Below are 57279 nucleotides of genomic sequence, written 5' to 3'. Positions count from 1 at the left end.
GCTTGCCGATCGGCTGGCGGCCGCCCGCGCCGCGCGAGTGAGCGACCTGCTACGCCGGCATGGCGACCGGATCGAACTGGACGACCGGCGCGAACCGGCCCGGCGCGGCGTCATCCTGCTGACCGGCGCGGACGATGGTGCGCTCGCCGCCCTGCGCGCGGCAGGCTATAGCGTGGACAGTGAAACGGTCGAAGGCATAGATCTGCCCATCGCCCGCCTCACCCCGCCCAAGGACAAAAGCCTGCCCCGCGCCCTGCGCGATGTGCGCAAGCTCGCACCGCAAGCGCAGGCAAGCGCAGACAATCTCTATTTCCCCAGCGGCCCGGCGCTGGCGCTGACGAACGCCGCGCTTGCCGGCGGGGGCAAGATGGACGGGCGCGTCGCCGGCCTGATCGACGGCGGCGTGGGCCGCCACCCCTCGCTTGCATCCGCCATCGAACAGCGCGGCTTCGCACAGGGCGCCCCCCGCGCCAGCCCGCACGGCACCGCCGTCGCCTCGCTCATCAGCGGCGAAGGTGCTGTGCGCGGCGCAGCACCGGGCACCCCCTTACTGGTGGCCGATGTCTATGGCGACGATCCGGCCGGCGGCGGCGCCTTCGCCATCGTCCGCGCGCTAGGATGGATGGCGGCGCGCGGCGTGCGCGTGGTCACGGTCAGCCTGGTCGGGCCGGCCAATCCCCTGCTCGACGGCGCGATCCGGCTGGCGCGGGACAAGGGCGTGACGGTTGTCGCGGCGGTCGGCAATGATGGCCCGGCCGCGCCGCCCGCCTATCCCGCCTCCTACCCCGGCGTGATCGCCGTCACCGGCATAGACGGGCGCGGGCGGCCTTTGCCCGAAGCCGGGCGCGCGCTCCATGTCGATTTCGCCGCCCCCGGCGCGGACATGCAGGCGGCCGATATGCAGGGTGGCAAGGCAGCCGTTCGCGGCACCAGCTTCGCCGCGCCGCTGGTCGCCGGCCGGCTGCTGGCGCGCGGCACGCTGGCCGCCCTGCGCGCCGAAGCAGGCTCGGCTCGGAAGGGACAGGCGCCCGTCATCTGCGGCAATTGCAGAAATAACGACTGAATTTCCGTAGCTTGAAATTATTTCACAGGCATCGGGATTAAAGCGACAGTCCCTCCCGTTCTCCTTTCATCACGACGATATTGATGAAGGAGATATGAGATGAAAGCCAAGTATCTGATCGCCGCAGCCTGCCTCACCGTCCTGTCGGTGGCCCCTGCCTCGGCCCAGTTGCTGGGCGGCGGCGGTGGCGGCCTGGGCGGCTTGGGCGGCTCGCTCGGCGGCGCACTGGGCGGTGGCGGCAGCGGCGGCTTTGGCGGTTCGCTCGGCGGCACGCTGGGCGGCGCCGGCAGCCTCGATCGCAGCATCGACCTCGACAATGGCCGCGTGGGCGCCAGCGGATCGAGCCGCAGCCGCGCCGATGGCGCTGCCAGCGGTTCCGCCACCCGCAACGGCAAGAGCCGCAGCGCCAGCGCTTCGGGTTCGGCGGACGGTTCGGCCACCGGCAGCCTGGCGGTCGATACGCTCGGCACCAATGACGCCCGCAATGCGGTCGGTTCGGTCCGGGACCGCGCCACCGATACGGCCGGCACCGTCCGTGATCGTACCACTGAAACCGCCGGCGCCGCGCGCAACCGTGCCACTGAAACCGCTGGTGCCGCCCGTGATAGGGCGACCGGCACCCTCGCCAGCGCGCGCGACCGGGCCGGCACCACGGTCGGCAACGCCCGCGATCGCGCCTCCGCCGTGAAGGACCGCGCCGGTTCGGCCGCCGGCAATGCCGCAGGGCAAGCGACGGGCGCCGTCAACAACGCGGCCTCAATCGACGCCAGCGGCTCGCTGTCGGGTCAGGTCAGCGGCCAAGGCTCTTCGACCGGCGGCACCAGCAGCAACGATACCCCCGATCAGGCGGACTGATTGACCCCGCCGGGGCATGCGGCCAAGCGGGCCCGTTCCACACCGCTTGGCCAAAGCCCCTCCGCCTGACGAATGGGCCGGCAGCCTTTCAGGCCGCTGGCCCATTCCCCTTTTCAGCGCAGATCAGCGCATTTTGAAGTCAGCTGGCACAGCTGGCGGCTCGCAAAATGCGGAAAACAAAAACTGTTATAGCATGATCCGATTCAATTTAATCGGATCATGCTCTAACGAACGTTCAGGCCCAGTTCGCCCAGCAATTGCCCGGCCTGCTCGCGCGATATCGTCGCGCCCCGGAACAGGCCGGCATTGACCAGCCGCAACCCGCTGATGTCGGCCCCGCGCAGGTCCGCCCCGTCGAACCGGCATCCGTCCAGCGTCGCGTCGCGCAGACTGCATCCATCGAACAAGGTGCCGCGAAAATCGCATTTGGCCAGATCCGCCTGACTGAAATCCACCGCCGTCACCACCTGCTTGCGGAAGGAAAAGCCCGGCAGCCGCGCGTTGACCAGCAGCGTCTCCTTGAACTCCATGTCCAGCGCACTGGCATCGGTCAGGTCCGCGCCGGTCAGCTTGCACCGCTCGAACTTGGAACCGAACAGCTTGGCCCGCCGGAACGCGCCATTGTTGAAATCGCAGGCGGTCAATGCCGCCTCGCGCAGGTCCGCCCCGGCAAAGGTCGCAAACCCACCCCGGCAGGACATCCAGCGCGATCCGTCCAGCTTGGCCCCGGTCAGGTCGGTGCGGCGCAACTGGCACCGCTCGAACGTCCAGCGCGACAGGTCCAGCCCCGACAGGTCGGCCTCATCCAGGTCGCAATCGACCAGATGGTGGGGCAATCCCCCGACCAGCGGCGCGATATCGGCCCGGCCCAGCGTCTGTTCGCTTATGGTGCGATCGGCAAACAGGTCATCCATGCCCCCGCCATAACCGCAAGCCGGGACATGATCCAAGCCGAAACGGAAAAGGCCGGCGATCCTTTCGGACGCCGGCCTTTCCACCCCCCTGGGCAATGCGTGTCGGATCAGGCGACCTTGGCCTGCTCCTCCAGGATTTCGTCCGGATCGCGCAGCACATAGCCGCGGCCCCAGACCGTCTCGATATAATTGTCGCCGCTGCATGCCAGCGCCAGCTTCTTGCGCAGCTTGCAGATGAACACGTCGATGATCTTGAGTTCCGGCTCGTCCATCCCGCCATACAGGTGGTTCAGGAACATTTCCTTGGTCAGCGTCGTGCCCTTGCGGAGCGAAAGCAGCTCCAGCATCGCATATTCCTTGCCGGTCAGGTGGACGCGATTGCCGTCCACTTCCACCGTCTTGGCGTCTAGGTTGACCGACAGCTTGCCGGTGCGGATGACCGACTGGCTATGGCCCTTGGACCGGCGCACCACGGCGTGGATGCGGGCGATCAGCTCTTCGCGATGGAAGGGCTTGGTCACATAGTCGTCCGCGCCGAAGCCGAAGGACCGGACCTTGCTGTCCATTTCCGAAATGCCCGACAGGATCAGAACCGGCGTCTGCACCTTGGCAGCGCGCAGCTTCTTGAGCACGTCATAGCCGTGCATGTCCGGCAGGTTCAGGTCCAGGCAGATGATATCATAATCATACAGCTTGCCCAGATCGAGGCCTTCCTCACCCAGGTCAGTCGTGTAGACATTAAACCCCTCGGTCGTGAGCATCAGCTCGATCGCCTTGGCGGTGGTCGGTTCGTCCTCGATCAGCAGCACGCGCATGTGAAGCCCCTTTTGCACCTTCCGGTCAGTAGCAGTCCCGTTCACCCCACCAGAACGGCTTCTGCTCCAATTCATTAACCAAAAAACTTCTGAAGGACAAAGGTTAATTTTTCGCTAACCGGCAGGAATCCACGAGTCGCGCCAATTCGAATCTGTTTACAAAGGGTTGAGACCGTAACGGCCCGCCCGGAGTCAAGATGGATTCACCTGCGAAACGAGGCCTCTCGGCCCCATTCGCAGTCCCATCATGGCGCGAACATGCTGAAGGAAATCTTACTCCGGGCCTGATCCGGGTTAACAGCCGTGATGCTTGGTCAGGAAGTCCAGCAGCGCATCGACACGCGCCGGGCGCAGCCGCGACGGCGGCGTCACCAGGTGCAGGCCGAAGGGCGGCGGGCGCCAATCGGTGAGGATTTCCTCCACCTCGCCCTTCGCCAGCGCATCACCGATGATGAAGTCGGGCAGGCGCGCCACCCCCACCCCCATGCGCAGCGCGGGCAGCATCGCTTCCCCGCTGTTCACGGTAATGCGGCCGCGCACCTGCACCACCACATTCTGCTGCCCCGGACCGGCAAAGCGCCACACGTCCGGCGCTGTCGCGTTCGAATAGCAGAGGCAGTCGTGGCTCCCCAGGTCGGACGGATGCTGCGGCCGCCCGCGCTCGTCCAGATAGGCGGGCGAAGCGATGACGTGCATCGTCACATCCGCCAGCCGCCGCGCGCGCAGCGAACTGTCGGGCATGTCGGCGATGCGGATCGTCGCATCCAGCCCCATCTCCACAATATCGATCTTCGCGTCGGACAGATGCAGGTCGACATCGACCAGCGGATGTTCCTTGGTGAATTTCGCGATCAAAGGCGCGATTCGCAGCAGGCCGAACGTCATCGGCGCGCCCAGCCGCACCGTGCCGGACAGGTCCGCCGTTTCGTCGCGCGCCGCCTCTTCCGCCGCCTGCCCCTCGATCAGGATGCGCTGGGCATGATCGGCCAGCCGCTTGCCGCTCTCGGTCAGCGCCAGGCGACGGCTGGTGCGGTTGAACAGGCTGGTGTCCAGATGCTCCTCCAGCCGCGTCACCGCCTTGGACACGGTCGCCTTCGACACGCTCAGCGCCTTGGCCGCGTCGGTGAAGCTGCGATGTTCCACCACGGCGGCGAACATCGCCCAGGCCTCGAAGTCAGGTAGTCGCATCGGGAAACAATCCGTTTCAAAGCTGCCGGTTTAAGAAACGACCCTGATGGCTAGATTGGTGGAAAGCAAGCGGAAGCATCTGCCTCCGCAACGAAAGGTAACGCCACATGAGCATCACGACAGCGAGCCGCATCGAGCGCCGCCCGTTCGCGTCGCTTGGCCATGCCGACCATGGCTGGCTGAACGCGCGCCACCATTTTTCCTTCGCCGATTATCATGATGAGGACCGCGTCCACTGGGGCGCGATCCGGGTGTGGAATGACGATGAGATCGGCCCGCGTTCGGGCTTTCCGCCGCATCCGCATGCCGACATGGAAATCATCACCTATGTCCGCACCGGCGCCATCACGCACAACGACAGCCTGGGCAATCAGGGTCGTACGGCGGCCGGCGATGTTCAGGTGATGTCGGCCGGCACCGGCATTCGCCACGCCGAATATAATCTGGAGGATGAAACCACCACCCTCTTCCAGATCTGGGTCATTCCCCGCACACGCGGCGGTCAGCCCTGCTGGGGTGCCAAGCCTTTCCCGAAGGACGACCGTTCGGGCGCGCTTCGGGTTCTGGCCAGCGGCTATGACGAAGACCGCGAAGCGCTGCGCATCCGCGCCGACGCCCGCCTGCTGGGCGGCACGATAAAGGCGGGTGAGAGCGTGACCTACGCGACGGAGGAAGGCCGCCACCTCTATCTGGTCCCGGCAACGGGCCGCATCGAGATTGACGGTCAGCCCTTCGAGGCGCGCGACGGCGCGGCGATCATCAGCGGCGCGCCAATCACCATCACCGCTCAGGAGGATGCCGAAATCGTCCTGGTGGACAGCATCTAACACCCCTTTGGCCCGTCCATCCCCCTCCCCTCGGACGGGCCGGGCCGCTCGCGCAATACCCCTCCCTTGGCGCGGGCGGCCATCCCTTTCCCCACCCATCGAACAGGAGACGCATCATGGCTAAGGTTCTGGTTCTCTATTATTCTTCCTACGGGCATATCGAAACCATGGCGAAGGCCGTGGCCGAAGGCGCGGCCGCTGCCGGCGCGACCGTCGACATCAAGCGCGTACCCGAAACCGTGCCGCTGGAAATCGCGCAGGGCGCGCATTTCAAGCTGGATCAGGAAGCACCGATCGCCACCGTCGCGGAATTGGCGGATTATGACGCGATCATCGTGGGCACCGGCACCCGCTTTGGCCGCATGTCCAGCCAGTTGGCGGCCTTCCTCGACCAGGCCGGCGGCCTGTGGGCGCGCGGCGCGCTGAACGGCAAGGTCGGCGGCGCCTTCACCTCGACCGCGTCGCAGCATGGCGGCCAGGAAGTCACCCTCTTCTCGATCATCACCAACCTGCTGCATTTCGGCATGACCATCGTCGGCCTCGACTATGGCTTTGCGGGCCAGATGGGCGTGGACAAGGTACGCGGCGGATCGCCCTATGGCGCGACCACGCTGGCCGACGGCGACGGCAGCCGCCAGCCCAGCGAAGAGGAACTGGATGGCGCTCGCTATCAGGGCCGCCGCATCGCCGAAACCGCGATCAAGCTGCACGGCTGACGGGCACGCACGCCGTCTAAGGCGTGCGGCATGCAAATGGCCGTAAGGGGCTGGCGCATCGGGACTATGCGCCAGCCCCTTTTTGCATGTCTAATTCGCGCCTCTTTTTCTCCCCTCCCTGAAAGGGAGGGGTTGGGGGTGGGTTCCGCCGAGGCACTCGGCGGCCTTGTCCAAGATGGCGGTCAACACCCCTTCCAGATTGTCGAACACCTCATTGTTCCAGAATCGCAGAACCACCCACCCCGCTTCTTCAAGAAAAATGGACCGGCGGGCATCATAGGCCTGGTTATCGCCATGCTGAGAGCCATCAAATTCCAGCGCCAACTTCGCGGTTCGACAAGCCATGTCCAATATATAGGGGCCGACGACCAGTTGGCGGGTGAAGCGTGGCCGATACCGACGTAATTCTCGCCAAACGAGCCGCTCGACATCGGTCTGCCCGTTTCGCAGGGCACGGGCATTGGCCGTCATATGCTCGGGGATGCGACGCATGATCCTATGATAGCGATACGCGCTCCGCGCGCTACCCACCCCCAGCCCCTCCCTTTCAGGGAGGGGAGCCGCAGGGCTCTTTCACCACTCCAACAGCCTTCCAAAATAGGATTTCGCCTGATCTACTCCCCCGTTATGGATCAGGCCGCCCTCACCTCACACCCCCTGCCCACCCGCGCCGCCTGTGCGTCGCCCACCGGTCGCGGCCCGGTCGCCTTCATGGCCCGCAGGTGTCGCGCGTCTGTCGCTCCTGTGTCGCCCACTCGTCGCGCCCCTGTCGCGCCCCTGTCGCGCTGGGGGCGCTTCGCGAACGCCTCACGAGCGCTTGCCGCCCAAAAAACCCTGCAACGGTGTGAACTTCGCTCGTCGCGTCCCGAACCGCGTCACCGTCGGGCGAAAAAATCATGCCCCCATGTCACATCCGCCCGGCCCATCTCGTCATGCCAGCAGACCCCAAGCGAAAGGACTGCATCATGACCGACAAGATCAACCCCTATGCCGCCGCACCGCAGCTGATGAAAAGCTGGACGGCGCTCTCCGCCACCATCGGCGACAGCCTGGAATCCAGCCTGATCGAACTGGTGAAGATCCGCGCGTCGCAGATCAACGGCTGCGCCAATTGCATCAACATGCACACCTACGAAGCCCGCGCGAAGGGGGAGAGCGAACAGCGCATCTACCTCCTCTCCGCCTGGCGCGAAGCCCCCTGTTACACCGACCGCGAACGCGCCGCGCTGGCCTGGACCGAAGCGCTGACCACCCTGTCGGAGGGCCATACGCATGGCGCCGCGAAAGAAGCGCTCAACTGGGAATTTACCGAGGAGGAACAGGTCAATCTGACCCTGATGATCAACATCATCAACGGCTGGAACCGCATCGCGATCGGCTTCGACCTCTGGTATGATATGCCGATGAAGGCAGCCGCCTGATGGAACGGGGGACGCAGATGGACGCAGCCGCCAGTTTCGACCCGCTGCGTCCCCGCCTCATCCGCGTGGCCTATCGCATGCTGGGTTCCGTCGCCGATGCCGAGGATGTGGTGCAGGATGCCTTCCTCCGCTGGATGGGCACCGACCGCACCGACATTCGCGAGCCCGAGGCCTTTCTGCGCCGCACGGTGACGCGCCTCTGCCTCGATCAGCTGAAATCCGCGCGGGTGCGCCGCGAAACCTATGTAGGGCCTTGGCTGCCCGAGCCTCTGTTCGAGCAAGCGGACGAGGATGAAGAAGACGTCACCCTGCCGCTGATGCTGGCGCTGGAACGGCTATCCCCGCTGGAGCGGGCCGCCTTCCTGCTCCACGATGTCTTCGGCCTGGGGTTCGAGGAAGTCGCGGTCACGATCCAGCGCGATCCCGCCGCCTGCCGTCAACTGGCCGCCCGCGCCCGCACCCATGTGCGCGACGCTCGGCCGCGTTTCCAGGTCGAAAAGCAGCGCGGCATGGACATCGCCACCGCTTTCTTCGCCGCCTCGCGCAGCGGCGACATGACCGGCCTCGGCGCCTTGCTCGCCGCCGACGTCAGCCTGCACAGCGATGGCGGCGGCAAGCGTCCCGCGACCGTCCGCCCGGCACTGGGCTTTGGTCAGGTCATGCAACTGCATCGGGCGCTGGCGGTCAATTTCCGCAAACATGGATCGACGCTGCTGCGCACCTGCCTGATCAACGGCCTGCCCGGCTTCGTCACGCGCGAGGCGGATGGCGAGCTGCAGACCACTGCGCTCGATATCGCCGATGGCATGGTCCGCGCCATCTACATCATGCGCAACCCGGACAAGCTGCGGCATGTCCATTAAGGCTTAACGGGGCACGAACCTTCTTCGTTGAGGGCATGGAAGGCGCCAGCACGGATAAGAACGGCGGGGACGGGAGAAAATTTAATGATCGGCGCGATCGGTAACGGCCTCGGCAATGCCTGGGGACAGATAAAGAAGACGACGGAAACCACCGTGGGCGCCGTGGCGGCCACGACGCCCACGCAAAGCAGCACGACCACGCCGGCCCCCACCCCGACGCCCGGAGCGACGGAACCCGCACCCTCCACCACCAGCGCGGTCGTCATCACGGCACCGACGACGACGGAACCGCTGACCTACAGCGCACCCTCCACCGGCCCGCGACAGGTGACGGCCAGCACCGCGTCGCAAACCCCTGTCCGCGCGACGCTCGGCGATCGTCTTGCCGAAACAAATTATTATGCCTCCCCCCAGGCATCCGCCGTCGCCGATCCCATCGCCTCCGCCCAGCGGGAAAAGGATGGCGCGGCACTGACGCAGGCGCAGGTCATAGCGCAGGCCGCCTACAGCATCGTCGCCCGCGCCGGCGTGGACGATCGCATGTCGCTGATCCGGGACAGCTAAAGCAGGATACGGGTCGCGACGCGCGACCGGCGGATCAGGGCGTGGAGGCCGAAAGGCAGCGCCAGCGCCAGCGCGAGCAGCCAGGGCTTGGCCAGATAGGGCGATCCATAATGGATCAGCGCGACATGCAGGTACATGATCACCAGCGACGCCCGCCCCAGCGCCGCGACCGGTCCGGCAAAGGGCGCGATCCGGGCCGACAGGCGGAACAGCAGCAGGCATGTCGCCACCGCCGACCCGATCGACACCAATGGCCAGCCATAGTCCGCGACCTTCATGTTCAGCGTAGGCGCGATCCCCGCCAGCCCGACCAAGGCCAGCAGGGCGAGCGGCCCGATCAGGCCATTATGCCAGCGGACCCGCGGCCACACCGCACCCGCCCACAGAAGGACGAACGCCATCGGCACGCTCAGTAACCCCAGCGGCGACGCCTCCGTGAAGTGGCCCGCTGCATAGGCAAGGATGACGGTCGGCAGCAGGACGAACGCCCAGCGCCGGTCCAGCACATCGGGCCAGCGCAGCAGCACGGCGTTGAACAACAGGCGCGCGATCAGAAGGCAGGGGACGAACCAGAAAATGGTATAAGGCCCCCGCAGCCAGAAGCCGCCCAGCAGGATCGGCACCAGATCCTCGGGCCATTGATGAAAAATGGGCCGCCCGCCTTTCAGCGGCTCGACGATCTGGTCGACCAGGATCAACAGGGTCAGGAACGCGGCATAGGGCCGCATCTGCCCGAATATCTGCCGCCGGGTAAAGGAAATGATGGGATGAGGCCGGGACAACATGCCCGACAGCAGGAAGAAGAGCGGCATATGGAAACTATACATGGCGTCGCGCACGCCCCCGCGCGTCCACACATGGCCGATGACCACCGCAATGATGCCGATCCCGCGCGCCACATCGACCCAGTCGAGCCGAAATTGCGCCTTGCTTGCGTCATGCCCCCTGTTGTCCATCGTCCCCACCGCCTATAGGAAGCCGCGCGCGCGTCAATTGACCCACTCTTTTTTACTCCGATCGGATACCCCTCTTGTCCCTGTTTGACGACAAAGTCCTGTTCATTGATGGCGAGGCGCTGATCCTCGACAAGCCGGCCGGCCTGCCAGTCGATGCGCCGCGCGACGGATCGCTGGCGCTCGAAAATCACCTCGCTTCTTTGACCTTCGGCTTCCAGCGCTGGCCGCTGCCGGTCCACCGGCTGGACCGCGACACCAGCGGCTGCCTGCTGCTCGCCCGCAATCCCAAGGCGCACAAGCGCTTCGCCGCCGCGTTCGAGGCCGGCACGGTCGAGAAACGCTATGTCGCCGTGGTCGATGGCGTGCCTGCGGAAGACAGCGGCACGATCGAATTGGCGCTCAAGAAGATCAGCAGCGAATCGCAGGGCTGGCGCATGATCCCGGCCAAGGCTGGCAAGAACGCCATCACCCACTGGCGCAAGATCGCGGAAAAGGATGGCCGCGCGCTCATCGCCTTCACGCCGCAGACCGGCCGCACCCACCAGATCCGCGTCCACACCCTGCACGGCCTGGGCTTCGGCATCGTCGGCGACCCGGTCTACGGCAATGGAGAGGGCAAGATGCTGCTCCACAGCCGGTTCCTGAGCATCGCGCGCGGAGACAAGCCCGCTGCGGCCGCCACGGCGCCCCTGCCCGACACTTTTACAGCGGCCGGCTTCGGCCCGGATCTGCTGGACGATGCCGGGATTTGATATTCCCGATGACGCGCTGGAGGAGCGCTTCATCACCGGCGGCGGTCCGGGCGGGCAGAATGTCAACAAGGTGGCGACGACGGTCCAACTGCGCGTCGACCTGTTCAAACTGGGCCTGCCGCCCTACGCCTATCGCAAGCTCAAGGAACTGGCGGGGTCGCGGCTGACATCGGCGAACGAGATCGTCATCCAGGCCTCCCGCTTCCGCACGCAGGAAGCGAACCGGCAGGATGCGCGCGAACGACTGAGCGATATGATCGCCAAGGCCCACATCCGCGACGCCCGCCGCATCGCAACCAAGCCAGGCAAGGCCGCCAAGGCCCGCCGCGTCGATGAAAAAAAGGCACGCAGCTCGGTGAAGCAGGGGCGCGGCAGAGTGCAGATGGACTGACAGAGCATGCGCGGGTCATCCGCGCGGATTCAACCGCGGGACTGGCTCCGCCCTTTATTCCCACTTATATGGGCGCCATGTACGATTTTGCATCCACCGCCGCTGACAAGCCCACCCTTTATGCCGACCTGCTATCGGCTGCCGATGCGCTCACTGCGTCGGAGCCTGATCCGGTCGCCAACATGGCCAATATATCGGCGCTGCTCTGGCAGTTCCTCCCCGACCTCAACTGGGCCGGTTTCTACCGGATGGTGGAGGATGAGCTGGTTCTTGGCCCGTTTCAGGGCAAGCCGGCATGCATCCGCATTCCGGTCGGGCGCGGCGTATGCGGAACGGCAGCGGCGACGCGCGAAACCCAGTTGGTGGAGGATGTGCACGCCTTTCCAGGCCATATCGCCTGCGACGCTGCCAGCGCATCGGAAATCGTCGTGCCGGTGCTGCATGACGGCCGGCTGGTCGGCGTGATCGACCTCGACAGCCCCCGCGTGGCCCGGTTCGACTCGGACGACGCGCGCGGACTGGAGGCGCTTGCTGCATGCATTGCGGCACGGATCGGCTGATCCGTTAACTCTCTTTTCCCTCGCCGCCACCTCCCGCTTCCGCTTTCCGCCCCGTTTCGGGACAGGATTTCGGGGCGGGAATCATGGATAGCGGTGGATCAGCATGCTAAATGATGCGTTAGGATTTCGGCCTGCGCATCCGGTTCGCACGCCATGCACAAACAGGGAGTGTTAACCATGCGAACGCCAACTCTTTTCCTGCTGGGGGCTGGCGCTGCATTGGCCTGTGTCACGGCACCGGCCGTTGCCGCGAGCGGTGCGGGCGCTGCGCTGCCGGTGATGGGCAAGAGCTGGAACGGCCCGCGCCCCGGTGGTGTCGTACCTCGCCCCGGTACACATGCCCCCCGGCCTGGCGCCTGGAACGGTCAGTGGAACAATGGCGGGCATCGCTGGGGACCGCGCCAGAATGGCCGCTGGTATGCCGGCTGGCGCGCGCCGGGTGGCTGGAACGGCTATCAGCGCCCGGTCTATGGCTATGTCCTGCCGCGCTATTGGGTCAGCCCTAATTATTATATCGCCAATTACGGTGCTTACGGCCTGCCCGCGCCGACTAATGGCTATGGCTGGTCGCGCTATTATGACGATGCGGTCATGACCGATCGCTATGGCCGGGTCTATGATTCCCGCAGCGATGTGGACTGGGGCCGTTACGAGGGCGGCTATGGTCCCGATAGCGACGACGACTATTATGACGAGCCGCGCCGCGACAATGGCGTTGGTGGTGCTGCCATAGGCGCAGTAGTCGGCGGTGTCGCCGGCAACCGCATCGCCGGGCGCGGCAACCGCACGGCCGGCACGCTGATCGGCGCAGGCGTCGGCGCCGTCGCCGGCTTGGCGATCGACAAGGCCGAGGATGGCTCGCGTCGCAACGCCCCACCACCGCCGCGCCGCCCCGGTGCCGGCTATGATTATGGCTATGGTGCCGCCGACGATGGCGTGACCACATCCAATGAATATGAAGGCCGCTGGACCGGCACCTGGACCACCGATGACGGGCGGAAGGTGAGCGGCACTTATGACGGCCATTTCGAAGGCGATGTGCGCGGCGCCGGCGTCGACTATGACGCCCCGCCCTATGCCGGCGGCCCTCACTGGTCGGCCGGCAACGGTCCGGTGTCGGTCAGCCAAGGCGGCGGCTATATCGCCAACGGCTATTATTATCCCGCGCCGATCGTGACGACCGTGACGGTGCAACCCGCCGTCACGACCACGACGACCACCACCTATGTCACGGAAACGGTCCCCTATCGCAAAGCCGCGCGCCGTCGCGCGGTACGGAGCTGTCACTGCAAATAAGCATCGGGGCCGGGCCTTCCGGGGTCCGGCCCTATGGCTGCGAACGGGCCTTTGGCGGTAAAAAGGCGGTGACGGGCTGTGGCCGGCCAAGGTGAAATCCCTGTCCCACGATACAACCTTGGCGCAGCAGGAAATCGGCCTGCGCGGCCGTCTCCACGCCTTCGGCGACGACCTCCATGCCAAAACTGCCGCCCAGCTTGACGATCGCATCCACGATCGCCGCGTCACCGACATCCTGCTCGATATGACTGACGAAGCTGCGGTCGATCTTCAGCACATCGACAGGATATTGCTTCAAATGGGTCAGTGAAGCGAAGCCGGTGCCGAAATCGTCCAGCGCCACCCGCACACCGGCATCGGAAAAATGTTGCAGCGTATGGCCGACCTGATCGGCGCCGCGCCCCAGAAACACACTTTCCGTCACTTCGATCTCGAAATGCGTCGTGGGCACATTGGCGCGATCCAGCAGGCTCAGCACCCGGTCGGCGAAATCCCCGCTCGCAAAGTCCGCCGCCGCCGCATTGATCGCCACCCGCCCCGGATCGAAGCCCGATCGCAGCCAGCATTGCAGATCGACGAGCACCGCGTCCAGCATTTGCGCGGTCAATGCCGCCGATATCTCGGGATGGTCGAAGGCGGCGGCTATGGTGCCGGGCAGTTGCACCCCCATCCGGGGATGATGCCAGCGCAGCAGCGCCTCATAGCCCAACACATGCCCGCTGCGCATGTCGATGCGCGGTTGATAGAAAGGGGTGGCGAGCCGTTCGGCAACCACCTGCCGCGCCATGCGGATCATCGAACTGCGCTGCTGCGCCTGCGCGCGCAAGGTGGATTGAAACAAGGTCAACCGCCCGCGCCCAGCCCCTTTCGAGGCATAGAGCGCCAGATCGGCTGCCTTCAACAGATCCTCGGCCCGGTCGGCATGCACGCCGAACACCGCGCCACCGATGCTGACACCGCAATCGAGCGAACGCCCCTGATGGACATGCGGCGTCCGGACATTGTCGATCAGGGCCGCACTTAGCCGCTCCAGCGCCGCGCTGTCGGTCAGCGACGGCGCGGCTAGGCCAAATTCATCGCCACCTAGCCGCCCCAACACGGCATCCGCCGGCGCCACCGATGCCAAACGCTGCGCAAAGGCGCAGAGCAGCGCATCGCCTGCGTCATGCCCCATCGCATCATTGGTGCGCTTGAGATCGTCTATGTCGAGCAACAGCAGGCCGAACGTCCGCCCGTCTGCCTGGGCACGCGCCGCCATTTCCTCCAGCGCCGCCTGCCACAAGGTGCGGTTGGGCAGCCGCGTCATCGGATCATGCGTGGCGGCCCAGCGGATCCGCTCGTCCGCATCATGTTCTTCGGTGACGTCGCGGAAAGTGACGATGATGCGCAAGGGGCGACCGGCATCCGAACGCGTCATCCATCCGGTACTGCGAATCCAGCGCAAGGCGCCTGTATCGGCGCGATAGATGCGCAGGGTCGCCTCGAAATGCGGTGGCAACGTGCCGGCAGCGACCGCCTCCAGCATATATTTCAGTCGATCCCGGTCGCCCGGATGCACCAGCGACAGCGCCAGTTCGGTGGTTGCCACCTGATGTTCGTCCAGACCCAGCATCCGGCGAAATTCGTTGGACCAGGTGCGGCTGCCATTGACGCAATCGAAATCCCAGATGCCCAGCCGCGCCGACTGTACCGCCAGGCGGAAGCGTTCCTCGCTATCGGTCAATGCTGTCTGCGCCAGCCGTTCGGCATGGACATCCTCCAGCGTTCCGTACCAGCGCAGGATCGCGCCGGACGGATCACGCCGCGCCGATGCGCGCGCCCGCATCCAGCGATAGCTGCCGTCGCGCAAGCGAATGCGATAGTCGATATCGACCGGCGCGCCGCTGGACAGATGCCCGTTCCATATGGCGACCGTTCTTTGCAGGTCGTCGGGATGCAGGGCGCCCAGCCAGCCGGTGCCGAGCGCCTTGTCCGGTGCCATGCCGGTCAGGTCCAACCATCGCGGCCCCACCTCTTCGATGCTGCCGTTGCGATTGGCGGTCCAGGGCACTTGCGGGCTGAGGTCGACCGAGGATCGGTAATGTTCGCGGCTTTCGGCCAGCGCCGCCGCCAGGACGCGGGAATCGCGGTCGTGCCGCTCATGCACATCCTCGACCGTGCCATACCAGCGCGGCTGCCCTGCTCCTTCCATGCGGGCCATGCGGATCATGCACCATCGTTCCTGGCCGCCGGCGCAGCGCAGCGACAATGTCAGCGCCTGAGGCCTGTCGCTGGCACGGGCAGCCGACAGCAAACTCCGCCTGTCCCCGTCCGACAACAGGCCACGCCAGCCAAAGCCGATCGGGTCGGCCGCGAATCGGGGACGGAAGCGGCTGCTTTCCCGCTCGATCGCGATCAACCGGCCGCGATGATCCGCAACCCAGCGCAGCAGCGGGGGCGAAACCCGATCGAAAACCGGCGAAAATAAAAGGTCGTTGCGGTGCAGGAACAATTGTTGCGCGGCGAAATCGTCGCCCGGCGTCAACCGTAAATCGTGAAATCGCCGATCAGCAAAGCGGTCCATGAGCCGCTCCCGATCTGATGCCTCTCTCTGCGCGCATGAAGAGGGACTAGCAAAGAAAGTTAAACAAATTGACTAAAGGGCCAAAACAACATGACCAATATTAATCAATAACTTAGACCAAAGTATAATCGAAGCGATCTCTATTTCCGAAACATGCCGACCAGTTCGACCGGCAGCGGCGGTTCGTCGCGCGGCTGGACGCCACGAATGGCCTGCGCCTGCTCGTGCGGATCGAAACGCACCCAACCGCTGCGGCTGAGTTTTTCCAGCGGACGATAGCGGACCTTATATTGCATCCGCGGCGACCCATCGACCCAATAGCCAAGATAGACATAAGGCAATCCGGCAGCGGCGGCACGGGTGATATGATCCAGGATGATATAATTGCCCAGGCCCGGCCGATGCTCCAGCGTCGTGTCGAAGAAGCTGTAAATCATCGACAGACCGTCACCCTGCCGGTCGGTCAGGCAGGCGCCGATCAGCTTGCCGGGGCGACCATCGACGCCGGGTTCGCGATATTCAATGATATAGCTGTCGACCGGCGTCTGCTCGACCATGTCGGCAAAGTCCATCTCGTCCATCTCGGTCATGCCGCCACCGGGGTGACGATCGACCAGATAGCGCTGGAGCAATGCGAATTGCTCTTCGGTCGACCAGGGCTTGCACGCCGTGGCGATCAAATCGCTGTTGCGTCGGATCAGCTTGCGCTGAGTCGCATTGGGCTGAAACTCGCTGGCGACGACCCGCACCGACACGCAGGCGGAGCAGTCGGCGCAACTGGGGCGATAGGCGACATTCTGGCTGCGGCGAAAACCGATCCGCCCCAGCGCATCGTTGAGTTCAGCCGCATTGTCGCCGTTGAGTTCGGTAAACACCTTCCTCTCGCTCTTGCCCGGCAGATAGGGGCATGGGCTGGGATTGGTCACGAAGAAGCGGGGAAAACGGAATGCGGCTGTCACGCTCCAGGCTCCCATTCATGGTGACGGCGGGGTTTGCTCATGCTTCGGATATATGCCGTCACCACGCCCCTGTGAAAAGGGCGTTTACCACGAAAAAGCGGGAGCCATAGTCCCGCCCTTACGCAACCTCGATCGGCGCGACCTCATAGCCTGCTTCACCCAGCGCGGCGATCAGCCGTTGAAGGTGCGCCCGGTCCCGCGTTTCGCATTCGACGTCGAGGCTGAGGCCCTTGGCCGGCAGGTTGGTGAAGATACGCTGATGCGCCAGTTCCAGAATGTTGACCGCTTCCTGATCGAAGATACGAGCGACATGGAACAGCGCGCCGGGCCGATCCTGAAGGATGATCCGCAGACGCGCCAGACGGCCCGAGCGCGCCAGATCGCGCAGCAGCACATTGGCCAGCAACCGCGTGTCGATATTGCCGCCGGTCAGCACCAGCCCGACATTGCGACCGACAAACTGCTCACGATAGGTCAGCAAAGCCGCGAGTCCTGCGGCGCCTGCGCCTTCGACCACCGTCTTTTCGATCTGGAGCAGCAGGCTCACCGCCTCCTCCAGCCGCCGTTCGGTGACGAGCAGGATATCATCGGCCAGCCGCTCGACCACGCGGCGGGTGATTTCGCCGGGCTGCTTGACCGCGATACCTTCCGCCAGCGTATCGCCGTCGCAGGCCAGGTCCGCGCCCTTGATGAAATCATACATGGACGGATAGAGTTCGGCCTGCACGCCGACCAGCCGGATATCCGGCTTCATCGCGCGCGCCGCCGTCGCCATGCCCGAAAACAGGCCGCCGCCACCGATCGGGATGACCAGCGTGTCGATTTCCGGCGCGTCTTCCAGCATTTCCAGCGCAACGGTGCCCTGTCCGGCCATGATGTCCGGCTCATCGAAGGGATGGACGAAGGTCAGGCCCTGCTCGACCTCCAGCAGTCGGGCATGGGCATAGGCATCGTCGAATTTTTCGCCATGTTGCACCACGGTGGCGCCATGCCCTTGCGTCTGCGTGACCTTCACCGTGGGAGTGGTGGTGGGCATGACGATGGTGACGGGCACGCCCAGACGCTTGCCATGATAGGCCAGCCCCTGCGCATGATTGCCGGCGGACGCGCCGATCACGCCCTTGGCCTTTGCCGCGTCATCCAGTTGCAGCAGACGATTGAGTGCGCCGCGCTCCTTATAGGCGGCGGTGAACTGAAGATTTTCGAATTTCAGATAGACGTTGCAACCCAACATGTTGGAAAGCGTCTGACTAATCAGCGTCGGCGTCTTGACGAGCGCACCCGAAATACGGGTCCGCGCGGCAAGTATGTCATCGACGGTGATGGGCAGCGGCAGGGCGCTTTCGATCTTTGCGAGCGTAGTCATGGCCGCGCCCCTAAACGAAAATTGCGGGCGAAGAAACTGGCACTGTCGGAAAACTGGCCCTATGGCAGGCCCTGCGCACTAAATGTACGAGGCATATGGCTAATATCGCTTTTATCGGGCTGGGCGTCATGGGCGGCCCTATGGCAGGACATCTGGCCAAGGCGGGGCATAGCCTGACCGTCTATAATCGCTCCATCGGCAAGGCGAAGCTGTGGGCGGACGCCTATGGCGGCGCTGTAGCGATCACGCCGGCCAAGGCCGCCGAGGAAGCGGATATCGTCATCAGTTGCGTCGGCAATGACGATGACCTGTCGCAAATCACGCTGGGCCGCGAGGGCGCGTTTCGCACGATGCGCGAAGGCAGCCTGTTCATCGACCATACCACCGTGTCGGCCCGGATCGCGCGGCAATTGTTCGTCGAGGGCGAAAGTCGCGGCATCCATAGCGTCGACGCGCCGGTGTCGGGCGGTCAGGCGGGCGCCGAGAACGGCAAGCTGTCGATCATGTGCGGGGGCAGCGAACCGGCGGTCGCGGCCGCCAAGCTGGTAATGCAGGCCTATGCCGCGCGGATCGTGCATGTCGGCACGGCGGGCGCGGGCCAGACCACCAAGATGGTGAACCAGATTTGCATCGGCGGCGTGTTGCAGGGCCTGTCGGAAGCATTGCGTTTCGCGCAAGCGGCCGAACTGGATCTGGACAAGGTGTTCGAAGCGATTTCCGGCGGCGCGGCACAAAGCTGGCAGATGGAAAATCGCTGGAAGACGATGGCGCAGGATAGTTTCGATTTCGGCTTTGCGGTGGATTGGATGCGCAAGGATCTGGGCCTGGCGCTGGAAGAGGCACGCGCCAATGGCGCGACCCTGCCGGTGACGGCGCTGGTCGATCAATATTATGCCGATGTGCAGGCGCTGGGCGGCAATCGGCAGGATACCAGCGCGCTGGTACGACGGATCACCCGCGCATGAAGGCGGCATGGCTGGCGGCGATCGCCGCGATCACGCTTCCGTCCTCCGCCATGGCATTCGGCGTCATCGACAATGTGAACGGCATCGCGCTCGACGCCAATGGTAAGGTCGTGCGCTTCGTCGCCTTGCAGATCGACGATGATGGCAAGGTCGAAAAGCTGCTGACGGAGCGGTACAAGGAACCGGAATATAAGCCCAAAAAGCCGAAAAAGGGCCAGCCGTGGCCCGAACGGCCCAAGGCACCCGCGTTCAAGATGGATGCCGGCGGCAAGACGATGATCCCCGGCCTGATCGACGCGCATGGGCATGTCATGGGCTATGGCCTGTCGCTCATCACGCTCGACCTGTCGGACACGCGATCGCTGGCGGAGGCGCAGACGAAGATCCGCGCCTATGCGCAGGCCAATGACAGCCGCAAATGGATCATCGGCACCGGCTGGAATCAGGAACAATGGGGTCTGGGCCGCTTCCCCACCGCCGCCGAACTGGACGCCGCCGTCAGCGACATGCCGGTGTGGCTGGAGCGGGTCGATGGCCATGCCGGCTGGGCCAACAGCGCCGCGATCCGCGCGGCAGGCATCAGCGCGACGACCAAGGCGCCCATGGGCGGCCGGATCGAAATGGCGGGCGGCAAGCCGTCAGGCGTCTTCGTCGACAAGGCGATGGAACTGATCCAGCGAGTCGTGCCACCCCCGGCGCCCAGGGACCGCGACACCGCACTGGAAAAGGCGCAGCGCGCGCTGCTGGCCGTGGGTATCACCGGCATTGCCGACATGGGCACCAGCATCGAGGATTGGCAGGCTTTCCGCCGGTCGGCGGATCGCGGCGCGCTGCGCGTGCGGATCATGTCCTATGCCTATGGCATCGACAATATGGTGCTGATCGCCGGGCCGGAGCCGACGCCTTGGCTCTATGACGATCATCTGCGCATGGGCGGCGTGAAGCTGCTGCTCGACGGCGCGCTGGGTTCGCGCGGGGCGTGGCTGCGCGCGGACTATGCCGATGCGCCGGGCCAACGCGGCCTGCCAATGATCCCCGACACGCAGTTGCGTAATTTCATGAGCCGCGCGGCGATGGACAATTTCCAGGTCGCCGTCCACGCGATCGGCGACGCTGCCAATCATGAACTGCTGAACGCGATCGAGGAACTGAACGACACCTATAAGGGCGACCGGCGCTGGCGTGTCGAACATGCGCAGATCATCAGCTCAAGCGATCTGCCCCGCTTCGGCCCGCTGGGTGCGATCGCGTCGATGCAGCCGGTGCATGAGGCTTCCGACTGGCGCATGGCGACCGCGCGGCTAGGTGAAGCGCGACTCGACGGCGCCTATGCGTGGAAGACTATGCTGGACAATCGCGTGCCCCTCGCCTTGGGGTCCGACGTGCCGGTGGAAAGCCCCAATCCCTTCGCCGGCATTGCCGTGGCGATGAGCCGCGAGGATGCGAAGGGCGAACCGGCCGGCGGCTGGAAACCCGAACAGCGGATCGGGTTCGACGCGGCGCTGGACGGCTTCACGCGGCAGGCGGCCTATGCCGGTTTTGCGGAGAAGAAGTTCGGCAGTCTGGTCCCCGGCCAGCGCGCCGACTTCCTGCTGATCGACCGGGATATTTCGGCCTCTCGTCCTGCCGACATCCGCCAGACGCAGGTGCTGGAAACCTGGATCGGCGGCAAGCGGGTCTATGTGAAGGGGCAGTAAGCCCTCCTCCGCCCAGCGCGCCCATCAGCGCGACTGGGCGGGATTCCACACGGTGACGGTTCGCCCCGCCATCGCCTTGGCCACGCCTTGCAGCGTCGCGGCATAGGCGATCAATATGTCGACCAGCGCGGCGAAGGGACCACTCTTCGCCCGCACGCCGATCCAGATGATCAGCGCCACGCCCAAAGCTCCCGCCAGATAAAGCGCAGGCGACAGCCGCATGGCCAGCGCCCCGGCCGCCACCGCGCCGATCAAAATGAACAATCCGCCGAACCAGCGAACGATCTTGCGCGAGGCATATTTGAACCGGTCGAGCGCGCCCATGCGCCGCAATTGCGGGCGCAGATGGACATTGGTGTGCCATGCTCGCGCGGCGATCCGCACCTTGCGCCGATATTCGTCCTTACGGGCAGTGACGAGGCGCTCCCGCGCGATCACATCCTTCGCCTTGACGAGCCGCTGGCCGGCAAAGACCACGGCCATGGATACGGTCAGATCGTCCAGCACGCTGTCGGGGAAATCGGGATAAAGGCTGCGCCGGATCGAGAAGATGGAGCCATCCGCGCCCAGCACATTGCCGGTGCGCGATTCCTCGTCCTTCAGCTTTTCCTCGATCCGCCAGTAGAGCGAGCCGACCGAAGCGGTCGCGCTGTCTTCCGCGCCGATATAGTGGAGCGAACCCAGCACGCCGCCCACCTGCGGGTCGGCATAGCGCGCCAGCAGATTGTCGACCGCGTCCGGATCCAGCAGCACATTGGCGTCGGTGAAGATCAGCACGTCGCCGGTCGCCCGCGCCGCCAGTTGCTTCATGCCATGCGCCTTGCCGCTGCGGCCGGGGCCACGGATCAGCGTGACCAGGCTGCCCTGCGCGGCGATCAGGTCGCCTGTACCGTCCGACGATCCATCGTCGAAGGCGAGGATTTCCAGCGTCGGATGCCGCGCCTTCAGCATCGCCAGATTGGCCAGCTTCTCCGGCATCGCCGCTGCTTCATTATAGGCGCAGAACAGCAGAGAGACGCTCGGCACCGCTCCTTCGACAGCCGCTTCGGGCCGTGTCGATAGCAGGCGCAGGATCAGCGGATAGAATAGGAACGGCCACGCCACCACAGTCAGGCAGAGCAGCAAAATCGCGGCAAGGATCAGGTTGGTCGCCATCGCTCAATAGGCCTTGTGATGGACCAGCACGCCCAGCGTTGCGACGATGATCCGCAGGTCGCGCCAGATCGACCAGTCGCTGACATATTCCAGGTCGGATTGAAGCCGGTCGATCAGATCCTGATGATGATCGGTGGAGCCGCGATGGCCGCGCACCTGCGCCAGGCCGGTCATGCCCGGCTTGATGCAATGCCGCTCCCAATAGCGCGCATCCACCTCCCAATAGAGGCTGTCGCCTGCCTTGGCGGCGGCGGCATGGGGCCGCGGGCCGACGATGCTCATGTCGCCCTTCAGCACGTTGAACAGCTGTGGCAGCTCATCGATGCTGGTCTTGCGCAGGAAAGCGCCGACGCCGGTGACGCGATCGTCGTCGCGCTTCGTCAGTGTAGCGGCCCTATGATCGCTCGCCTCGCTGCGCATCGACCGAAATTTGTAGATGGCGAAGGGACGGGCATCCTTGCCGATACGCGGCTGGCGGAACAGCGCCGGGCCGGGGCTGGTCAGCCGCACGGCCAGCGCCGCCCCGATCAGGATCGGCGACAGCAGGATCGTGGCGACCGTGGCGACGGTCAGGTCGAACAGGCGCTTGATCAGCCGATCCCGGAAATGCAGCGGACCGCCCGCGACGATGATCGTCGGCTGGCCGTCAAATTCGTCGATCCGCGCCGGGGCGAAGCGCAGCAGTTCCGGCACGACGATCTCGCCCCGCGCCGACAGCGACTTGAGCGCTGCCGACCAGTCGGTCATCCGATCGAGCGGACAGGCGACGATCACCCGCTCCGCCATGCCGACCGCCGCCGCCAGCCGGGCCGCCATGTCGGCATCATGCCGTTCGGGATGAAGATTGGCGGCATCGGCGTCGATCACATCCATATGCGGTCCCGTCTCGATCGCCACGCCATCCAGGATGACGGCGGTCAGATGCGGCACGTCACCCAGCACAGTGACCGCCAACCGTGCGACCGCCAGCCGCACCAAGGACACCGCAACCGCACCCAGCAACAGGCCTGTGACAAAGGTCAGACGCGACAGTTGCTCGGCGATTTTGCCCAGATAGACGATCAGCAGCATCAGCAGCGCTGCCTGCGCCAGCGCCCAGAGTGCCCGCACGATGCCACGCCGGACGCGATCGAGCGTATTGATGCCATAGGCGCCGCCCTGCACCGCCAGCAGCGCATAAAGCGGCGCGATCATGGCGAACATCACCAGCCCATGGGGCTTGCCCGGCTCGCCCCAGAGCGCGCCCAGCACAAACCAGTTGGCGGCGAGAAAGGCGCAGAACAGGCCCGCCATGTCCCCCGCCAGACACAGCGCATAAAGCCGCAGCCGCACGATTTCCTTGGAGACTGTCACCGTTGCGCCCTGTTCATCGTCATGCGCCCCGTTGGCACTGCGGACGATGCGTTGCAAGGGCCGCTATATACAATCGCCGGTGGAACATATCGCCAGAAGCCCGATGAACGGCTGCGCCAGAATAACCATGACGGCGTAGGCCGACAGGAGGCCCAGCAGATATTTCTCGTGCAGGCGGGCAAATGGAAGGCCCAGCAGCCAGAAACCGCTCATCCCCGCCATCACCGAAAGAGCAGCCGCGATCAAGGCAACGACGCCCCCACTGATGACAGGCCGCACGAGATGCGCGAAGCTGAGCCATACCAGCCACGGTGCGCCCAGCATTACGACGAACCCAAGCCCGTTGCGTGCAGCGTTGCTCACGTCCCGAACAGACGGGTCAGCGACTTGTCCAGCATCAGCAACTGCCAGAGCAGCCGGCCATGGTCGGAGACGCCCGACCGGTGATCGGCCGCGACCTTCGCCAGCATGGAGGTATCGAACCAGCCGGTTTTCGCCAGCGCGGATCCGCCGGCGATCGCTGTCGCCTCGCCCGCCAGTGCGCCGCGAAACCAGGCGCTGATCGGCGTGACGAAGCCCATTTTCTGGCGATAGAGTATGTCCTGCGGCAGGAACGGCTCCATCGTCTTCTTCAGCAGATATTTGCCGCTATTGCCGCGAATGCGCTGCGCCACCGGCAAGCGGGCAGCGAACTCGACCAAGCGATGATCCAGCAGCGGCTCACGCGCCTCCAGGCTGACGGCCATGCTCATCCGGTCTGTCTTGGTCAGGATATCGCCGGGCAACCAGATGCGGATATCGGCATATTGCGCCCGATCGAGCGGATCGCGCGCCGGGGCATCGGCCATCGCCTTGATATAGCGGTCTTCCGCCCGATAGGCGCCAAGCCGGCTCTTCATCTCCTGACTGAACAGTCGTTGGCGCAGCGGGTGCGGGGTCACGCCGACCGACGCGGCATAGGCTTCCCCGCCCTCCCCGGCCAATTCCAGAAAGGTGGATTTGGCCCGCAGCGCGCGCGGTGCCCAATCGGCCTTGGGATAATATTTGCCGAGCGTCCCGAACAAGGGCTGGCGCACCGAAGCCGGCATCAACGACCGGAAGCGCTCGCCCTGCATCTGGAAGCGATGGCGGCGATAACCGGCAAAGGCTTCGTCCGCGCCATCGCCCGACAGCGCGACCGTCACCTGCTCGCGCGCCAATTCGCACACCCGGAAGGTCGGCAGCGCGGACGCGTCCGCGAAAGGCTCGTCGAAATGAAAGGCCAGCCGGTCGATCAATCCATAATCATCCGGTGATACGATTCGGGTGCGATGATCGGTGGCGAAACGGCGCGCGATGCGATCGGCAAAAGCCGTCTCGTCCAGGCTGGCGACATCGAAGCCGATGGTGCAGGTCTTGACGGCCTGGCTGGACGCCTCCGCCATCAGTGCGACGACGCTGCTGCTGTCCACCCCGCCCGACAGGAAGGCACCCAACGGCACATCGGCGACCATGCGCGATCGCACCGCCTGCCGCATCAGCGCGACCAGCTCTTCTTCCAGCGCCTCGGGCTTCGCTTTCGTCCGGTCGGCAAAGCTGACGTCCCAATAGCGTTGCGGTTGCGGCAAAGGCCGACCACGCACCAGCCGCAACGTCTCGCCCGCGCCCAGCTTGCGCACGCCCGCCACCAGGCAGGCGTCGTCGGGCACATAGCCATAGGCCATATAGTCCTCGACCGCCGACAGATCCGGCACGCGCCGCAGCAGCGGATGGGCGAGGAGACTTTTCAACTCCGATCCGAAGATCAGGCTGCCGTCCGACAGCAGCGCATAATGAAGCGGCTTGACCCCCATGCGGTCGCGCACCAGCCACAAAGCCTGCGCTCGCGCATCGAACAGCGCGAAAGCGAACATGCCGTTGAAGCGCCGCACGCAATCCTCCCCCCATTGGCGATAGCCGTGGAGAATGACTTCGGTATCGCTATGGGTGCGAAAGACATGGCCCTTCGCCTCCAGTTCGGCGCGCACTTCGGCGAAATTGTAGATTTCGCCGTTGAACACGACGGTCAGGCTCTCGTCCTCGGTCAGCATCGGCTGCGCGCCGGACTCCAGGTCGATGATCGACAGGCGTAGATGGCCAAGGCCCACGCCCGGCGCGGTCCAGATACCGCTGCCGTCCGGGCCGCGATGCGGCATGGCGTCCAGCATCGCGCGCACCCGTGCCGGGTCCACGGGCTTGGCCGTTTCGAGATGGAAGATGCCCGCTATGCCGCACATAATCTGGCCTTTAAAGGATCGACCGGCAAATCATACCCCGTTCGGGCCGACCCTGTCGAAGCCCCGTCTTTTTCATCGGATACCCATGCTGCGGTCAGCCAAAAGCTGCACGTCGCCCAGGTCGATCAGGAAAGCGCTGATGGCGGCATCGGACGGGCGACCTTCCGCTTCCTCCGCCGACACCAGGATGGCCACGGCGCGCTGATCCTGTCCCAGCAGCCGCGCCTTCATCGTCGCCATCTTGATCGCCGGCCTGCTGCCGGTCGTGGCACCATGGCCGACGCGGTAGAAACTCACCACATGGCGCACGACAGGACCGGGCGCCGTAATCTGTTCGCCGCGCGCATCCGCCGGCGCGCGCGCAGGCGAGGACCAGACCCATTCGCTATCGGGATCGGCCGCGCCCTGGCCAAAGCCCACCAGCTTGCGATCCTCGCCCTGCGCCGCATAGGCCGCGATGGCAAGGTCCACCACCTGTCCACGCCCATTGCTATAGCGGCCGATCACGAAATGGTCGGCGCCATCGAAGCGCGGCTTCCATGGATAGGCCTGCGGCGCGGCGGTCCGCGTCCAGCCGGGGACATTGGGCATGGCCAATAAAGGCGGCAACGGATCGGCAGCGGCAGCCGTAGCAGCGAGCCAAAGCGGTGCGGCGACGACCATCGCCAGCGCCGTTCCTGCGATGCCACCCGCCCGCGATGTGCGCTTTACAGCGCCCTGCAACGCGCGCGGATCGAACCAGGGATCGCCGGGCTTACGATCGAAGAAGGGCCAGGCCGTCGCCATCACCACGACCATGACGATCGCGAAGAACACCCAGCCATAGACGACATGATCGAAACCCACGGCGGCATCCACCGTCGTCAGATGCGCGACCAATATGGTGGTGAAGGCGCGCACGCCATTGGCAAGCACCGACAGGCTGAGCGCGCCGATCATGAACACCGCGCGGCGCGACCAGCTTGTGAAACAGACGTTGCAGACCAGCGTGCCATAGGCCGTCATGGCGATCAGGAATTTCGCCCCGGAACAGGCCTCCGCCACTTCGAAATAGCCGGTCGGGGTGGTGATGAAGATGCCCTCCATATGCGCCGGCACACCCGACAGGTCGAGCAGCAGCATGGCGAGGCGCGCCGTCAGCAATTGGAGCGGCGGGACGATCTCCTCGCCAAATGGCACCATGAAGAAGGCGTAGAAGAGCGGGAAGAGCAAGGCCCGCGCTACGGCCGGACCCAGCAACGCGATGGTCGCGCCCTGCAACATCAGGACCAGCGCGCCATGGCGCACCATCGCCACACCCGCGGCCGCGCCCAGCAACCAGGCAAAGGCACCCATCCCCAACCATATCAGCCCCGGCGCCCAGGCGACCGGTTCCAACTGGCGCAGGCCCGGCATCCGCTGCTGCACCAGCCAGGCAATGAGGAAGGGGATGAACAGGCAATGGCCGAAGGTGGAGGCGTTCCACCAGATCGACACCATGCTGCGCACATCGGCAAAGAATAGCGCCAATATCGCGAAGGCGACGATACCCAGCGCGGTCAGATGGCCACGCCAGCCTGCCAGATCGGTAAGCGGCAGCCGGTCCATCGGGATAGCGCGATCGGTCACGCGGCCTGCACGCCGGCGGCGGCTTGGCCGAACAGCAGGTCGGGCAGATGGGCAAGTGTGGAGGACCAGCGATAGCGCTCCTCCATCCGCGCGCGCGCGGCCAGCCCAAGGCGCTGCGCGCGCGCCGGATCGGCAAGCAGCGCGACGACTTTGGCCGCCTCTGCCGCAGGGTTGGCCGCTATCAGGAAATGCGCTTCATCCGTAGCGTCGATGCCTTCGGCGGCTTGCGGAGACGCGACCACGGGCCGACCCATCGCCATCGCCTCCAGCACCTTGTTCTGGATGCCGCGCGCGATCCGCAGCGGCGCGACGACGACATCCGCCGCCGCCAGCCAGCCCCGCACATCGGGCACGCCGCCGGTCACGATAACGCCCGGCAGCCCCCCCAATGCTTCCACCGCTTTAGCCGGATTGCGCCCGACAATGGCGAAGCGCGCATCGGCATGAACGGTACGGATCGCCGGCAGCGTCTGGCGCGCGAAACTTTCCACTGCCTCGATATTGGGGCGGTAATCCATCTGGCCGGTGAAGACGAGCAACGGCCCCGCCGCCCGTTCGACCGACGGAAAGCAGGCGGCAGGATCGAAATAGTCGAGCGCCACGCCATTCTCGATGGCGATTACTCGATCGGTGCCAAGGCCGCAGGCCTTGCGGAACAGCGCCGCCTCCGCCTCACTGACGAAGCTGCTGATATCCGCCCGTGCCGCCGTCCGCCGTTCGAAATCGAGCAGCACGCGGCCTTCGCGGCGATTGATCCAGCCCATCGGTCCACCACCTTGCGCGCCATAGCTGGCATATTTGGCGGAATCGAAATCGACGAAATCCATGAGGAAAGGTACATCAGCCGGAAGCATCGGCACGAAATGCGCCATCTGCGCCGAATAGGCGACGACGGCCCGGATCGGCCGTTCCGCGAGAGTCTGCGCCACCCAGCGATGCAGGCCGGGATGATCGAACAGGGATATGAGCAGGGATTGCCGCCGGGCAAGACCGGTCAGCCCGGCCACGACCTTCGACCGGTTGCGCATTAGCACGCACTGGCTGGTCGTACTCTGCGCCATTTCGCCGGCAAAGCCCATATCGCGATCGTCATCGGCGAAGCAGCCCACATGGACGGGGGCGACCTCTGCCAGGCGCTTGAGCAGATGATAGGACCGGATCTTGTCGCCCCGATCCGGGGGAAAGGGAATACGGTGGCAGAGGAAGAGGATATCGCCGCTCATCCAAGCCCTCGCGCGATGTGCGGGCCGATGAGGTTGGCGATCGGCTCCGGCAGTTTCTTCCACAATTCGACCTTGCGCCGATATTGGGGTGAGAGCGGATTGACGTCGCGCGTTTCCTTGCCCGGCGCGGTACGCAGATGATAGCCGAGCGGCTCGCCTTCGAACCCCCATGTCTTCTTCCAGGCGGCGGGACCGGTACCGACCTTCGACCGGCCGAAATCGAAGATGGTGCAGCCCCGCTCCCTCGCGGCGCGCATCAGGCTGAAATAGAGAAATTCATTCGATCGCATCGCCCGCGCACCGCCTGCCGCGCCATGCCAATAGGGCATGCAGGCGCCGCGATGATAGAGGCTGATCACGGCCGACAACGGTACGCCATCCTTCGACACCATGGCGATATCGGCATCTTCGCCGAAACGGTCCATGACCTGATCGAACAGTGCGCGGGGGAAGACCGGCGTACCCAGATTATGGACGCTGTGCGCATAAAGCCGGTAGTGGATATCCCGCAACCGCTTGTCCCGACCCATTTCGAAGGTCAGGTCATTGCCGATCCCCTTGCGGATTTCGGCCCGGTGCCGCTTGGGCACGGCCTTGAGTTCGGCCTCATCGTCGGCGGCCAAAGCACGGGAGAAACCGAGATAGGCGTCGGCCTTTTCCTGCCATGATGCCCCCCTTGGCGTTTCGCCGCCACGCAGTTCCAACGTGTCGCAGCCCAGCCTTTCGGCCATGATCCATGCGGCATCGGCCAATGCCGTCCCCGCCTTGCGATCGGTGGTCAATATGCCGCCATCCACGGCAAAACCGCTGCTCACGAGCGCACGACCGAACAGGGCGGAGCGGATGGATGTGAGCGGCAAAATGCCGACGATATCCTTGCCGAACAGGCGCGCGACCAGCATCTTGGCCTTCTGCCCGGTGCCGGCTTCCACACCCATGACCCAGCCGGGCCGGTGGAACGGCGTCGAGTCGGGATGCGCCAGCACCCAGGCGTCCAGTTCCGCGACCGTCGCGCTGTCGGACAGCCGCGCTTCGTCGATGATGACGCCCAGACCGGTAATTGCATTCATGGACGTATTTCCCTTGCCACCCGTGCCTGATCCTAACGATCAGGATTGAATATTTGGTGTGTGTTTCAACCAAGACCGCGCGAGATCATCGGCCCCAACAGGTTCGCGACCGGCAGCGGCAACCGCTTCCACAGGTCAACCCGCCGTCGATATTTGGCGCTGTGCGGATTGACGTCGCGCCCTGCCCCATCCGCCGCCCAGTCATGATAGACGCGCGGCACCGGTTCGAAGCCAAAGCTTTTCTTCCAGGCCGCCTGCCCGCTGCCGGCCTTTGATCGGCCGAAGTCGAAATGGGTCATGCCGCGTGCCCGGCCATGGCCCATCAAACGATAATACATCAACTCGTTGGAACGCAGTTGGCGTGCATCGGCAACGCCCCCGCCCCAATAGGGCATGGCCCGACCCTGATGGTAGAGGGAGAGGACAGCCGACACCGGCCGGTCATCCTGCCGCACCACCAGCAGGTCGGCATCGTCGCCGAAATGCTGCAACACCGATTTGAACAGCTTCGCCGGGAATACTGGCGTGCCCAGATTACGGACGCTGGTCGCATAAACATGATAATGATCGCGCAGCAGCCGATCGGTTCGTCCGACTTCGACGCTGAGCGAAGGATTGGCCAGCGCCTTGCGCAGTTCGGCGCGATGTTTGCGCGGTATGGCCAGCAATTCCGCCTCGTCATCGACCGCGATCGGTCGGACGAAGCCGACATATTCGCCCTCGGCACTGCTCCATTCGCCGTCCGGCGCCGGTCCGCCACGCAATTCCACCGATATTGCGCCCTTGTCCCGCGCCAATTGGATCGCCGCAGCGGCCAGCGGTGCCAGCGCCCGGTCGTCGGTCACCAGCAGGCCGCCATCCACGGCGAAGCCGGTCGATACCAGCGCGTTCCCGAACAAGCGGCTCTTCACATGATGTAGCGGCAGCAACCCCTTGATATCGCCGGAGGGTGCCACGGCCGCCAGCAACACAGCGCGATGCCCGGTGGCAGCGGTTATGGCGCGTAGCCAGGCGGTGCGGTGAAAAGGCATACCCGCCGCGTGGCTCGCGACGAAAGCGTCCGCCGCCTGTGCCTGCGACGCATCGCCGACATCCAGCGTCACGACCGCCAGATCGGCGGCATGGTCAATCATCATGACGCCCGCGCCGCTTCCGCATCGGCCAGCGCATCCACGCGGGTCCAGGCGAAATCGCTGGTCAGGCGACGCAGCTTGGCCGCCATCACCGACAGGTTGCTATAATGGCGCAGGCGCGACCGCAGCGGCGCTTCCGCAACGCGCGGCTGATCCGGGTCGATTTCCCAGGGATGGAAATAGATGATCGCGGGGCGGCCGGCCTGTTCGTTGACCTGGCGGATCGCCCAGCGTGAAAAGCCATAGGGCAGCAGGCGAAAAAAACCGCCGCCGCCCGCCGCCAAAGTGCGCTTGCCCCATTTGGCGGTCGTCACCGGCAGTTCGACCAAAGGCGATCCCGCCACCGGTTTCCACGCGAAGCGCGGCGAATCGGGCCAGCCATAATGGTCATGCCGGATCGGCGCGACGCTGGAGGAATAGCGATAGCCTTCCTCCGCCAAGATCGGATGCGCCCAGGGCGTGCGCGGGTCGATGGAAAAGCTGGGCGCGCGATAGCCGGTCACGGCCTGCCCACTCGCATCCTCCAGGATCGCCCGCGATTTGCGCAGGTCGGCACGAAACTCTTCGGGCGTGAAGGTGAAGACGCGGGCATGGTCATAGCCATGGCTGGCCACTTCATGGCCCGCTTCGGCGATGCGCCGCATCAACGCGGGATAACGTTCCGCAACCCAGCCCAGCGTGAAGAAGGTCGCCTTGACGTCTGCCTGCGCGAACAGGTCCAGCACCGCATCGGTATTGCCTTCGACGCGGTGGGTCAGGGCGTCCCAGTCGGCACGCCGCAACGTGCGCTCGAACGCGCCGACCTGGAACCAGTCCTCGACATCGACAGACAGGGCGTTCTGCATAGCACTCCAACTTCAACCATTATCGGCAAAACCCAGTCAGGCGGCGACGCCTTCCTGAAGGTCCGCCATCTGCTCCTCACGCTCGACCCAATCGACCAGCAGGGTCAATACCCGGCGCAGCGCGGTATCCTGTTCCTCGGCCCGGAATTCCAGCGACGACAGCCGTTCTTCGATCAGGGTGAAGCAGGCCTTGAGCGCTTCGGGATCGACTTCCGACTGTGCCGCGACCGGCTGAGCGAAGGGCGCATGCGCCTGCATCGCCCGCAGCGAGGCGATTTCGGCGCGCAATGCCTCGATCTCACCGAGCATGTCGGCGCGCAGCGCATCGACATCGGGCGCTTCGATCGCGGCCAGAGGTTCGGTTTGGGCTTGAGCATCGGCAATGGGTTCGATTTCGGTAAAGTCTTCGACTTCCGTCACCTCATCCAGGACAGGCTCATCCTGCTCAGCCACGGGTGCGTCCTCATCCTGCCATGCATTTTCCGCGACCGGCTCAACCTCAAAGGCGACCGGGCGCGGTGGCGCGAAAGCGGCGAAACCCGGCCGCGCAAAGGGCGCCACCGTACTCGGCGCAAAGTCCTGCGCCTCCTCTTCCGAAGCGTCCGCATCCGGCGCATCCGCAGTTTCCGCGATCGGCTCGAAGTCCGCGGCCTGTGCCCAGGACGCGTCCAGTTCGACGGCGTCGTAATCCGCCGCGTCATCCTCGGCCGTCTCTTCAAAGGCTGGCTGATAGGCGAAGGGCGCGATCGCGACATCGTCCGCGGCCTCTTCCACCTCGATCGTCTCCTCTTGGGTCAGCGCGTCATCAACGGCGACAGGATCGGGCGTTTGGACATCCTCCACCCTATCGAGCGTCGAAGGCACTACCGGTTCCGGCGCCACATCCGTGTCCAGCCCCATGTCGGCGACGACCGCGCCCACGACCTCTTCGTCGATCAGGTGCAACTGCTCGATCGCGCCCAACAGAAGCACGCGGCTGGCCAGCGCATTAAGACGGCGCGGCACGCCGCCGGTCGCGGCATAAAGTGCAGCAAAAGCGCCGGGCGTAAAGGCGGGGTTGCCGCTCCATCCGGCAATGGCCAGACGATGGAGAATATAGGGCTCGATCTCATTGGCCATCATCGGTTCTAGATGATGGGTCGCGATCACGCGCTGGCGCAGCTGCTCCAGTTCGGGCGATTTGATGAGATCGCGAAACTCCGGCTGGCCCAGCAGGAATATCTGCAACAGCGACTGGCCGCCCAGCTGGAAATTGGACAGCATCCGCAATTCCTCGATCGCGGAAACCGGCAGGTTCTGCGCTTCATCCACGATCAGCAGGGTGCGCCGCCCGGCGCGCGCCTGAGCATAGAGATAGCCTTCGACCTGATGCAGGATCGCCGCCTTGGGCTGGCCATCGACCGACAGACCAAAATGCTGCGCAGCAAGGCGCAACATGTCGTCGCCCTCGACCTGCGTCGACACGATCTTGACCGCAGTCAGACGGGACGGATCGATCGTCTGCATCAGATGGCCGACCAGCGTGGTCTTGCCCGCGCCGATATCGCCGGTGATGACGATGAAGCCTTCACCCTGCGCCAAGCCATAGCCCAGATAGGACAGCGCCTTGCGATGCGTCGCGCTCTCGAAATAATAATGCGGGTCCGGCGTCAGCTGGAACGGGCGGCCCTGCAAGCCGTAATATTGATCGTACATATCCTCGTCTCCCAAGCCGACGTCAGAAGCTGTAGCGCAGGCCGACCTGCCCCATCGCACTGATGATCGTGTCGAAATCGTCCGCCTTCACCCCGTCCAGCCCCAGCGAGGCCGAAGCCGCCAGGCGGCGCGACAAATTCTTGTAATAGCTGGTGAAAGCGCCATAGTTCAGCACATCGAGGCGATCCCCGCTGGCGTCGAAATAGTTGATATATGTCACCAGGTCGATGCTGTCCGAACTGCTGATGGCATAGTTGACCGACGCATTGCCGTACCAATTTTCATCGCGCGATCCACGGATCAGCACCGTCTGGCCATTGGGCGTGATGAACTTGCGTTGCGAATAGCCGCCGCCAAGCCCCCAGCCCCATGGCCCGCGGCGCAACGAATATTGCGCCGACACGCCACGATAGCGGAAGTTCGCGTCGGTGATGCCCGACAGCGCATCGTTGAAGCACTGGCCACCGCCTGTGGTGGAGAAGGCGCAGCCGGTGATGTCGCCGGTGAAAGGATTGCGCGCCACGTCGAAGCTGCTGCCCGACAGGGCGGCAACGTCGGCATTGATCATGCGGCCGAAGCTGTCGATCCCGTCGAAGACGACGATGGCGACGCTGCTGTCGCGCCCCTGCCACAGGAAGCTGCCCTGATAGGTCATGCCGCCATAACGTTCGCCGACCCGCGCCTGCAAGGTCGTGCGACGGCTGGGCCGCCACAACACGCCTGCGTCCCAGATGATGTCGTCGAAATTATAGATCAGCGCACGCGGCGAGCTTTTGTCCGTCACATAACGGCCGTTGCGGACCAACGGCATGCCGTTCGCATCCAGTTCCGGCGAACGCTGGCTGATCTCGATCTTCTCATAGCCGACACCACCGACAAGGGCGAGCGTGGGCGATACTGGCACGGTCGCATCGACACGGCCCCACAGATCCTCGAACCGCTGGTCGAGTTGGCTCGCCTCTTCGCGATCATAGCCCGCGCTGGCGGTAAGACCGATGCCCGGCAGCACCGTATTAGGCGCAAAACCGACCGATCCGAGCAGGCTGTGCGTCCAGCTGTCAGCGAAGGCGCCATTGGACTGCAAGCCGCCGAAATTCTGATTCACGCTATCATCGACCCGCGTGTAGCCAAGGCGATAGGAACCATTGACGTTGAAGTCGCCAAACTGGGTGGTGTAGGATGGCCCGACATAGCCCGACCAGACCTGGCTGCTGAAGCTGTCGCGCTGCGTCGAGGCGCCCGACAAGCCATCGGTGCGTACGCGCGTGGCCAGGCCGCCGCTCATGAGCGAAAGGCCAGGCGCAAGATTGACATTGGCATGAGCGACGCCGCTGATGACATCCTGATCCGACGTCTGGCTACCCCAGCCGAAGCTGTGATTATATTGCAGGTCGACCACCGCCTCGACACGGCGGCTCTTCACTTCCGCCGTCACGCCAGCGGTGACATTGGTATAGGTCAGCACGTCGCCCTCGCCCTTGATCGGCCCGGTCACGACTTGGTCCACGCCAAGATAGGGCGTCACATTGAGGCGCTTGCCATCGGACGACTGCGCATGGGCGGGCATTGCAACGGCCAGCGCGGCGAGCGATGCGCCTGCGGTCCAGAGCCGGACGATCTTCACTGGACTTCCCCCTTGGCATAATAGCTGCCGAAACGGCGGCCGCCGCTGTTGAAGCGGACGGCATTGAGCAAAAGCTGAACCTGCGCTCCGCCCTTCAACATGCCCGCTGCGTCGCGCAACGCGCTTTCGGGCGTCTTGTCGGCGCGCACGACCAGCAGCGCGATGGCGGCATGGCTGGCCAGTACGGCAGCGGGCGATGCCGCCAGCAACGGCGGCGAATCGAAGATGATGATCCGATCCGGCCGACCGTCGGTCAGTCGCTTCAGCAACTGTTCGGTACGGGCAGAGGCGAGATATTCGGTATCGTCATGGCTGCGCTGCCCGGCGGGCAGGACGGAGAGCGACGGGATGTCGGTGCGGATGACGATATCCTCGATCGCGACCAGCGGATCGGCCAGCGCGTCCATCAGGCCACGGCCCGCCTCCAACCCCAGTTGCGCAGGAATGCCAGGCTTGCCGAAATCGGCATCGACCAGCAGGATTTCGCGATCCTTCTCCGCCGCCAGGCTGAGCGCCAGGTTGATCGCGCAGAAGGTCTTGCCCTCCCCACTATGAGCGGAGCAGACGAGGATGCGGTTGCCGCGCGGGTTGCCGCGCAGCTGCGACAACAGGTCACGCTTGAGCAGGCGAAATTCCTCGCTCATCGTGGTCACCGCGCTGTCGGGTCGCAGGAAGCCGGCTTCGGCCAGTTTGACCCGGTCGATCGACTGCACCGGTCCGGTCCAGTCGGGCGCGCGCGGCGTATATATGGTTGGCGCGACCGGCGCATCGGCGACGAAGGCCGCTGGCGCAGCGGGCGGCGGCGCAACTGCAGGCGCAGGCGGCAGATCGGTCGGATCGACCGCCGGCGCCGCGCGACCGCGCAACGCGGCGTTGAAATCATAGATTTCGGTCGCCCGTTCGATCAGCGATCCCCGGCCCTTGATGGAGCTATGCTGGTTCATGTTCCCTGGCTCCTTCACGCCATACCGCGCTGGACGAATTCGACGACGATCAGCAGCAGGCACACGGCCGCCAGGCCGCCGCTCGCGCCCGCAAACCATTTCATGCGCTGCCGGTCGATCGCGACCTGCGCCACGCTCACCGTCTGGCTGATCGATCCAACGACCGGCAGGCCGATCGCCTTTTCCAGCCGCGCGGCGGTCGGGAACGTGCCCTTGAGCTGGCCAAGCGCGAAAGCCACGCCGATGCCGGCACCCACGCCCAGGATCAGCACGCCCAGCAACAGCAGCGGCCGGTTCGGCGCCGATGGTGCGGTCGGGGTGCTAGGTGGCTGGATGACACGGAACTGGACGGAACCCGTCTCGGTCTTCACATCACCGCGCAGGCGGATTTCCTCGCGATCGGCGGCCAGCTTGTCATATTGCGCCTTGAGCGCGGCATAGTCGCTTTCGATCTTTTCCTGTTCCGACGCGACGCCCGGCTCATTCACCTGACGCGACATCATGGTGTTGAGATCGCCCTGCAACTGCGCCTTGCGCGTGCTGAGCGCCTGCACCGTGGCGGCGCGATCGGCCTGCATCGACTTGATCGACAGATAGGCGGGGTTGGGCGTGCTGCCGGCTGCGGCAGCCGCACCGCCGCCCGCTTTACGAATGGCATCGACCTCACGCTGGGCCGCGATAACGTCGGGATGGTTGGCGGTCCAGCCGCGCGCCTTCATCGACGCCAGATTGGCCTGGGCCTGTGCCAGCGGCGACGCGCCGCCCGATGCCGTCATGCCCGGAAGGGTTGCAGGCGTACCGGCCAGCTGGCCGTTCATCGCGCTCAGGGCGCTCTGCGCTTGGACAAGTTGCGAATCGATATTGCTGATTTCAGCGCGGGCCGCATCCATACGCTGGCTGATGGAGCCGGCGCCGGGCAACAGGCCGATATAACGCTGCGCAAATTCGACGCGGCGCTGATCAGCCGCTTCCAGCTGCTTGCCGCGCGCGGCGATCTGCTGGTCCAGAAAGGCCAGGCTCTGCTTGGTCTGGTTGCGATCGCCGGAGAGATTTTCCTCCTGGAAGATGTCGATCAGCTTCTGCACCACCTGCTGGGCGATGCGCGCATTGGCACCGTCCGACAGGCCCGAATCGGCCGAAATGGCGCTGATGTCGATCATGCTGGGATCGGCCTGCGCCATAACCGTGATGTTCTCGCGCAGCTTGGTGATCTTAGCGGCGATATCGCGCGGACCGGACACCGACTGAGACAGGTCCGTGTCGCGCACGACCTTTTCCAGATTCTCGGCGCTCGCCAACGTGCTGCGCACCCGGTCCAGATCCTGCTGCGACTGGACCTGGGTGATGCCGACCTTGTCCTCCAGCAACGACTGGGTGTTCACATAGACCCGTGCCTTGGACTGATAGGCGTTGGGGATCAGCGCCACGCCCAGCCAGCCGAGCATGCACACGCCCCAGGCGACGGCAAGCGCCACCCAGCGGCGGCTCCATATGCCATGGAGCAGGACCAACAGTTCGTCGTAAAGGCCGGCCATGATCAGAACATGCTTTCGGGGATGATGATGACGTCACCGGGCGACAGCAGCACGTTCGCGCGCGTATCCCCCTTCTTCAGCAGGTCGCCCAGGCGCACCTGATATTCTTTCTGCTTGCCCGTCTCCTTGTCGAAACGGACGAGACGCGCGCGGTTGCCCGCCGCATATTCGGACAGGCCACCGACCGCGATCATCGCGTCCAGCACGGTCATGTTCGCGCGATAGGGAATGGACGCTGGCTTTTCCGTCGCGCCCACGATCCTGATCTGCTGGCTGAACGTGCCGCTGAAATTGTTGACGATGACCGACACCAGCGGATTTTCGATATATTGGGTCAGCGCCAGCTTGATATCGTCCGCCAGCATCTTGGGCGTCTTGCCCACGGCCGGCATGTCGGTGATCAGCGGCGTGGTGATGCGACCGTCGGGGCGCACCTGTACCTTGGCGCCCAGTTCCGGGTTGCGCCACACGAAGATGGTCAGGTCGTCGAGCGGGCCGATGACATATTCCTCGCCCGGCCCCTCCTGCGTCGACACGAAGGAGGCAGGCGGCAGTTGCGGCCCGGACGGCGCGGAGGCGCAACCCGACAAGGCGACGGCGGGCAGAGACGCACCCATCAAAAGCCTGGAAACCGACACAAAACGCATAATCTCATCCCTTCGTGCGGCCATGCGCCATCGACCGCCAACGAAGGACAGGCGACCGATCGGCATATGGCTCCGACCACCTTCATGCCGTGAAAGGGTAAAGATACCGTTAGGAGTTAAGTCCTGTGCAAATCAGCCAAGTAAAAGTTCGCGAGGACTTGGGTGGCCAAGAAAAGCGGCAGGACTTGCAGAAGCGCCATAGGCACCGGCAAGAAAGATGGCGATCAGGTCGCCTTCCTTCACCGGCGGCAGCGCCACCTTGTCGCCCAGCCGGTCTATCGGGGTGCACAGACACCCGACCACCGTCACCGCGTCGGCGGCGGGCGGCGCGCCGAAGCGGTTGGCGACCGCGATCGGATAGTTGCGCCGGACGACCGTGCCGAAATTGCCGCTGGCCGCCAGTTGGTGATGCAGGCCGCCATCGACCACAACGAAAGTCTCGCCTTGGCTGAGCTTCACGTCGATCACGCGGCTCAGATAGACGCCGGCCTCCCCCACCAGCCATCGGCCCAGTTCGATCGCGAAGGCGCTGCCCTGCAATATGTCCGGCAGGCTGTTCAATGCGCTGTCCAGCGCCACACCGATCGGACGAATGTCCAACTGGTTATCGCCGGGGAAATAGGCCAAGCCAAAGCCGCCGCCCAGATTGACCAGCGGCGGCGTGGCGCCCACCGCATCGGACAGGCGCGCCGCCAGCGCGATCGTGGCCGCCTGCGTCTCTATGATCGCCAGCGGATCGAGATTCTGGCTGCCGGCAAAGATATGCCATCCCTGCCAGTCCGCGCCCGCGTCGATCATCGCCCGTGCCAGCGCCGCCGCCCGATCCGCATCCACGCCGAACGGCTTGGCCCCGCCGCCCATGCGCATGCCCGACCCTTTCAGGTCGAAATCCGGATTGACCCGCACGGCCAGACGCGGGCGCTTGCCGATCCGGTCGGCGACGGCCAGCGCCCGACGCCCTTCCCCTTCCGATTCCAGGTTGATCGTCACGCCGGCGAAGATCGCGGCTTCCAGTTCGTCGTCCCGCTTGCCCGGCCCGGCAAAGCTGATCCGATTCGGCGCCATTCCGGCCTCCAGCGCCATGGCCAGTTCGCCGCCCGACGCGATGTCGAAGCCATCGACCTGCGTACCCATCCGCGCCAGCAACGGCGCATAGGGGTTCGCCTTGATCGCATAATGGAGATGCAGCGCGTCCGGCATCGCTTCCCGGAAGCGACGCACCTGCGCCTGCACGATGTCCATGTCATAGACGAAAAGCGGCGTGTCGCCCGCTTCGTCCACCAGGCTGGCAGCCCCGCAGCCGCCGATGATCAGCATGCCTTCCTCTTCGGCGAACCAGCCGGGGATCGGCCCCATCGGCTTCATGCGCCATGCGCCTTCGCCAGCGCGACCCGGTCGATCTTGCCATTGGGATTGCGGGGGAAATCTGGACGCACGACGATATCCTTGGGCTGCATGAAATTGGGCAGTTCGCTTTTCAGATGGGTGGCAACGGCCTGCGCGACGTCAGGGTCGGCCGACCGCAGCAACAGGCGCACCGCCTGCCCCAGCCGATCGTCCTTGATGCCCAGCGCCACCGCTTCGGCCACGCCGGGCACGGCGACGGCCGCTTCCTCTATTTCGGTCGGGCTGATCCGGTTGCCGGCGGACTTGATCATCGCATCGTCGCGGCCGACGAAATAGAGCAATCCCTGCGCGTCGCGCCGCACCGTGTCGCCCGACCAAACCGCCATGCCGCCATAGCGCGACGCGGTCGGCGCCGACTTGAACCGTTCGGCGGTACGCGCCGCATCGCGCCAATAGCCCTGCGCCACCAACGGCCCGCAATGGACCAGTTCGCCTGGCTCCTCATCCTCGGTCAGGCTGCCGTCGGGTCGGACCACCAATATCTCCGCAAAGGGAATGGCGCTGCCCATCGAATCGGGATGGCTGTCGACCAGTGCGGGCGGCAAGTACGTGGACCGGAACGCTTCCGTCAGGCCATACATGGGATAGAGGTCCGCCTGCGGAAACAACGCGCGTAACTTTGCCACCAGCGGCCGGGTCAACGCGCCGCCGCTGTTGGTCAGCCGCCGCAACTTGCCCGCCACCGCATCCGGCCAATCCAGTTCGGTCAGTTGCACCCAAAGCGGCGGCACCCCGGCCAGCGTCGTGATGTCGCGCCGGTCGATCAGTTTCAGTACATCGCGCGGCGTCAGATAATCGAGCGGATAAACGCAGCCGCCCGCAAACCAGGTCGAGAGCAACTGATTCTGGCCATAGTCGAAGCTGAACGGCAGGACACAGGCAGTGCGGTCCTGCGGCGTCAGTTTGAGATAATCGGCCACCGCGACCGCCCCCAGCCAGAGATTGGCGTGGCTGAGCATCACGCCCTTGGGCCGGCCGGTAGAGCCGCTGGTATAGAGGATCGCCGCCAGATCGTCCGCCAACGCCGTCGACGGACCGATCGTCGCGCCGCCGCTCATCGCGCAGGCGGCGTCATCTTCGCGGTGCAACTGGCAACCGGCGGGCACGTCGCCCGGCAACAGGCTGTCGAGTCGCGCCGCCGTGCCGATCAGCAGCATCGCGCCGCTATCCGCCACGATATGCGCAACCTGGGCATGTTTGAGCAGCGGGTTGATCGGCACATGGACCAACCCCGCGCGCGGCGCGGCCAATGGCATCAGCGCGGCGACCGGCCCCTTGGCGATCCAGCTGGCGACTCGCGCGCCCTTTTCCAGCCCGAAGCCCGCCAGCCATCCCGCCAGCCGGCCCAGCGTTTCTTCCAGTTCCGCATAATTATAGCTGCCCGAACGACCGTCCAGCGCCACGCATGCCGGATCGCCGCGCAGCAGCAGATGGTCGATCGGCTGCACCTTCGCCCCGTCGATTATCGGGAAATCGTTAGTCACAGATGCTTAACTCCATGGCGATGTTTTTACTCTATATGCGACCAGTGACTGGGGCGGAGATAGTCGGTTGCGGGGCGTAAGGGAATATCACAGCCTGGATGAGGTGCAGCGGCGGCTGGCCGGCCGGCTGGATCGCGCCCATATGACCGGCCTGTTCGACCGGCTGGACTGGTATGCCGCGCTCCATGCCCATTGCATGGCCGATACGCCGCTTCGCATCCTGAAGGCGACGGAAGACGGCCGGGAAGCCTGGCTGTTCCTGACCGCTCCTTCCCCCCGCCAGGTCAGCGCGCTTGCCAACTGGTATAGTTTTAGCTGGGCGCCGGTCTTCATCGGCGATCCCGATCCGGCGATGCAGCAGCGGTTGCTGGAAAGCATCGCCCGCCACTTGCTGGCGACCAGCGCCCAGATCGACCTCTATCCGCTGGAGGATAGCGCGCCGATGATGCAGGCGCTGCGCCGCGCCGGCTGGTTCGCGGTGCGCCGGGCGATGGGCGGGCGCCATCTACTGACGGTGGCGGGCCGCAGCTTTGCCGATTATTGGGCGTCGCGGCCGGGCAAATTGCGCAGTCTGGTCAAGCGCAAGGGGCGCGCCAGCCTCTTCACCCTGTCGATCGCCCGCCGGCTGACCGACGATCTGTGGCGCGACTATGTCGATGTGCATGACCGTAGCTGGAAAGAAGCCGAGCCGGGCCTGGATTTCCTGCACGATCTGGCCGAGCGGGAGAGCGCGGCGGGGACGTTGCGGCTGGGCTTTGCGCAACTGGATGGTCGCGCGGTGGCGACGCAATTGTGGACGGTGGACCATGGCGTCGCGCTGATCCACAAGCTGAGCCACGATGCCGCCCATGACCGCGCCTCCCCCGGCACCTTGCTGAGCCATGCCATGTTCGAGCGGGCGATCGACGGGGATCATGTGCGCCTGATCGACTATGGCACCGGCGACAACGGGTACAAGACCGACTGGATGGAACAGCGCATCCCCCTCTATCGCATCGACGCGTTCAACCCGCGCTTCGCATCCGCCTGGCTGCCCGCTGCCCGCACCGCCATTTCCGCGCTTGTAGGTTAGGCAGCGAGCCATTAGTTAGTCGGCCATTATGCAGGCGCAAAATTCTCAGCCGGTCGACCGGACAATCGATGTGGACAGCCTGATGCGGGCGTTGCTGCGCGACGTGCTCGGCCTGTCGCAGGACAGGGTCGATGCGTTCGACGCGGACACCCCGCTGTTCGGCGCCCTCCCCGAACTGGATTCCATGGCGGTCGCCGGATTGCTGACCGAGATGGAGGATCGTTTCGACATCCTGATCGAGGATGAGGATATAGACGGCGACACGTTCGAGACGTTCGGATCGCTGGTCGCCTTCGCCCAGGCCAAGGTCGGCTGAAACAGCCGACCCGCCCGTCGGAGGCAGTTATTTTGTTTTCCGCGTTCTGCGAGCCGTCGGCTGTTCCAGCCGACTTCAGAACGCTTCAGGCCTCCACCAACGCCTCGAAATCCTGTTCCGCCAGAAACTTCTCGACATCCAGCGCAGCCATGCAGCCCATGCCCGCCGCCGTCACCGCCTGACGATAAATCTTGTCGGTAACGTCCCCCGCCGCGAAGACGCCGGGGATGGCGGTATGGGTCGTGCCCTTTTCAACGACGATATAGCCTTCGTCGAGCGGCAGCTTGCCGTCGAACAATTCGGTCGCGGGGTGATGGCCGATCGCGACGAAGCCGCCGTCGGTCGGCACATGCGATTTTTCGCCGGTCACCGTGTCGATCAGGTCCACGCCGACCAGCCCTTCGGGCGTGCCGCCGCCGACGAACTTGTCCACCGCCTTGTTCCACAACACCTTGATGTTCGGATGGGCGTGGAGGCGCGCTTGCAGGATCTTTTCGGCGCGCAGGCTGTCGCGGCGATGGATCAGCGTCACGTCATGGCTGTGGTTGGTGAGGTAGAGCGCCTCTTCGACCGCAGTGTTGCCGCCGCCGATCACCACCACCTTCTTGCCGCGATAGAAGAAACCGTCGCAGGTGGCGCAGGCCGATACGCCCTTGCCCTGAAGATGCTCCTCCCCCTCGACGCCCAGCCATTTGGCCTGCGCGCCGGTGCAGATGACCAATGTGTCGGCGACATAGAGCGTGCCGCTGTCGCCCTTCAGCCGGAACGGGCGTTCGGACAGGTCGATATCGACGATCTGGTCGTACATCATCTGCGCGCCGACATGCTCGGCCTGCGCCTGCATCTGCTCCATCAGCCACGGTCCCTGGATCACATCCTTGAAACCGGGATAATTTTCGACGTCGGTGGTGATGGTCAGCTGCCCGCCGGGCTGCATCCCCTGCACCACGATCGGCGCCAGACCCGCGCGCGCGCCATAGATGGCGGCAGACAGACCGGCCGGGCCGGAACCGAGGATGAGCATGCGGGTGGAATGGGTGGCGGTCATGTCAGGCTTTCAACTGTGATTCGTGTCGGCCAGAGAGATAGGCAGCGGGGACGCGGGTGCAAGCGAAGGATTTGCTTGGGACGCCCCAAGCGCCGCTGCGATGGGGCGATTACGGTAACCATAAAGCGCCACCGGGGTCACGGGCCGGAAGTTCACAGTGTCGATGCGCGATATTTTCGGGGTTTTGCACCGGGGATGCGACAGCAAAGCGCTCGCGACGCGACAGCCGGGTCACACTGGCGCACCGGGAACGCGCCGATCGGGTCACAGCACCGCGCCGGTGACGCGCCTTGTGGGTTACGGGTTGGCGGCCCGGTTGCGGGGCCAAGGGTGCGGGCATGGGGACGAGGCGCAAGGGTTCCATCTGGCAGGATAGATCAGAGATTATCCTACATTGGTAGCAGGAGTTTTTTGGGGGGGGATGACGGCGGCGATTGTGTGAGAGGACTGGGAATGGCCGGAAGCAGCCTGTCAGCTTCCGGCATGAAGATAGTGAAACCAGACGATCGCGCCAGCTACCTGAAGCCAACGATTAACGCCGAGCGCGAATGCGCAGAGAGAACAATTATTGAACATGCGGAACTACCGCCTATCTTGATGACAGGGGTTTCATGGAGGGAAGGGAAGTCGTGCTTCAGGGGGAAATGGTTCTTCGGATATGGGATGTTGAGCACGGTGCTTGCGCCATGCTTCAGCACCAGATCGGCGACTACGGTGGTCGCCTGGCCATGATCGATTCTGGCTGCACGGATACGTGGCACCCCAGCTCCTACATCAAAAACCACATGGGCAGATCGGTGCTGGACTATTTGTTCATCACGAACGCCGACCAAGATCATATGTCTGATCTCAAAGGGTTGGACTCTTCAGGTGTCGCGGTCACGACGCTCGTTCGGAACCCGACCTACTCGGGTCAGCAGATGGCGGGAATTAAGGCGGTGAGCGGTCCGTTAACGCGCGATGCAGAATGGTACGTCAGCGCCTGTGACCGATTCAACTCGCCGGTCAGCGAACCGTTCGACAATCACATGGCCGGGATAACTGCGACTTGGTTCTTCAAACCCTATCCGCAGTTCGTGAAGACGAATGACCTCAGCTTGGTCGTGTTTATCAAATATGCCGGTTTCAAGATCCTGTTCCCCGGCGATCTGGAAGGAGCAGGCTGGCGCGCCCTGCTTGATCGAGCCGACTTCCGAGCAGAACTGATGAACACCAATATCCTCGTAGCATCGCATCACGGCCGGTTTAGCGGGTTCTGTGAGGAGGCATTCAACCACTTCACGCCCGATGCCGTGGTAGTCTCCGATAAACCTATCATGCACGAGACGCAGCGTATGGTGCCTGATTATCGCCGTCTGGTTTCCGGTAAAGGTGTCATGGTTCGGACGACCAGTAAGCGAAGGCACGTTTTGACCACGCGCCGAGACGGATGGATACAGTTTCGTGTGGACGGTAACGGCGGATACTTTATCGACACGGAATACGCCGGATGAGCAGCAAATCGCTCAAATCAGAGTATCAGAAATGGCTCTGGATGCTGGCAACGGCGGACCTAATCGTTGTGCTTCTGGCCTTGGTCCCCGGCATTCCTTCCAACGCTAGCCTTGCACAATTGGGGAACTGGCGATTGCTGACCACGGTTGTCGTGCCGATCGGCGTCCTGCTGCTTGTAAACGTCTTACCGCACAAGGTGAAGTGCATGCTGGTCTATTGGAAGCCGTATGGTTGGCTTCCCGGCTGCGAAGTGTTCAGCAGGTTCGCTCCCGACGATGTTCGCATCGACATGGCAAATCTCACGAAGAATGTCGGGCCTCTGCCTACCGACGCGGGGGCGCAGAACGCGCGCTGGTATCAGCTCTACAAGCTGGTGGAGAACCAAATCGAGATACTGGAAGTGCATCGCTCGTTCTTGATGTATCGCGATATGGCGACCCTCAGCCTTCCCTTTGTCGGTCTAGCTCCGCTCTGCCTATATTTTGCAGGCGCGTCGGAAGAGGCGCAATGGATCGGGGCTGGCATCTTCCTCGTCCAGTTCATTCTCACCGCGATAAGTGCACGGTGGAGCGGGATACGTTTCGTCTGTAACGTGCTGGCGATCCACTCTGCCCGGAAGGTCGCAGGCGCGACGACACCTCGCGCGCGCAAGGCGAGACCGAGTTGACGTTGGGCTTCGTCAACGGCGCCGCATCTGTTTACTCACACCATCATAAATTATGGCCGCTTTCGGGATGGCTAGTGAGCAATTCTAACTACCTAAACGGGCGCAAATCGGCCGCCCCTGCCCGCTCAATCCAACACGTTAGGCAGATCCTCGAAACCCTTGCGCAACGCCGCGCTCCAGCCCTGAGAGATCATCAGGAATTCCTCATTATCCGCCTCTATGCGAGTGCGGACGCGGAAGTCGTAGGTGTCGGTGGGGATCACCGTCAGGTCGAGCGGCATGCCGACCGACAGGTTGGAGCGTAGCGTCGAATCCATCGATACCAGCACCGCCTTGGTCGCGTCTTCCAGGCTGGTTTCGCGTTGGATGATGCGGTCCAGGATGGGCTTGCCATATTTATGCTCGCCGATCTGGAAGAAGGGCGTGTCTTCGGTCGCCTCGATGAAATTGCCGGCGGAATAGATGAGGTAGAGGCGCGGCTTGCCGCCCCGGCGCTGGCCCGCGATCATGATCGACGCGCTGGCGCCCGAACCGCCCATTTCGATGTTGGAGCGATAGCGTTGCTGCATCTTCTGCATGGCATCGCCCACGATCTGCGCCACGCGATACATGGTGTCGCAATTGAGGATGGTTTCGACTTCGGGGTCGAACTGGGCTTCCTTGATCGCCTTGCTCAGCGTGGCCTTCACCCCCTGGGTGATGGACAGGTTGCCCGAACACATCAGCGTGATCGCGCGCTCACCGGGCACATGATAGGTGAAGCTTTTCCGGAAACGCGCGATATTGTCCATGCCCGCATTGGTGCGGGTGTCGGACAGCATGACCAGTCCCTGGTCCACGCGCACGGCCACACAATAAGTCACGGCCCCCCGGCCTCCTGTCATTCTGCCGTCGCGATCGGCGAATCGTCGGATATGCCATCCGACGTGCGACCGCTTTGGGTTAAGCCTCAGAGTCGGGCGGGGTAGCCTGCTGCTGCTGCTTCTGCAACTGCCGCTGTTCAACTCCGTCTTCGGCCTGCGCGATACGGACGTCGGCGTCAATCCATATGTCACCTGCCACCGTGACCGAGCCACGGATCGGCGCGGCTTCGTCCGCATCCAGACCGCTGGCGACGCGCAGATAACGTTCGGTGACGCAAACGCGGTTGGACGGGTCGAAGCCGATCCAGCCCAGTTGGGGCAGATAGGCTTCGGCCCAGCCATGGGTTTCGTGGAGCGCATCGCCATCCCCCGCCAGCAGATAGCCGGAGACGTAGCGGGCCGGGATGCCGATGGAGCGGGCGGCGGCGATGAAGACCTGCGCATGGTCCTGACACACGCCAGCGCCCAGCGCGAAGGCTTGCGCGGCGGTCGTGTTCGACGTGGTGACGCCGGCGCGATACTGGACCGCGTCGCTGACGGCGGCGGACAAAGCGTGGAGCGTGGCGAGCGGGCCGTCCTGCTCCGGCAGGTCGCGGGCCATGGCGGCGATGCCGGCCGATGCGCGGGTCAGGCGGGTGTCGCGCAGGAAGTAGCGGGTATCGACCCGGCTGCTGAGATGGCCGACCACGCCATGGCTTTCGCGCGTGTCGACCAGCCCTTCGGCCACGATGGTCGCATGGTCGAGCCGGTCGTGGCGGATCCAGATCGCCTCCCGCTCGCCATAGCTGTTGGGGTGAAAGCCGGTGATCGGCTCGCCGTTCACGCTGACCTGCCATTCCAGCACCGTCTGGGCGGGCGTATCGACCGGCATCAGCTTCAGGCGCATGGCGACCCGGCCGGCGCTGGCGGCGTAGCGATAGACGGTCTGGTGGCGAACGAGCAATTTCATCGACGCGCCCTCCCCCTCCTGCGGTCAGCCGAAATGATAGGCCTGCGCGATTTCCGCGCCCAGCCGGTTGGTCATGGACAGGCCGTGCTGCACCGTTTCATGCAGGCCGAAACGGAAGATTTCGCCGCTGTCCAGCTTCTCCAGCGCGGTCACCATTTCCTGCACCGTGTCGTTGCAGGCGGCGCGCGCATCATGCCAGCCGGCCAGGCGATTGAGCCGATAGGCCAGCTGATCGTAGCAATAGGCGACGCTGCGCGGGAAGAGCCGGTTGAGCATCAGGAAATCGGTGATCTGCCAGGGCGTGTAGGTGCCGCCATAGACATGATGATAGGCGCGGCTGCCCGAAAGCGCATGCAGCACCGACGTCCATTGATAATGGTCGCGATTGCCGCCGATCACTTCGGTTTCGGGGAGCAGGACATAATATTTGACGTCCAGCAGGCGCAGCGTCATCTGCGCCCGCTCCAGCGCGGAGCCGGTGCGCAGGAAATCATGGCCTTCGTTGCGCAACTGGCCCGAATGGGCGGCGCCGCGGAAGGTCATGACGCGGGTCTTCACCCAGTCGATCAGTGTGGGAAGCTGCTGCCGCGCTTCGCCGACATCATAGCTGTCGAGCTTGCGCCAGCCTTCGTTCAGTGCCTCCCACATATCCTGCGTGAGCATGGTGCGGGCCGACTTGGCGTTGGCGCGGGCTTTGAGCAGGCAGGAGCGGATCGAGGAGGGATTGTCGGGGTCCAGCATCAGGAAGGAGACGACGTCGCTTTCCGTCACCTGCTGGCCTTCGGGAAATTGATGGCCCGAACCGGTGGCGCGCACGACCGAGCGCCATTCGTCGCGATGATGCGCGCCGGGCAGGATCGCCATACGCTGCCCCATGGTCAGCAGCCGCGCGGTCGCCTCCGCCCGCTCCATATAGCGCGCCATCCAGAAAAGATTTTCGGCGGTCCGGCTCAGCATGGGGTAATTTCCCGGTCAAACATGAACATGGGTGTGCGGAGATTTGCCTCGGAGTGAGGCGAAAATGGTGCTGTTCGAGAACCGGCGCGCAGCGTGCTCAAAGCACGTGAGCACCGGAAGCGCAGAACAGCGCCATTTCCAGCCCGCTCCGGGGCAAATATGCGTGCACCCATCATCAATCCTGCAAGACCCAGGTGTCTTTGACCCCGCCGCCCTGGCTGGAGTTCACCACCAGCGACCCTTCGGTCAGCGCGACGCGGGTGAGGCCGCCGGGGACGAGGCGGATCTGCTTGCCGACCAGGCAATAGGGACGGAAGTCCGCATGGCGACCGACCACCGCCGCTGGCCCCAGCGTCGGCACGGTGGACAGGTCGAGCGTGGGTTGCGCGATGAATTCGCCCGGATTGGCCCTGATCCGCGCGGCATAGGCCTCCACCTCGTCCTTCGTGGACTTGGGACCGATCAGCATGCCGTAGCCGCCCGAACCATGGACTTCCTTGGCGACCAGCTCGTGCAGATTTTCCAGCACATATTGCAGTTCGTCGGGCTTGCCGCATTGCCAGGTCTGGATATTGTCCAGGATCGGCTTTTCGCCCAGATAGAAGCGGATCATCTCCGGCACGTAGATATAGACCGCCTTGTCGTCGGCTATGCCCGATCCGGGCGCCGAGGCCAGCGTGACGCCGCCATTGCGATAGACGTTGAAGATGCCCGGCACGCCCAGCAGACTGTCCGGACGGAATACCAGCGGATCGATATATTCGTCGTCGATGCGGCGATAGATCACGTCCACCGCCTTAGGCCCCAGCGTCGTCTTCATCCAGACGCGGTCGTCGTCCACGAACAGGTCCGCCGGCTCGACCAGTTCCACGCCCATCAGATCGGCGAGAAAGCTGTGCTCATAATAAGCGCTGTTGAGCGAACCGGGGGTCAGCACGACCACGACGGGATCGCCCTTGCAGGCGGGCGGCGCGACTTCCTTCAGGCTTTTGAGCAATTCAGCGGGATAATCGTCCACCGGCGCAACGATCCCCTGCGCGAACAATTCGGGGAACATGCGCGTCATGATCTCGCGATTTTCGAGCATGTAGGACACGCCCGAGGGGGTGCGGCAATTATCCTCCAGCACCTCGAAACGGCCCGGCCCGGTGCGCACGATGTCGATGCCCACGATATGGCTGTACACCTTGCCCGGCGGCGAGAAGTCCGCCATTTCCGCGAGATAGGCGCTGTTGCGATAGATGATGTCGGCAGGCATGATGCCGGCCTTCACGATTTCGCCGCGATGATAGACGTCGTGCAGGAAGGCGTTGAGCGCCCGCGCGCGCTGACGGATGCCCTTGTCCAGGATGCGCCATTCGTTCGCGGTGAAGATGCGCGGCAGCAGGTCGAACGGGATCAGCCGTTCGGGATCGCCGCCCTCGCCATAGACGGCGAAGGTGATGCCGATGCGGCGGAAGATCGCTTCCGCTTCATCCATGCGGCGATTGAGTCCGGCTATGCCCGTTCGCTCCACCCACTTCTGCACCTCGTCATAGCAAGGGCGTATCGAACCATCCGGTTCAAACATTTCATGGAAGGGCAAGTGGACGATCCTCCCTCGGCCAGCGGCCGGTTGTGCATTGCAATATGTGTGCGCCGGCCTGTGACGATTGCAAGGCAAAAATGGCGAGAGAGGAAAAGGTTTCCGTGGCCTTCATGATATATGGCGGAAATGCGCTATCATTTCGTTTTTGCGCGCAGCTTTCAGGGAGATAATCGAGGATGGCCCACATGCGCCGGACCTTCGCGTCCTGGACCATCGCCGCGTCATTGGCCCTGACCGGTTGCGCGGGCACGATGCGCGAACAGATCTACAAGGCCAGCGAAGCGCCGATCGACATCGCCCAATGGACTCATGTCCGCCCACAGACATGGACGGTCAAGACGGCCGACGGGCTGACCCTGACCGGCTATTACTGGCCGGGCGACCCGATGGACCGGGACGTCATCCTCTTCTTCCACGGGCGCGGATCGAACCAGGGGGTCGCGGCCCGCTATGCCGAACATCTGACCGGTCGGGGCGATCATGTCATCGTCGTGTCCTATCGCGGATTCGGCGGCAATCCGGGCAGCCCGACTCAGGCGGGGCTGGTGGACGACGGCCGCCGCTTCATCGCGCAAGCGCGGAACGTGATCGGATCGAACGCGCGCATATTCCTGGTCGGCCATTCGCTGGGCGGCGCGGTGGCGCTGCATGTCGCGGCGACGGTGCCGGTCGCCGGCGTCATCACCCTGTCCACCTTCGACAAGCTGGCGCAATCCGCGCCCAACGGCATCGGCGCGCTGCTGCCCGACAAATGGAATAATCTGGACGCCGCGACGAAGATCCGGGCGCCGCTGGTCATGATCCACGGCACCGCAGACGACAGGGTCGACATGGATCAGGCCGGCGCGCTGTTCGCCGCGGCGGGCCATCCGACCGACTGGCTGATCGCGCCGGGCGCCGGCCACAACCCGGACATGGCAACGCTCGGCCCGCTGGTCAGCGAGGCGGTTGAGGCCGTGGATGACGATGGGCTGGACGGCTATCCGACGGCGCTGCCGGCCGGCTGGACGGTGCGGCGGAAATGAGCGCGCAACTTTTCTGAAAAAGCGCTGTTGACCACCCCGCATCCCCTGCGTATAGCGCCGCCTCACCGCAGGGCTTGCCGCCCGGCGAGGCCCTTTGGGGCGGAGTAGCTCAGCTGGTTAGAGCAGCGGAATCATAATCCGCGTGTCGGGGGTTCAAGTCCCTCCTCCGCTACCATTTTATTACTGCCACAACGCACATCCTCCTTGCCTCCCCTTGCAAAGCGCGCCAATCACCCTGCCAAATAGGGCAGAAGAGGATATTGGCGGCATGAGCTATTATGACGTTCTGATCGTGGGTGCGGGCCATGCGGGGGCGCAGGCGGGAATCGCGCTGCGCCAGGCTGGCTTCGACGGCACGGTCGCCATGATCGGCGACGAGCAATATCCGCCCTACGAACGTCCGCCGCTTTCCAAGGAATATTTCGCGGGCGACAAGAGCTTCGATCGCATCCTGATCCGCCCGGCCGCTTTCTGGGGCGAGCGCAAGATCGACATGCTGCTGGTCAAGCGCGTCAGGAGCGTCGATCCCGAAGGCAAGTTCGTGACCATAGGCGACGAGGAAATCGGCTATGGCAAGCTGATCTGGTGTACCGGCGGCAGCCCACGCATGCTGACCTGCAATGGCGCGGACGCGCATAATGTCCATGCCGTGCGCCGCCGCGACGATGTCGACGCGATGATGGCGAAGATCGACAGCATCAACCATGTGACCATCATCGGCGGCGGCTATATCGGGCTTGAGGCTGCGGCCGTATTGTCGAAGTTCGGCAAGACGGTCGTGCTGCTGGAGGCGCTGGACCGGGTGCTGGCGCGCGTGGCGGGCGAAGACCTGTCGCGCTTCTACGAGGCGGAGCATCGCGCCCATGGCGTGGACCTGCGCACCGGCGCGCGGATGGATTGTATCGAAGTCGCCGATGGAAAGGCGACCGCCGTGCTGATGCAGGATGGCGAGCGGATCGAAACCGACATGGTGATCGTGGGCATCGGCATCATCCCCGAAACCGGCCCGCTGATCGCGGCGGGCGCAGCCGGTGGCAACGGCGTGGATGTGGATGAATTTTGCCGCACCAGCCTGCCCGACATCTATGCCGTGGGCGATTGCGCAGCGCATGCCAACCGCTTTGCCGGCGGCGCGCAGATGCGGCTGGAATCGGTGCAGAATGCGAACGATCAGGCGAAGGTCGCAGTGGCGCATATCCTGGGCAAGGCGGAGGCCTATGACGCCGTGCCGTGGTTCTGGTCGAACCAATATGATCTGAAGTTGCAGACGGTGGGCCTGTCGACTGGTTTCGACCAGACCGTCACGCGCGGCGATCCGGCCAGCCGCAGCTTTTCGGTCGTGTATCTGAAGGGCGGCAAGGTGATCGCGCTGGATTGCGTCAACATGGTCAAGGATTATGTGCAGGGCCGCGCCCATGTCATCGCCGGTGCGGCGCTGGACGTGGCGCAGCTGGGCGATGCGAGCGTGCCGTTGAAGGAAGTGGGATTGGCGTAAGGGTTGGGTGCGATAGGCGGAGGACATCACTTCTCCCCTCCCTCTTAGGGAGGGGCCGGGGGTGGGTACGCCGCGCAGCGGCGCTCCATTCTCGATTGGTCAGCAACTCGCTTCGCTCGCCACCCACCCCAACCCCTCCCTTAAAAGGGAGGGGCTAATGTCTTGCCCCCCTTCCCCGCCATTCCCCTCACCCCCTGAACATGGCCTTCATCGCCGGCTCCCATGGCCCGCCGCGATAATGCCAGGCGGCAAGGCCCGCGATCTTCAACGGGCGCGGGTGGAAATCCTGGCCTAGCGTCTCCGCCAGCGCCTTTGCTTCGGCCGGCGCGACCTTGTTCTGGACGGTGATGTGCAGGCGCGGGCGGGCCTGATCCTGCGGCGTCAGCAGGCCCGCAAAGGCATCGGCCAGATCATCGCGCATCGCCATCAGCGCCGGGCTGTCCACACGGAACGCCACGCCCCGGCCCAGCAACATCACCTCCGTCAGCCGCGCAGGCGGCGGCGGCCCGGCGCAGAGCCGTTTGAGGCGCGCGGACACCTCCTCCAGTGCGGAGGGAGGCAGATGGTGGAACAGCGTCAGATGCGCGGACAGGATGTTGCGATCCGGCGGAAAATGCGCGCGGCGCAGGCCGTCCGCCCAGGCGAAATCGGCCGCACCCAACAGCGCCGTGACGATGATCGGCGCGCTCATCGGACGGACTTCCGTCGGCGCCCAAGCAGGCGTAGGATGCGATCATGACGGCTCCGTATCATTGGAGCGTCGCTTCGGGAGGGAGTCATCATGTCGGCACCGCGTTCCTTCATTCTCATCGCCATCGCGTTCCTGCTCTGGAACCTGATGGGGATTGCCTCCTTCGTCATGCAATATCTGATGGACCTGAACGCACTGGCCAAAACGGATCCCGGCGGCGCGCAGATTTTCGCCGCCATGCCTGCCTGGCTCTGGCTGGATTATGGCATCGCGGTGCTGGCCGGATTTGGCGGCGCGCTCTTCCTGCTGCTGCGCAAACAGGCGGCGGTGCAGCTGTTCCTGTTGTCGTTGATCGCGGTGGTGGTGCAGTTCGGCTATGTCTTTGCCGCCACGCCGATCATCGCGATCAAGGGCGTGATGGTGGCGACCGCCTTTCCGATCCTGATCTTCGTCATCGCGATCGTGCAATGGCGCTATGCCAGCGTACAGCGGGCGAAGGGGATCATCCGCTAAATATCGTCAAAGCTCCCCGCGCGCGCGGCGGATTTCGAACCATTTGCGCACATTTTCATTATGCTGCTGGTAGGTGTCGGCGAAGATATGGCCGCCCTTGCCGTCGGCCACGAAGTATAACGCCTTGGTCTGCGCCGGATGCAGTACCGCGAGGATGGACAAGCGCCCCGGATTGGCGATCGGCCCCTTGGGCAGGCCCACCATCGCATAAGTGTTATAATCGTTCACCGCCGCGATTTCCGACTTGCGGATGCGACGGCCGAGCGGCTTGCCCTTGGTGATCGGGTAGATGATCGTCGGGTCCGCCTGCAACATCATGTTGGTGCGCAGGCGGTTGGCATAGACGCCCGCGACCGTCGGCCGCTCCGCCGGAACGCCGGTTTCCTTCTCGACGATGCTGGCCAGTATGACGGCTTCGCGCGGGGTCTTCACCACCAGCCCCTGCCCCCGCTCGGCCCAGAGTTGCGCGAGCAGCTTGTCCATCGCCGCCTGCATGCGTTTCAGCACGGCGGCGCGCGGCTCGCCCTTGTCGAAGGCATAGCTGTCGGGCAGAACGCTGCCTTCCTCCGGCACCTTGATATCGCCGGTCAGCTGGTCGTTGGCCATCAGCCGCTCATAGACCAGGATGGAGGGCATCCCCTCGGGTATGGTGACGAGGCGGGTGAGCGTCTTGCCGCCTTGCAGGATGGAGAGGATGTCGCTGTTGCTGGCGCCGGCGGGGATGGTGAATTCGCCCGCCTTGATCGACTTGCCCGCACCGAAAACCTTGGCCCGCGTCAGGAAAGCGTCGGCGGAGCGCACGGCACCCGCCTGTTTCAGCAGCACCGCCGCGTCGGACAGCGTCGATCCTTCGGGCACGATGACGCTGACATCCTGCGTCGCCGGTCCCTGTTCGCTCCAGCCATAGACGAAGCGAAAGCCGATGAAAGCCGCGACGGCGAGGCCGATCAGAAGGACGACGCAGCCCAGGCGGCGCATCGGATTGCCGGATCGTCTTGCCATGGATTAGCGCGTTCCCCGGCGAAATTGTTGGGAGGCACGTGACTCCCAACAAGGGTCCAGTTCGGACGCCGCTGCTGGACCCCGGCCTTCGCCGGGGAACAACGAAACGGGCCGGGCCATCATTGTCAGATCGCCTTCATGATGAGCGAGGCGTTGGTGCCGCCGAAACCGAACGAGTTGTTCAGCACCGCGCGCACCTTGCGTTCCTTGGCGACGTGCGGGACCAGGTCCACGCCCTTGCAGCTTTCGCTCGGTTCATCGAGGTTCAGCGTCGGCGGCACGATCTGGTCGCGCATGGCGAGGATGCAGAAGATGCTCTCCACCGCGCCCGCGCCGCCCAGCAGATGCCCGATGGCCGACTTGGTGGACGACATCGACATGGTGGACAGGTTGTCGCCGAACAGACGCTTGACCGCGCCCAGTTCCAGCTCGTCGCCCAGCGGGGTCGAGGTGCCGTGCGCGTTCACATAGTCGATGTCCTCAAGGCTGAGGCCCGACTTTTTCAGCGCCATCTGCATCGAGCGGAAACCGCCCGAGCCTTCGGGATGCGGGGCCGTCACATGATAGGCGTCGCCCGACAGGCCGTAACCGATGACTTCGGCATAGATTTTCGCGCCACGCTTCTTGGCATGCTCATATTCTTCGAGCACGACCACGCCCGCGCCTTCGCCCATGACGAAGCCGTCACGGTTGACGTCATAGGGACGCGACGCCTTTTCCGGCGTGTCGTTGAAATTGGTGCTGAGCGCGCGCGCCTGCGCGAAGCCGGCGATGCCGATCGGGCAGATCGCGCTTTCCGCGCCGCCCGCGAGCATGACGTCGGCATCGTCCATCGCGATCATGCGCGCGGCGTCGCCGATCGAGTGGGCGCCGGTCGAACAGGCGGTGACGACCGCATGGTTCGGCCCCATCAGGCCATATTTGATCGACACCTGGCCGGAGATCAGGTTGATCAGGCGACCATGGACGAAGTGCGGCGACACGCGGCTCGGCCCTTTGGTGGCCAGCACCTGCGATTCGCTTTCGATGCCCGGCAGACCACCGATGCCCGAACCGATCGAGCAACCGGCGCGCAGCCGTTCTTCTTCCGACATATTGTCCAGCCCCGCGTCGCGCAGCGCTTCGCTGGCGGCGGAAATGCCGTAGACGATGAAGGGATCGACCTGACGCTGAATCTTGTGATCGACGTCCAGGCTGGCATCATAGCCATATTCATGACCCACCGGCTTCACTTCGCAGGCGATGCGGCATTTATATTCGCTGGCGTCGAAGCGGGCGATGGTGGCCGCGCCCGATTTGGAAGCAATGATATTCTTCCAGCTGGTTTCGACATTTCCGCCCAGCGGGCTGACCATGCCAAGGCCGGTTACGACGACGCGACGCATATGCTTGCTCCGAAATATTCTCTTTGGCTCAACGCCGTTCCATCTAGTCGCTTGAACCGGATTTGTGAACGGCGCACCAGATACGAAAAGGCTCCCCGCGCTCCGGGGTCACCGGACAGGAGGAGCCATTTCCTAACGCGCAGGGCGGCCCGAGCGAACGACGCGCGGGCCGCAAAACGCCTTACTGCTTGCTGTCGATATAATCGATCGCGTCCTTGACGGTGGCGATCTTCTCGGCAGCGTCGTCGGGGATTTCGACGCCGAATTCTTCTTCGAACGCCATCACCAGTTCGACGATGTCCAGGCTGTCCGCGCCCAGATCGTCGATGAAGCTGGCGTCCTCGGTCACCTTCTCGGCTTCAACGCCCAGATGCTCGACGACGATTTTCTTTACGCGATCCGCGGTCTCACTCATGAGTGGTCCTTCTTACTGGGTATCGTTGGTGGTTCTGAATAACCGTTAAGGCATTGCCCTAGTGCCAAGCTCCGATAGAGGCAAGAGGCAAGGCCGCCAAGCCCCTTCATTCGCTCTGGCAAGGTTGAGGCCATAAAAACCGCCCTTTTGTCACATGATAACAGTCGATTTTCCGGAATTTCAGCGACTTCGCGGGCGTGGGGGCACCATGGCGCCCTGCCCCCAGCCCGATTCACCTGTCATGCCACCCCCTGAGCGATCGGCGTCTTTCCTGTCGCTAGCAAGGACGATCATCGGCCTCCTGACCCCCTTCGCGGCCACCAGCGGTGCGGCAGATTCGCACGCCATGGGGCACGCCCGGCGTCTGGACCGCAGGTGGAATGCTGCGTTACCCTGGCCCGACCTGATGCTGCGGAGGATATGCTTGTGATATGGGGGTCAGCGCTGCTGATGATGGCGGCCACGGCGCAGCCGGGCGCCGCGCATGCCGCCAGCGCGCAACATCGCGCAGCGCAGAAGCTTGGCCTGCCGGCCGATGCGGTGAACGTTACCCCGGCGATATGGAATGGCCGGCCATGGGTGTTCGCGGACTATCTGACCGGCAAGCCGGACGAGGACGAACGGCAGCTGGTGATGCTGGACGAGCAGATGACCCGCGCGCCGGTTCAGGTCACAGTCGGCGAGCAGGAAGGCGGCGCGCCCCGCATCCTGGCCATCGGCTTTGCCAATGCGGATCGGGACAAGGCGCGCGAACTGATCGTCATCCTCGCCTGGGACATCCGCCATTATGACGTCAGCGGCACCATGTACGGCATCCGCATATTGGACGACTGGAAGCCGGGCCAGCACGCGCTGCGCCCGGTCGCGGCGGCCGAGCGACTGTTCAAACAATATGCCTGCGATTGCGGGCGGCGCGACGGGTCGGACACGGTGGCGAAGGTGAAGACCATCGCGGCAGTGAAGCAGGTGGGCACCTCCATCAACCTGGTGATCTGAGCGGATGGGTGCGTAATTGGCCGGCATGGGCGTGATTTACGTACTGCGTGGTGGCTCCATACCGCTGCCTTTTGGCCGAAGTTTCGGGTTTCGG

Annotated in this window: 53 protein-coding genes, 1 tRNA gene and 1 pseudogene (1 of these 55 only partly in view); 22 read left to right on the top strand and 33 right to left on the bottom strand. The window is 64.4% G+C overall.

The window, feature by feature from the left end:
• On the top strand, positions 1-1063 hold the 3' portion of the coding sequence (locus tag F4U94_RS17835) for a S8 family serine peptidase (protein WP_150412120.1). 269 nt of this gene lie to the left of the window's left edge; the window shows 1063 of its 1332 coding nt (coding positions 270-1332); its start codon lies off the left edge, out of view; the stop codon is at positions 1061-1063.
• Positions 1064-1162: 99 nt separating this feature from the next.
• Positions 1163-1918, top strand: a complete 756-nt coding sequence (locus F4U94_RS17830) for a hypothetical protein (protein ID WP_120249626.1) — start codon at positions 1163-1165, stop codon at positions 1916-1918.
• Between the two features lie 224 nt (positions 1919-2142).
• Here F4U94_RS17830 and F4U94_RS17825 read toward each other — a convergent pair whose 3' ends face one another.
• From F4U94_RS17825 to F4U94_RS17815, 3 genes are all read right to left on the bottom strand, one after another.
• Positions 2143-2832, bottom strand: a complete 690-nt coding sequence (locus F4U94_RS17825) for a pentapeptide repeat-containing protein (protein WP_120251973.1) — start codon at positions 2830-2832, stop codon at positions 2143-2145.
• A gap of 107 nt (positions 2833-2939) precedes the next feature.
• Positions 2940-3647 carry a response regulator transcription factor CtrA gene (gene ctrA / locus F4U94_RS17820; RefSeq protein WP_056682290.1) on the bottom strand — a complete coding sequence of 236 codons (708 nt, stop codon included), beginning with the start codon at positions 3645-3647 and terminating at the stop codon, positions 2940-2942.
• A 294-nt stretch (positions 3648-3941) separates the two neighbouring features.
• The gene (locus tag F4U94_RS17815; RefSeq protein ID WP_120249625.1) at positions 3942-4835 is read right to left on the bottom strand and encodes a LysR family transcriptional regulator; all 894 of its coding nucleotides are present in this window, start codon (positions 4833-4835) and stop codon (positions 3942-3944) included.
• Between the two features lie 107 nt (positions 4836-4942).
• Here F4U94_RS17815 and F4U94_RS17810 point away from each other — a divergent pair, with 107 nt between their 5' ends.
• Both F4U94_RS17810 and wrbA read left to right on the top strand, forming a co-directional pair.
• Positions 4943-5662 carry a pirin family protein gene (locus F4U94_RS17810; RefSeq protein WP_120249624.1) on the top strand — a complete coding sequence of 240 codons (720 nt, stop codon included), beginning with the start codon at positions 4943-4945 and terminating at the stop codon, positions 5660-5662.
• A 116-nt stretch (positions 5663-5778) separates the two neighbouring features.
• Positions 5779-6378: an NAD(P)H:quinone oxidoreductase gene (wrbA, locus tag F4U94_RS17805; protein ID WP_120249623.1), complete on the top strand. Its 600-nt coding sequence runs from the start codon at positions 5779-5781 to the stop codon at positions 6376-6378.
• 90 nt (positions 6379-6468) lie between these two features.
• Here the strand turns inward: wrbA and F4U94_RS17800 are convergent, their stop codons facing one another.
• Complete coding sequence (locus F4U94_RS17800) at positions 6469-6870, bottom strand: endonuclease domain-containing protein (protein WP_120249622.1); 402 nt, start codon at positions 6868-6870, stop codon at positions 6469-6471.
• 473 nt (positions 6871-7343) lie between these two features.
• Between F4U94_RS17800 and F4U94_RS17795 the strand changes: the two genes are divergently transcribed.
• From F4U94_RS17795 to F4U94_RS17785, 3 genes are all read left to right on the top strand, one after another.
• Positions 7344-7799, top strand: coding sequence for a carboxymuconolactone decarboxylase family protein (locus F4U94_RS17795; protein ID WP_120249621.1), 456 nt, complete (start codon positions 7344-7346; stop codon positions 7797-7799).
• Positions 7799-8662, top strand: coding sequence for a sigma-70 family RNA polymerase sigma factor (locus F4U94_RS17790; protein ID WP_120249620.1), 864 nt, complete (start codon positions 7799-7801; stop codon positions 8660-8662). The genes F4U94_RS17795 and F4U94_RS17790 overlap by 1 nt, the downstream gene beginning before the upstream one ends.
• Before the next feature lie 84 nt (positions 8663-8746).
• On the top strand, positions 8747-9226 hold the full coding sequence (locus F4U94_RS17785) for a hypothetical protein (protein ID WP_120249619.1): 480 nt from the start codon (positions 8747-8749) through the stop codon (positions 9224-9226).
• Here the strand turns inward: F4U94_RS17785 and F4U94_RS17780 are convergent.
• Complete coding sequence (locus tag F4U94_RS17780) at positions 9223-10182, bottom strand: acyltransferase family protein (RefSeq protein ID WP_120249618.1); 960 nt, start codon at positions 10180-10182, stop codon at positions 9223-9225. The two genes, F4U94_RS17785 and F4U94_RS17780, sit on opposite strands and share 4 nt — an antisense overlap.
• 74 nt (positions 10183-10256) lie before the next feature.
• Between F4U94_RS17780 and F4U94_RS17775 the strand changes: the two genes are divergently transcribed.
• The 4 genes from F4U94_RS17775 to F4U94_RS17760 all read left to right on the top strand — a co-directional run bounded on the left by F4U94_RS17775 (position 10257) and on the right by F4U94_RS17760 (position 13181).
• Positions 10257-10934 (top strand): RluA family pseudouridine synthase, encoded by a 678-nt coding sequence (locus tag F4U94_RS17775; RefSeq protein WP_120249617.1) that lies wholly within the window; start codon positions 10257-10259, stop codon positions 10932-10934.
• The gene (arfB, locus tag F4U94_RS17770) at positions 10921-11325 is read left to right on the top strand and encodes an alternative ribosome rescue aminoacyl-tRNA hydrolase ArfB (RefSeq protein WP_120249616.1); all 405 of its coding nucleotides are present in this window, start codon (positions 10921-10923) and stop codon (positions 11323-11325) included. The genes F4U94_RS17775 and arfB overlap by 14 nt, the downstream gene beginning before the upstream one ends.
• 77 nt (positions 11326-11402) lie before the next feature.
• Positions 11403-11885, top strand: a complete 483-nt coding sequence (locus F4U94_RS17765) for a GAF domain-containing protein (RefSeq protein WP_120251972.1) — start codon at positions 11403-11405, stop codon at positions 11883-11885.
• Between the two features lie 177 nt (positions 11886-12062).
• On the top strand, positions 12063-13181 hold the full coding sequence (locus F4U94_RS17760; protein ID WP_120249615.1) for an RcnB family protein: 1119 nt from the start codon (positions 12063-12065) through the stop codon (positions 13179-13181).
• A gap of 31 nt (positions 13182-13212) precedes the next feature.
• On the opposite strand, the gene F4U94_RS17755 is transcribed toward F4U94_RS17760, so the two are convergent.
• From F4U94_RS17755 to F4U94_RS17745, 3 genes are all read right to left on the bottom strand, one after another.
• Complete coding sequence (locus F4U94_RS17755; protein ID WP_120249614.1) at positions 13213-15744, bottom strand: sensor domain-containing protein; 2532 nt, start codon at positions 15742-15744, stop codon at positions 13213-13215.
• Between the two features lie 140 nt (positions 15745-15884).
• Positions 15885-16703, bottom strand: coding sequence for an arginyltransferase (locus tag F4U94_RS17750; protein ID WP_120251971.1), 819 nt, complete (start codon positions 16701-16703; stop codon positions 15885-15887).
• A gap of 118 nt (positions 16704-16821) precedes the next feature.
• Positions 16822-18069 carry a threonine ammonia-lyase gene (locus F4U94_RS17745; RefSeq protein WP_120249613.1) on the bottom strand — a complete coding sequence of 416 codons (1248 nt, stop codon included), beginning with the start codon at positions 18067-18069 and terminating at the stop codon, positions 16822-16824.
• Positions 18070-18164: 95 nt separating this feature from the next.
• Between F4U94_RS17745 and F4U94_RS17740 the strand changes: the two genes are divergently transcribed.
• The gene (locus tag F4U94_RS17740; RefSeq protein WP_120249612.1) at positions 18165-19034 is read left to right on the top strand and encodes an NAD(P)-dependent oxidoreductase; all 870 of its coding nucleotides are present in this window, start codon (positions 18165-18167) and stop codon (positions 19032-19034) included.
• Positions 19031-20731: an amidohydrolase gene (locus F4U94_RS17735; RefSeq protein WP_120249611.1), complete on the top strand. Its 1701-nt coding sequence runs from the start codon at positions 19031-19033 to the stop codon at positions 20729-20731. The genes F4U94_RS17740 and F4U94_RS17735 overlap by 4 nt, the downstream gene beginning before the upstream one ends.
• Positions 20732-20755: 24 nt before the next feature.
• On the opposite strand, the gene F4U94_RS17730 is transcribed toward F4U94_RS17735, so the two are convergent.
• The 16 genes and pseudogenes from F4U94_RS17730 to F4U94_RS17655 form a co-directional block, all read right to left on the bottom strand.
• The gene (locus F4U94_RS17730; RefSeq protein ID WP_120249610.1) at positions 20756-21886 is read right to left on the bottom strand and encodes a glycosyltransferase family 2 protein; all 1131 of its coding nucleotides are present in this window, start codon (positions 21884-21886) and stop codon (positions 20756-20758) included.
• Positions 21887-21889: 3 nt separating this feature from the next.
• Positions 21890-23239, bottom strand: a complete 1350-nt coding sequence (locus F4U94_RS17725; RefSeq protein ID WP_120251970.1) for a sugar transferase — start codon at positions 23237-23239, stop codon at positions 21890-21892.
• A gap of 63 nt (positions 23240-23302) precedes the next feature.
• A complete protein-coding gene (locus F4U94_RS17720) occupies positions 23303-23602 on the bottom strand; it encodes a hypothetical protein (protein WP_150412119.1) in 300 nt (99 codons plus the stop codon).
• Entirely contained in the window at positions 23599-25494 is a 1896-nt protein-coding gene (locus tag F4U94_RS17715; RefSeq protein ID WP_120249608.1) for an XrtA/PEP-CTERM system amidotransferase, read from the bottom strand. Before F4U94_RS17715 ends, F4U94_RS17720 begins: the two co-directional genes overlap by 4 nt.
• 72 nt (positions 25495-25566) lie before the next feature.
• Positions 25567-27081: an exosortase A gene (gene xrtA / locus F4U94_RS17710; RefSeq protein WP_427771978.1), complete on the bottom strand. Its 1515-nt coding sequence runs from the start codon at positions 27079-27081 to the stop codon at positions 25567-25569.
• Between the two features lie 17 nt (positions 27082-27098).
• The gene (locus F4U94_RS17705; protein ID WP_120249606.1) at positions 27099-28325 is read right to left on the bottom strand and encodes a TIGR03087 family PEP-CTERM/XrtA system glycosyltransferase; all 1227 of its coding nucleotides are present in this window, start codon (positions 28323-28325) and stop codon (positions 27099-27101) included.
• Positions 28322-29395 carry a FemAB family XrtA/PEP-CTERM system-associated protein gene (locus F4U94_RS17700; RefSeq protein ID WP_120249605.1) on the bottom strand — a complete coding sequence of 358 codons (1074 nt, stop codon included), beginning with the start codon at positions 29393-29395 and terminating at the stop codon, positions 28322-28324. The genes F4U94_RS17705 and F4U94_RS17700 overlap by 4 nt, the downstream gene beginning before the upstream one ends.
• A 65-nt stretch (positions 29396-29460) precedes the next feature.
• Positions 29461-30531 carry a FemAB family XrtA/PEP-CTERM system-associated protein gene (locus F4U94_RS17695; RefSeq protein ID WP_120249604.1) on the bottom strand — a complete coding sequence of 357 codons (1071 nt, stop codon included), beginning with the start codon at positions 30529-30531 and terminating at the stop codon, positions 29461-29463.
• A complete protein-coding gene (locus tag F4U94_RS17690) occupies positions 30528-31373 on the bottom strand; it encodes an XrtA system polysaccharide deacetylase (protein WP_120249603.1) in 846 nt (281 codons plus the stop codon). Before F4U94_RS17690 ends, F4U94_RS17695 begins: the two co-directional genes overlap by 4 nt.
• Positions 31374-32183: 810 nt before the next feature.
• Positions 32184-33068: pseudogene (locus F4U94_RS25570) on the bottom strand (XrtA/PEP-CTERM system-associated ATPase); the annotation flags it as partial.
• A gap of 22 nt (positions 33069-33090) precedes the next feature.
• Complete coding sequence (locus F4U94_RS17680) at positions 33091-34635, bottom strand: hypothetical protein (protein WP_150412121.1); 1545 nt, start codon at positions 34633-34635, stop codon at positions 33091-33093.
• A gap of 53 nt (positions 34636-34688) precedes the next feature.
• On the bottom strand, positions 34689-35636 hold the full coding sequence (locus F4U94_RS17675; protein ID WP_120249601.1) for an AAA family ATPase: 948 nt from the start codon (positions 35634-35636) through the stop codon (positions 34689-34691).
• A 14-nt stretch (positions 35637-35650) separates the two neighbouring features.
• On the bottom strand, positions 35651-37171 hold the full coding sequence (locus F4U94_RS17670) for an XrtA system polysaccharide chain length determinant (protein WP_120249600.1): 1521 nt from the start codon (positions 37169-37171) through the stop codon (positions 35651-35653).
• A 2-nt stretch (positions 37172-37173) separates the two neighbouring features.
• Positions 37174-37818, bottom strand: coding sequence for an XrtA/PEP-CTERM system exopolysaccharide export protein (locus F4U94_RS17665; RefSeq protein ID WP_120251968.1), 645 nt, complete (start codon positions 37816-37818; stop codon positions 37174-37176).
• 132 nt (positions 37819-37950) lie between these two features.
• Complete coding sequence (locus tag F4U94_RS17660; protein ID WP_120249599.1) at positions 37951-39183, bottom strand: pyridoxal-dependent decarboxylase, exosortase A system-associated; 1233 nt, start codon at positions 39181-39183, stop codon at positions 37951-37953.
• Positions 39180-40691: an acyl-CoA ligase (AMP-forming), exosortase A system-associated gene (locus F4U94_RS17655; RefSeq protein WP_120251967.1), complete on the bottom strand. Its 1512-nt coding sequence runs from the start codon at positions 40689-40691 to the stop codon at positions 39180-39182. Before F4U94_RS17655 ends, F4U94_RS17660 begins: the two co-directional genes overlap by 4 nt.
• A gap of 85 nt (positions 40692-40776) precedes the next feature.
• On the opposite strand from F4U94_RS17655, the gene F4U94_RS17650 reads away from it, so the two are divergent.
• Positions 40777-41781: a GNAT family N-acetyltransferase gene (locus tag F4U94_RS17650; RefSeq protein ID WP_150412118.1), complete on the top strand. Its 1005-nt coding sequence runs from the start codon at positions 40777-40779 to the stop codon at positions 41779-41781.
• Positions 41782-41809: 28 nt separating this feature from the next.
• The gene (locus F4U94_RS17645) at positions 41810-42097 is read left to right on the top strand and encodes an acyl carrier protein (protein ID WP_120249598.1); all 288 of its coding nucleotides are present in this window, start codon (positions 41810-41812) and stop codon (positions 42095-42097) included.
• 85 nt (positions 42098-42182) lie between these two features.
• Here F4U94_RS17645 and trxB read toward each other — a convergent pair whose 3' ends face one another.
• The gene (trxB, locus tag F4U94_RS17640; RefSeq protein WP_120249597.1) at positions 42183-43145 is read right to left on the bottom strand and encodes a thioredoxin-disulfide reductase; all 963 of its coding nucleotides are present in this window, start codon (positions 43143-43145) and stop codon (positions 42183-42185) included.
• Positions 43146-43774: 629 nt separating this feature from the next.
• On the opposite strand from trxB, the gene F4U94_RS17635 reads away from it, so the two are divergent.
• A complete protein-coding gene (locus F4U94_RS17635) occupies positions 43775-44638 on the top strand; it encodes a ComEC/Rec2 family competence protein (RefSeq protein ID WP_232015845.1) in 864 nt (287 codons plus the stop codon).
• Complete coding sequence (locus F4U94_RS17630; RefSeq protein ID WP_120249595.1) at positions 44635-45306, top strand: hypothetical protein; 672 nt, start codon at positions 44635-44637, stop codon at positions 45304-45306. The genes F4U94_RS17635 and F4U94_RS17630 overlap by 4 nt, the downstream gene beginning before the upstream one ends.
• A 125-nt stretch (positions 45307-45431) precedes the next feature.
• On the opposite strand, the gene F4U94_RS17625 is transcribed toward F4U94_RS17630, so the two are convergent.
• From F4U94_RS17625 to F4U94_RS17610, 4 genes are all read right to left on the bottom strand, one after another.
• Positions 45432-46169 carry a proteasome-type protease gene (locus tag F4U94_RS17625; protein ID WP_120249594.1) on the bottom strand — a complete coding sequence of 246 codons (738 nt, stop codon included), beginning with the start codon at positions 46167-46169 and terminating at the stop codon, positions 45432-45434.
• Positions 46170-46248: 79 nt separating this feature from the next.
• Positions 46249-47118 (bottom strand): transglutaminase family protein, encoded by an 870-nt coding sequence (locus F4U94_RS17620; RefSeq protein ID WP_120249593.1) that lies wholly within the window; start codon positions 47116-47118, stop codon positions 46249-46251.
• A 24-nt stretch (positions 47119-47142) separates the two neighbouring features.
• Entirely contained in the window at positions 47143-48075 is a 933-nt protein-coding gene (locus F4U94_RS17615) for an alpha-E domain-containing protein (protein ID WP_120249592.1), read from the bottom strand.
• 175 nt (positions 48076-48250) lie between these two features.
• Positions 48251-49660 (bottom strand): circularly permuted type 2 ATP-grasp protein, encoded by a 1410-nt coding sequence (locus tag F4U94_RS17610; protein ID WP_120249591.1) that lies wholly within the window; start codon positions 49658-49660, stop codon positions 48251-48253.
• A gap of 188 nt (positions 49661-49848) precedes the next feature.
• Here F4U94_RS17610 and F4U94_RS17605 point away from each other — a divergent pair, with 188 nt between their 5' ends.
• From F4U94_RS17605 to F4U94_RS17595, 3 genes are all read left to right on the top strand, one after another.
• Positions 49849-50688 (top strand): alpha/beta hydrolase, encoded by an 840-nt coding sequence (locus F4U94_RS17605; protein WP_120251966.1) that lies wholly within the window; start codon positions 49849-49851, stop codon positions 50686-50688.
• 98 nt (positions 50689-50786) lie between these two features.
• Positions 50787-50863 (top strand) — tRNA-Met (locus tag F4U94_RS17600).
• A 93-nt stretch (positions 50864-50956) separates the two neighbouring features.
• A complete protein-coding gene (locus tag F4U94_RS17595) occupies positions 50957-52183 on the top strand; it encodes an NAD(P)/FAD-dependent oxidoreductase (RefSeq protein WP_120249590.1) in 1227 nt (408 codons plus the stop codon).
• 187 nt (positions 52184-52370) lie between these two features.
• On the opposite strand, the gene F4U94_RS17590 is transcribed toward F4U94_RS17595, so the two are convergent.
• The gene (locus F4U94_RS17590; protein WP_120249589.1) at positions 52371-52874 is read right to left on the bottom strand and encodes a 2'-5' RNA ligase family protein; all 504 of its coding nucleotides are present in this window, start codon (positions 52872-52874) and stop codon (positions 52371-52373) included.
• Positions 52875-52964: 90 nt separating this feature from the next.
• Here F4U94_RS17590 and F4U94_RS17585 point away from each other — a divergent pair, with 90 nt between their 5' ends.
• Positions 52965-53387: a sugar transporter gene (locus tag F4U94_RS17585; protein WP_120249588.1), complete on the top strand. Its 423-nt coding sequence runs from the start codon at positions 52965-52967 to the stop codon at positions 53385-53387.
• Positions 53388-53393: 6 nt separating this feature from the next.
• On the opposite strand, the gene mltG is transcribed toward F4U94_RS17585, so the two are convergent.
• The 3 genes from mltG to F4U94_RS17570 all read right to left on the bottom strand — a co-directional run bounded on the left by mltG (position 53394) and on the right by F4U94_RS17570 (position 56189).
• Positions 53394-54365 carry an endolytic transglycosylase MltG gene (gene mltG / locus F4U94_RS17580; RefSeq protein ID WP_120249587.1) on the bottom strand — a complete coding sequence of 324 codons (972 nt, stop codon included), beginning with the start codon at positions 54363-54365 and terminating at the stop codon, positions 53394-53396.
• Between the two features lie 149 nt (positions 54366-54514).
• On the bottom strand, positions 54515-55774 hold the full coding sequence (fabF, locus tag F4U94_RS17575; protein ID WP_120249586.1) for a beta-ketoacyl-ACP synthase II: 1260 nt from the start codon (positions 55772-55774) through the stop codon (positions 54515-54517).
• Between the two features lie 181 nt (positions 55775-55955).
• Complete coding sequence (locus F4U94_RS17570) at positions 55956-56189, bottom strand: acyl carrier protein (protein WP_007689016.1); 234 nt, start codon at positions 56187-56189, stop codon at positions 55956-55958.
• A gap of 426 nt (positions 56190-56615) precedes the next feature.
• On the opposite strand from F4U94_RS17570, the gene F4U94_RS17565 reads away from it, so the two are divergent.
• Positions 56616-57185 carry a hypothetical protein gene (locus F4U94_RS17565; RefSeq protein WP_150412117.1) on the top strand — a complete coding sequence of 190 codons (570 nt, stop codon included), beginning with the start codon at positions 56616-56618 and terminating at the stop codon, positions 57183-57185.
• Positions 57186-57279 lie beyond the last annotated feature (94 nt).

Origin of the sequence: Sphingobium limneticum, from assembly GCF_008710155.1 — a bacterium.
GTDB classification, from domain to species: domain Bacteria; phylum Pseudomonadota; class Alphaproteobacteria; order Sphingomonadales; family Sphingomonadaceae; genus Sphingobium; species Sphingobium limneticum.
The sequence above is the reverse complement of the archived record's forward strand: the minus strand, read 5'-3'. Positions and strand labels throughout refer to the sequence as shown.

Bases quoted from the DNA above. Each gene is read 5' to 3' on its own strand.
- F4U94_RS17680 (WP_150412121.1), bottom strand. From the start codon at position 34,635: ATGCCCGCCCATGCGCAGTCGTCCGATGGCAAGCGCCTCAATGTGACG.
- F4U94_RS17760 (WP_120249615.1), top strand. From the start codon at position 12,063: ATGCGAACGCCAACTCTTTTCCTGCTGGGGGCTGGCGCTGCATTGGCC.
- F4U94_RS17620 (WP_120249593.1), bottom strand. From the start codon at position 47,118: ATGAAATTGCTCGTTCGCCACCAGACCGTCTATCGCTACGCCGCCAGC.
- F4U94_RS17595 (WP_120249590.1), top strand. From the start codon at position 50,957: ATGAGCTATTATGACGTTCTGATCGTGGGTGCGGGCCATGCGGGGGCG.
- F4U94_RS17765 (WP_120251972.1), top strand. From the start codon at position 11,403: ATGTACGATTTTGCATCCACCGCCGCTGACAAGCCCACCCTTTATGCC.
- F4U94_RS17645 (WP_120249598.1), top strand. From the start codon at position 41,810: ATGCAGGCGCAAAATTCTCAGCCGGTCGACCGGACAATCGATGTGGAC.
- fabF (WP_120249586.1), bottom strand. From the start codon at position 55,774: ATGCGTCGCGTCGTCGTAACCGGCCTTGGCATGGTCAGCCCGCTGGGC.
- F4U94_RS17830 (WP_120249626.1), top strand. From the start codon at position 1,163: ATGAAAGCCAAGTATCTGATCGCCGCAGCCTGCCTCACCGTCCTGTCG.
- F4U94_RS17690 (WP_120249603.1), bottom strand. From the start codon at position 31,373: ATGCAGAACGCCCTGTCTGTCGATGTCGAGGACTGGTTCCAGGTCGGC.
- F4U94_RS17585 (WP_120249588.1), top strand. From the start codon at position 52,965: ATGTCGGCACCGCGTTCCTTCATTCTCATCGCCATCGCGTTCCTGCTC.
- F4U94_RS17790 (WP_120249620.1), top strand. From the start codon at position 7,799: ATGGAACGGGGGACGCAGATGGACGCAGCCGCCAGTTTCGACCCGCTG.
- F4U94_RS17740 (WP_120249612.1), top strand. From the start codon at position 18,165: ATGGCTAATATCGCTTTTATCGGGCTGGGCGTCATGGGCGGCCCTATG.
- F4U94_RS17730 (WP_120249610.1), bottom strand. From the start codon at position 21,886: ATGGCGACCAACCTGATCCTTGCCGCGATTTTGCTGCTCTGCCTGACT.
- F4U94_RS17780 (WP_120249618.1), bottom strand. From the start codon at position 10,182: ATGGACAACAGGGGGCATGACGCAAGCAAGGCGCAATTTCGGCTCGAC.
- ctrA (WP_056682290.1), bottom strand. From the start codon at position 3,647: ATGCGCGTGCTGCTGATCGAGGACGAACCGACCACCGCCAAGGCGATC.
- F4U94_RS17785 (WP_120249619.1), top strand. From the start codon at position 8,747: ATGATCGGCGCGATCGGTAACGGCCTCGGCAATGCCTGGGGACAGATA.
- F4U94_RS17815 (WP_120249625.1), bottom strand. From the start codon at position 4,835: ATGCGACTACCTGACTTCGAGGCCTGGGCGATGTTCGCCGCCGTGGTG.
- F4U94_RS17810 (WP_120249624.1), top strand. From the start codon at position 4,943: ATGAGCATCACGACAGCGAGCCGCATCGAGCGCCGCCCGTTCGCGTCG.
- F4U94_RS17660 (WP_120249599.1), bottom strand. From the start codon at position 39,183: ATGAAGCCGATGGGGCCGATCCCCGGCTGGTTCGCCGAAGAGGAAGGC.
- mltG (WP_120249587.1), bottom strand. From the start codon at position 54,365: ATGCGCCGCCTGGGCTGCGTCGTCCTTCTGATCGGCCTCGCCGTCGCG.
- F4U94_RS17675 (WP_120249601.1), bottom strand. From the start codon at position 35,636: ATGAACCAGCATAGCTCCATCAAGGGCCGGGGATCGCTGATCGAACGG.
- F4U94_RS17605 (WP_120251966.1), top strand. From the start codon at position 49,849: ATGCGCCGGACCTTCGCGTCCTGGACCATCGCCGCGTCATTGGCCCTG.
- F4U94_RS17705 (WP_120249606.1), bottom strand. From the start codon at position 28,325: ATGAGCGGCGATATCCTCTTCCTCTGCCACCGTATTCCCTTTCCCCCG.
- F4U94_RS17630 (WP_120249595.1), top strand. From the start codon at position 44,635: ATGAGCAGCAAATCGCTCAAATCAGAGTATCAGAAATGGCTCTGGATG.
- F4U94_RS17570 (WP_007689016.1), bottom strand. From the start codon at position 56,189: ATGAGTGAGACCGCGGATCGCGTAAAGAAAATCGTCGTCGAGCATCTG.
- wrbA (WP_120249623.1), top strand. From the start codon at position 5,779: ATGGCTAAGGTTCTGGTTCTCTATTATTCTTCCTACGGGCATATCGAA.
- F4U94_RS17735 (WP_120249611.1), top strand. From the start codon at position 19,031: ATGAAGGCGGCATGGCTGGCGGCGATCGCCGCGATCACGCTTCCGTCC.
- F4U94_RS17745 (WP_120249613.1), bottom strand. From the start codon at position 18,069: ATGACTACGCTCGCAAAGATCGAAAGCGCCCTGCCGCTGCCCATCACC.
- trxB (WP_120249597.1), bottom strand. From the start codon at position 43,145: ATGACCGCCACCCATTCCACCCGCATGCTCATCCTCGGTTCCGGCCCG.
- F4U94_RS17700 (WP_120249605.1), bottom strand. From the start codon at position 29,395: ATGAATGCAATTACCGGTCTGGGCGTCATCATCGACGAAGCGCGGCTG.
- F4U94_RS17695 (WP_120249604.1), bottom strand. From the start codon at position 30,531: ATGATGATTGACCATGCCGCCGATCTGGCGGTCGTGACGCTGGATGTC.
- F4U94_RS17800 (WP_120249622.1), bottom strand. From the start codon at position 6,870: ATGCGTCGCATCCCCGAGCATATGACGGCCAATGCCCGTGCCCTGCGA.
- F4U94_RS17715 (WP_120249608.1), bottom strand. From the start codon at position 25,494: ATGTGCGGCATAGCGGGCATCTTCCATCTCGAAACGGCCAAGCCCGTG.
- F4U94_RS17590 (WP_120249589.1), bottom strand. From the start codon at position 52,874: ATGAGCGCGCCGATCATCGTCACGGCGCTGTTGGGTGCGGCCGATTTC.
- F4U94_RS17755 (WP_120249614.1), bottom strand. From the start codon at position 15,744: ATGGACCGCTTTGCTGATCGGCGATTTCACGATTTACGGTTGACGCCG.
- F4U94_RS17670 (WP_120249600.1), bottom strand. From the start codon at position 37,171: ATGGCCGGCCTTTACGACGAACTGTTGGTCCTGCTCCATGGCATATGG.
- F4U94_RS17795 (WP_120249621.1), top strand. From the start codon at position 7,344: ATGACCGACAAGATCAACCCCTATGCCGCCGCACCGCAGCTGATGAAA.
- F4U94_RS17615 (WP_120249592.1), bottom strand. From the start codon at position 48,075: ATGCTGAGCCGGACCGCCGAAAATCTTTTCTGGATGGCGCGCTATATG.
- F4U94_RS17825 (WP_120251973.1), bottom strand. From the start codon at position 2,832: ATGGATGACCTGTTTGCCGATCGCACCATAAGCGAACAGACGCTGGGC.
- arfB (WP_120249616.1), top strand. From the start codon at position 10,921: ATGCCGGGATTTGATATTCCCGATGACGCGCTGGAGGAGCGCTTCATC.
- F4U94_RS17665 (WP_120251968.1), bottom strand. From the start codon at position 37,818: ATGCGTTTTGTGTCGGTTTCCAGGCTTTTGATGGGTGCGTCTCTGCCC.
- xrtA (WP_427771978.1), bottom strand. From the start codon at position 27,081: ATGGACCGGCTGCCGCTTACCGATCTGGCAGGCTGGCGTGGCCATCTG.